The following is a 49,426-nucleotide window of genomic DNA, read 5'->3' on the forward strand; positions in this document are numbered from 1 at the left end:
GGCCGGGGAAAGCCAACGAGGTGGTGATGATCGCGCCCGTCACCGCGATCGCCGTGACACCGAGACCCGCCGCCACGCCGCGGAATTTCTCCGGAATGAGGTTCGTCACCGGCAGCATTGCCAGCAACGCGCCGAACGCCAGCTCCCACAGACGGGACGGGAACTCGTAGTAATTCTGCGGCGTGCCCACCAAGCCGTGGCGCGACGCGTATGCGAAGGACGCCACCGCCAGCACCGCTAACAGCACAATGATGCCGCGGCGCAGCTTCGTATTGCTCACCCCGACGCGTGACGCCAAAAACGCCACGATGATGCCCACCGTGATCGCGAAGACATAGAACTGCCCCTGCACACTCATCGACCACAAGTGCTGCAGCGGAGATGTCTCCGCGCCCGCCGCCGCGTAATCGAGGTTCTGGGCCGCCAGCTCGTAGTTTTGGAAATACAGCACCGCCGCGGTGAATTGCCGCGCGAGGTCCTGGCTCATGATCTCCGGAGTCAACCACCGGATTCCCGCGAAGATCGCTGCGAGCACCACCGCCAGCGCCGGCAGCAAACGCCGCGCCGTGCGCCAGAACGGCCACCACGGATTCAGTGAAGGGTTCGGGCGCATCGCGTAACGCAGCTGCGACCCCATGAAGAAATAGCCCGACAGCAGCAAGAAGACATCGACGCCGCCCGAGACGCGCCCGACGAACACGTGGAACAGCACCACCAAGCCGATGGCGATGCCGCGCAATCCGTCGAGATCCGTGCGGTACGCCTGCTTTTTCGGTGCCGGTTTCGAGTCCGTGGTCTGCTGAGCGGTAACCGTGGTCGTCATTGCGTCAAAAATCCGTAATGTAGGGGAAGAGGAAGAGACATAGTTTCGCTATCGAAGCTGGTTGCCTCTTTTTCTTTCTGGGTGTTCCTGGGAAGACCTTACCGCCGGGAAGGCGGAAATCCGTTAACCCCCACGTCGTTTTGGTGTGGCGGTGCACGCGGGGGTAGTGTATTGCAGGTTGACGCGCGCCGAGCGCGCGCTGAAACACCAAGCTGCGTTAGCGCCGGATCCGGCACACTTCCCTAAAAGATAGGAAGTCCCACCGCCCGGCCGTAGTCACACGCAGGTGAAACTCAAGGGTTGAACCGGCCCGTCGATAAGCGGCGGGTGTCTGAACTGCCCAGTGACCTAAGTAAAGGACTTTCAACATGGCTGTAAAGATCAAGCTGCAGCGCGTGGGCAAGATCCGCAACGCCCAGTACCGCGTTGTCGTCGCTGATGCCCGCACCCGCCGCGATGGCCGCGTCATCGAGAACATCGGCATCTACCACCCGAAGGAAGAGCCGTCGCTCATCAAGATCGATTCCGAGCGCGCTCAGTACTGGCTCGGCGTCGGCGCACAGCCGACCGAGCCCGTCGCTGCTCTGCTCAAGGTGACCGGCGACTGGCAGAAGCACAAGGGTGAGGAAGGCGCCGAGGGCACCCTCAAGGTTGCCGAGGAGAAGCCGTCCAAGCTCGACCTGTTCAACCAGGCTCTCGAGGAAGCTTCCAACGGCCCGACCGCCGAGGCCATCACCGAGAAGCGCAAGAAGGCCAAGGAAGAGGCAGAGGCAAAGGCAGCTGCCGAGGCTGAGGCCGAGGCCAAGGCGAAGGAAGAAGCCGAGGCTGCTGAGGCCGCTGAGGCTGAGGCTGAGGACACCCCGGCCGAGGAAGAGAAGGCTGAGGAGTCCGAGGAGAACTAAGCTCCCCGCACTCGTGCCCGTACACCACACGGTGTGCGGGCATTTTGCTTATCGACGTCACGCCTCGTCCCGCCCACGTACCGTGGCAGACATGCCGATCACGCTGCACATCTTGAAACCGCCCGCGTCCGTCATCGCCGTGCATCACGAACTGGTCAACGCCCTTTATTCCGCTGACCTCGATCTACAACACGTTCCCGACCCGTCAATGCGGGATGCCGCCGCGAAGCTGAGCCAGATCGTGGGGTACGAGGTCCCCGCCCACAAAGTCATCACTCTGGAGATCGATCCGGCAAACGCTGACCAGCAGATCGGGCAGATTGAGCACCTGGCGTTCGTCGATAAGCTCCTTGTTTTTCTCGGCGATGCGGGCTTGTACGTCAACGCGTCCGGTGAGGATCTCCAGGAGACGTTCGTGCCGGTCCAGATGATCAGCTCGACTGGCACGGTGTGGCGCCAGGTCGGGGAGCGCACCGTCGACTTCGCCTTCGAGGACGCTTTGCGCGCACCGGATCCTGTCGGCGCGTGGATCCTCGTTGTGACGACGTACGGGAATGCGGACTCCTTCGGCGGTTCTCTCAGCATGCGCCTCGAGGCCGACGGCCAGTGGACGCTGACTCTCCGCTACGCACCGAGCGAATCCGGTGGGCAGAAGCCCGCCCAGACCCTGCGTGTGCCCACCTACGAGGAGGCCCGTTCCATCCTGCTGGCGTTCGCCGATATTTGCGAGGAGATCCACGAGCTCGACTGGCGGGACGCCGCGCCCGGCGAGGCCACGCTCCGACCCATGGTGTACACGCAGAACATGCCGCTGCGCCGCCTCGACGCCGTCGCCGACCTGCCCGCGGGCACCATGATGCGGCTCCACAACTTGAGCTGGGGCGAACTGCGCTACGGCCGTGACGCCAGTGGAGCATGGACCACCACAGAAACCGGCCTTTTGGGTGTGCGTATTAGCCGAGATTTCGACACGCTCGATGAATTGATGGCGCTTGTCTACGCATACGTGACCGGACAAGGCAGCGAAGTTTCAGAGATGATGCAGAATCATTCCCGGGCGCGCACCGAATTCGTCTGGGATAGAGACGTGGTGGAGGTCACCGCCATGGTGCTTCCTGAACGCAGCGCCCCGTTCATGAACTCGACCATCCGCTTTCTCCACCACAACCGTGCCTGCCGTAACCGTCCCGCCTCAGCGCAGATGCGCGACTTCGTCGACAGCGTCAACCGTGAACTGGCTGACTTTCTCGTTGACGGCCCTGCAGAGCCAGCAGACCTGACGAGCCTGCGGTTGCGCAATCCCGGCGCCATACCTCAGCTTTACGCCCTCGCTAAAAGAAGTGGCGTTTCTGTCGTGGTTCACGGCGACCACGTCTTATACAACTCCTCCGGCGAGTACAAGCAAGCGTCTGAACCCGATCCAGCCGTGGTGTTCAACAACGGCCTGCCGTTTCTCGGGTGGAAAGTCCCTTCACTGAACGCGTTTACGGAGGCAATCGGGAAAGTCGCCGCTGGGTGCGTTCTCTCCGTCCTTGTCGAGGGCCCCTTCGGCACCCGCGGTCACCGCGCTGATTACCAGACGATGATCTTTGACAAAGAGGGGCAGCTCACCACCACATTGCTTTACCCGGACGGCACCTACTTCGAGCGCGACAACGATAGCCTCGACGATGTCTCGTGGATCTACTCCATCGCAGGAGATTTCAAACGCATCACGGACCCGTCCCTGTGGGAGCGGTCCGGCAAAGTGCAGGTAGAGGAAAATCGCCGTCTACTGCACGTTCTGAAGATCGGGCCCACTGAGTCTGCCGGAAGATTCCACCCCGTGGCGATCGAAAGAATCCTGAGTGACGGGTTGAACAACGCTGGTGACCGGTACTGCATTCTCGACGTCACCGGCGATGACTCCTTCGTCGAGATTCGCCGCGTCGACCAGGAGGAGGATGTCTTGCCGTATATCGTCGAGGCCCATTACGTCGGCGATGACGACGTGACCCGCAATTATTCATTCCGTTTCGCCGACCTCCAGGTCGCAATGCGTGCCGTGTCCGACTTCGTCGCGGGTGATATGGACCAGGTCTTGGCGGAAGCAGGTTTCTTTAAACTGTGATCTCCGCCCTGGGGGCGGGCTATCCGCAGTCCCAGCCGAAGAACACCCGGTCGAAATTGCGGGCAGCCAGATCGTCGGGGAGAGGATGCAGTCATTCACCCACTTCGGGTAGCCGCCCCAGGCGTGTGACGTCGGCGCTGGTAGCCTGAGCTGCATGGAAATCCGGATTGGCAGGGTTGTGAAGTCGCACGGCGTGCGCGGCGAGGTCGTCGTGGAGCCGCTCGCGGACGACGAGGACGTCTTCTTCGCGGTGGGCGAGGTACTGCACGGCCGCCAGGCGGGCAAGGAACAGGACCTGACCATTGCGGCGGTGCGCCCGCACCAGAAGCGCCTTCTGATCACATTCGAGGAGATCGCCGACCGCACGGGCGCGGATTCGTTGCGGGGCACGCAGTTCTTCGCGGAGCCGCTCGAGCGCGACGAGGATTCGGACGAGTACTACGACCACGAGCTCATCGGCTTGCGCGTGCTTATCGACGGCACCCACGTAGGCGATGTCACCGGTGTGACCACCATGCCGAACCGGAAGCTGCTCGAGGTGGACTACAACGGCAAAGAGGTCCTCATCCCGTTTGTCATGGACATCGTGCCGGAGATCGACGTGGACGAGGGCTACCTGGTGGCCACCCCACCGGAGGGGCTGCTGGAGCTGTGAGCGCGATGAGGCTGGACGTCGTCACGATCTTCCCGGACTACCTCGACCCGCTGCGCCACGCCCTGCTGGGCAAGGCGATCGAGCAGGGGATTCTCTCCGTCGGCGTGCACGACCTGCGCGACTGGGCGACGGGCAACCACAAGTCGGTCGACGCGCCGCCGCTCGGCGGGGGACCGGGCATGGTCATGCTGCCCGAGGTGTGGGGCAACGCTCTCGACGAGATCGCCGCCGGCCGCGCCGGGACACAGCTCGATACCGCCGCCGCACACCGCAATGACAAGCTGCGCCACGACGATGTCGCACGTGTCGCGCCGCGCCCTTATGCAGCCGATACCGCTGGGGATGCGGACAAGCCCTTGTTGCTCGTCCCGACCCCGGCCGGACAACCGTTCACGCAGGCTGACGCGCAGGCGTGGTCGCGCGAGGAGCACATTGTTTTCGCGTGCGGCCGCTACGAGGGCATCGATCAGCGGGTCTTCGAGGACGCGGAAAAGAACTACCGGGTGCGGGAAGTCTCCATCGGGGATTACGTGCTGATCGGCGGGGAGGTAGCAGTGCTCGTCATCGCCGAGGCCGTCACGCGTCTCATTCCCGGCGTGCTGGGCAACACCGAAAGCCACGAGGAGGACAGCTTCTCTGACGGGCTGCTCGAAGGACCGTCGTACACGAAGCCGCGGACGTGGCGCGGGATCGATGCTCCGGAGATTCTCCTGTCAGGCGACCACGGCAAGATCGCGCGCTGGCGCCGCGACCAGTCGCTGGGGCGCACCCAACGCGTGCGCCCCGACCTGATCGAGCGAGCGCGCGCAGAAGGCACCCTCGACAAAGACGACCTGTTCACGCTCGACGCGCGCGAGGTGTCCACAGACATCGGCGTGATCATGAGCGCCACCGCGTGGGAGAAGCACCAGAACAAGGTGGCCAAGAAGCTCCGGCGCGCAGGCTACCCGGCGGAGCGTATCGACGCCCACGTCATGGACACCAGCTGCCAGCCGGACAACGTGGTGGTCAACCAGTTCCTCGCGGCCGAAGACGGGCCGCTGCTCGACCCCGTCTACCGCGTTGTCGTGCAGGGCCGGACGACGCTGACGCCGCAGCAGGCCACGCAGGCTGTGGTGAGCGCTTTGCCGGGGGTCGAATATTGGTATGGGTCGACGGTGGAGCGTCGATAAGCGGATTTTGGAAGCTTCCGGCCCTTATGCAAGAATGTTTGGGTCATGTAGCCGACACGAACCAGTCGAGCGCTTTGCGCCGCTAGGGTCCTCTGTCCAAATCTGAAAAGGAATTCTGCCATGTCCAACGGCATTATCGACAAGGTCGACGCAGGCCAGCTGCGCGACGACATCCCGGACTTCCGCCCCGGCGACACCCTTGGCGTCCACGTCAAGGTCATCGAGGGCAACGTCACCCGTACCCAGCTCTTCGAGGGCTTCGTTGTCCGCCGCCAGGGCTCTGGCATCCGCGAGACCTTCACCGTCCGCAAGATCTCCTTCGGCATCGGTGTGGAGCGTACCTTCCCGGTTCACTCCCCGAACATCGACCGCATCGAGGTTCTGCGTCGCGGCCGCGTCCGCCGCGCGAAGCTGTACTACATGCGCGATCTGCGCGGTAAGGCAGCCCGCATCAAGGAGCGTCGCTAATCGACGTCCCGCTCCCCCTCCCATTCCCACCGAACTCACGGTGAACGGGAGGGGGCGTTTCGTTTTCACGCTGATAAGGTGATGTGCCGTGACTGAATACGCCCGCCCTCGTCCCCGCCCCCGTCCCGCACGCCGCAAGCGCGCCGAAGAGGACAATGCCACACCGTGGTACATCGAGATCCCGCTGGTCGTCCTGTTGACCTTGGCGCTGATCTTTGTCCTGCAGACGTTCGTGGGGCGCGTGTACTTGATTCCGTCGGCATCGATGGAGCCGACGCTGCACGGCTGCGACGGCTGCAACGGCGACCGTATTTTCGTGCAGAAGGTCAGCTACTACTTCTCGGACCCGGAGCCGGGCGATGTCGTGGTCTTCGAGGGCACGCCGTCGTGGAACACCGACTACGTGTCCAACCGTTCCGATAATGGTTTCGTGGCGGGTCTGCAGCAGCTCGGCTCGTACGTCGGGTTGGTCGCACCGGACGAGAATGATCTGGTCAAGCGCGTCGTCGCGACCGGCGGCCAGACGGTCTCGTGCCAGGCAGGCGACCCGGCAGTGATGGTGGACGGCGCACCGATCGACCAGTCGTACATTCTCGACCCGCCGGCGAACCCAGTCATCGGCGAGGATGGCTCCGCCGAGTGCGGCGGCAAATTCTTCGGCCCGATCACGGTGCCGGAAGACAATGTCTTCGTCATGGGCGACAACCGCACCAATTCCGCGGATTCGCGCTATCACTCCGGCGATGAATTCCAGGGCACGATCCCGACGGACAATATCCGCGGCAAGGTCTCCTTCATCATCCTGCCGCTGACCCGCATCGGGCCGGTGAAGAACGGCGACGTTGAGCTGCAGCAGCAGTAACAGCGCGCTGAGCACATGCGCCGGCTGAAGCAGCTGCGCACCTTCGAGGTCGCGCTGGACAAAGCGGGGCTCGGGCCCGTCGCGGGAGTCGACGAGGCGGGCCGCGGCGCGTGTTTCGGCCCCATCACCATTGCGGCGTGCGTTCTCCCGCCGCAGCCGATCGCGGCGCTTGAGGGGCTGACCGACTCTAAGAAGCTCACGGCGAAGCGGCGGGAAGAGCTCTACGCGGTGATCGTCGATAAGGCGCTTGCGCACGCCGTCGTGCACGTCTCCGCGAAAGACATCGACCGCCGCGGCATCCAGAACGCCAACATAGATGGTGCGCGCCGCGCGATTGCCGCGCTCGACGTCAGGCCGGGCTACGTGCTTATCGACGCCTTCCGCATCCCCGGCCTGACCTCCCCCCACCTCCCAGTCATCGGCGGGGGCTACACCGCCCCCCGCATCGCCCCCCCCCGCGTGCTGGCCAAAGTGAGCCGCGACCGGCTGGTCACGGGGATGGGGGATGAGTACCCGGGGTACGGCGTCGATAAGCATAAAGGCTATTCGACGCGCGCCCACATGGACGCGGTGCGCCGTCACGGCGCGAGCCCGGAGCATCGCTACACTTATGCCAACGTTGCTGCCGCCCACGAGAAGTACATGAGGAGCATCCACGATGAGCGCTGAAGACCTGGACAATTACGAAGCCGAGGTCGAACTGTCCCTCTACCGCGAATACCGCGACGTGGTCAGCCAATTCTCGTATGTCGTGGAGACCGACCGCCGCTTTTACCTCGCCAACGCCGTCGAGCTCATTCCGCACACCGAAGGCAAGGACGTCTACTACGAAGTGCGCATGTCGGATGCGTGGGTGTGGGACATGTACCGCGCCGTGCGCTTTGTCCGCTACGTGCGCGTGATCACGTACAAGGACGTCAACATCGAGGAGCTCGACAAGCCGGACATGGTCATTCCCGAATAAAAAATTCGCTTCTCGACGGATCCTTCCGCCCCTTCCCCTCGTCTAACTAAGTGCAACTACTTGAGTTAACAGAGGGGATTTTTCATGCCTGTAAAACACGACCAAAGGGACCAATACATGCTGGGTCTGTGCGGCGAATCGAGCGCCGCGGCCTGGTATGAGGAATTGGGTTACGACATTGTGCAGCTGCGCTACCGTGCCCGCGACGGCGAAGTCGACCTGATCGCGCGTTCGCCGCGCGGCGAGATCGTCTTCGCTGAGGTGAAAACCCGGCGCAGCACGAGCTTCGGTGCCGCGGAAGCCGTCACGCCGGCGAAGCTGCGCCGAATTCGCGCGGCGGCCGCGCAGTGGCTCGCTGAGAAGTCGTCCGGATACGTCTCTGTGCGCTTCGATGTCATCGAGGTCATCTTCGACGGCATCAACGTCTCGTGCCGCATGTACCAGGGGGTCGACGATGGCGCTTGCTAGCACTTTCTCCGCGACTGTCGAGGGCGTCGGTGCACACCGCGTGACCGTCGAAGCGAATGTCGGGCCCGGGCTGCCCGGCATGCACATCGTGGGACTCGGCGACAAAGCCGTGGGGGAGTCCCGCGACCGGATTCGCACCGCCGTGGCCAATTCGACGCTGCCGTGGCCGCGCACGAAAATCATGGTGTCCCTATCGCCTGCGAACCTGCCGAAAGCCGGCTCCCAATTCGACCTGCCGGTAGCGCTGGCCGTGTTGGCGAGCATGGACCCGCGTGCGGAACGCCGCTTGAAACGCAGCCTCGTCGTCGGCGAACTCGGCCTCGGTGGGCAGCTGCGGCGTGTGGACGGGATCCTCCAGATCATTCTGGAAGCCCTCGACGATGTCGACCACGTCATAATCCCCGCCGAGAATGCTGCCGAAGCCGCACTGGTCGGGCACCCGGCGGTGAAGCTCGCGGGCAGTCTCACCGAGGCGTGGCTCTGGGCGGTCGGGGAGCGTGAACTGTCCGGCCTGGAGACCGTGAGCCACACCGTGCAGCCTGTGCACGTGCCGGATTTCCGCGACATCGTCGGTCAAGAGCGCGAACGCCGCGCTATGGAGATCGCAGCTGCCGGCGCCCACCACGTGCTCATGATCGGCGCGCCCGGCTCCGGCAAGTCGATGCTCGCTGAGCGCCTCCCGTCGATTCTTCCGGAACTCTCTCCGCAGCAGGTCGTGGAAGCGACAGCCATTCATTCCATTTCCGGCAATTCCACCGGGGAAGTGATCATGCAGGCGCCATTCGTCGCGCCGCACCCGTCTCTGGGGCGCGCCGCTCTCATCGGCGGAGGGTCAGGGATCCCGCGGCCGGGCGCCATCAGCCATGCGCACCACGGGGTCCTTTTCTTGGACGAAGTCAGCGAGATCGACGCTCACACGCTCGACGCGTTGCGGGTCCCGCTCGAAAAAGGTGAGGTGAGGCTGACACGCGCGCGGCGCGACGTCGTCTACCCGGCCGACTTCCAGCTCGTCATGGCCGCCAACCCGTGCCGCTGCGGCGTCGACAATTCCGCGAAATGCACCTGCTCCTCGAGCGAGCGCGCCATGTACCTGCGCAACCTGTCGGGGCCGCTGCGCGACCGCATCGACATCAGCCTATCGACGACCTCCGTCGGCGCCCTTGTCACCAGCACCGACAACGAACCCTCAGCGGCGATTGCTGAACGCGTCCTCGCGGCCCGCGACCGCGCGCGGCACCGCTGGACCAAAGCCGGATTGAGCGCCGTGACCAACGCGCGTGTCCCCGGCGCAGTCATCCGGCGCGATTTCCCCGCCGACGAAGAGGGCATGAGCGTGATCAGCAAAGCCCTGGGCAGCGGCTCAATCACGCAGCGCGGTGTCGACCGGCTCTTGAGGTTGGCATGGACGGTGGCGGATCTTGGGGGCGTCGATAAGCCGCGTCTTGCTGACGTCATGGACGCCCTTGACCTGCGTGCCACGCAACACGCGGGGGTGATGGCATGAGCTCGCTAGAATCCTGGGCCTACTTGAACCGCGTCGTCGAAGGACCGAACCGGCACATCCAAGCCATGCTCGCCGCCGGGCGCGACGCCGATGAACTCGCCCGCGGCATCCGCACCCGCGCCAGCTGGCTGGGCGAGCTCGGCCCCGCCACCGAGTCCCGCCACAGGTGGGACCAGCCCGCCGAGGATCTCGCTGCCGCTGAACGCGAAGGCTACCGCCTGCTCACGCCTGAGTCTCCGGAGTGGCCGCGGGACGCGATCGAGATGTCGTTCGGGGCGGCGGTGGCGGGGGCGTCGAAAAGCGATGAAAAACTTCCTCCCGACGCGCACCCGCCGCACGGACTGTGGGTGCGGGGCAACGCGAATCTCGCGCAACTTTTCGCCAGCGCCGTCGGGATCGTGGGCACCCGCGCCGCGTCCTCGTACGGGCACCACGCGACCGCCGATCTGTGCCGGGGTCTCGTGCGCCACCAGCACACGATTGTCTCCGGCGGCGCGCTCGGCATTGACACCGTCGCGCACACCTCCGCGCTGGACGCAGGGGGCGCGACTGTCGTCGTCGCTGCGTGCGGCGCCGGGCAGGTCTACCCGCGGCGCAACGAGGCGCTGTTTTCGCGCATCGCGTCCGAAGGTGGGACCGTGGTCACCGAATATCCGCCTGGGGTCACGCCCGACCGGCACCGCTTCCTCACACGCAACCGCCTCGTCGCGGCGCTGACGCAGGGCACCGTCGTCGTGGAAGCCGCCTTCCGGTCTGGGGCCCTAAACACCCTGAAATGGGTCGAGGTGTTCAATCGCATCGGCATGGCCGTGCCGGGGCCGATCCTCGGGCCGGGCTCTTTGGGCACCAACCTGGCCATCCGCGACGGGCGCGCCGCCATGGTGCTCAGTGCCGACGACGCTCACGAGAAACTCAGCCCGATTGGCGCTTCCGACGTCGACGGCCAATACGAGATGGATTTTGCCGCCGACGCTGTCCAGCAGCTCTCCCGCAACGAGCTCCGCGTCTACGATTCCCTGCCGCTTTCCGATACCGGAGGGATTGAAGCCTCCGACGTCGCCGCCGCGTGCGGGTTCACCGTCGGGCTCACCGTCCATTTGCTCATGGACTTGTCTGGGAAGGGTCTCGTCGCCCGTGAAGGGCAGCACTGGCGCCGCGTTTAGCCCCGGGTCCGGCTAGCGCGCCGAACTATACTGCCGCGAAGACACCTTTTCGCGGCAGTTTTTCAATGCCCGCGAGCACCCAATCAAGGCAGGCGACAGTGGCAGAGCAAATCACACAGCTCGAAGCGGCGATCGACGACTTCGCCGACTATGCCCTACTCGTCAAAGGGCGTTCGCCCGCCACCGTGAAGGGGTACCGCAGCGACCTGCGCACGCTCGTGCCGTTGTGCGCGACCTTCGCCGACTTCACGCTGCCCACGCTCAGGGCATGGCTTGCCGACGCCCTCCGCTCCGGCCTCGCCCGCTCCACCATGGCCCGCCGCACTGCCGCTGCCCGTGCCTTTTCCACCTGGGCGTATGAGCGCGGACACCTCGATAGCGATGTCGCTGCCCGCCTAGCCACCCCGCAGGTGAACCGGCACCTGCCCGACGTGGTCACGCCCGCGCGCGCCGGGCAGCTCGTCGAAGCGGAGATCAACGCCGACGCTGCTTCGCCCGAGGCGGCCCGCGATCGCGCCATGCTCGAGCTGCTCTACGCCACCGGCATGCGCGTCGCCGAACTGACTGGCCTGGACATCGCGGACATCGACGCTTCTCGACGCCTCGCCCGCGTCACCGGCAAAGGCAACAAACAGCGCGTCGTCCCGTTCGGCGACAACGCCGCCACCGCGCTCGAGGCCTGGCTCGCCCGCCGCGACGAACTCCTCAAACCCGGTGCAGCTGCCTCTGCTGACTCCTCTTCCTGCTCTGCCTCCTCTGCCTCGGAGGCGCTCTTCCTCGGCTCCCGGGGCGGACGCATCGACCAGCGCCAAGTCCGCCGCGTCGTCGAGCGCGCAGCGCAGCGCACCGGGGACAGCGACCTAAGCCCCCACGCACTGCGCCACAGCGCAGCGACCCACATGCTTGAAGGCGGAGCGGACCTTCGCGTCGTCCAGGAATTGCTCGGGCACTCGTCGCTGCAGACCACGCAGATCTACACGCACGTGTCCGCGCAACGGCTCAAGAGCGTGTACGACCAGGCGCATCCACGGGCTTGAGGCGTATCTGCGGAGCGTCGAGAAGCGAAAGCGGATTGATATAGGTGTCCTTGCCGGTGCGCGCACCCCAGTGCAGCCCGTCGTGATCGCCGTTCGGCGGTGCCATACGGCCGATCGGCTGCCCCTCCTTCACTTCGTCGCCGGCGCGGACCGTGGCGTACACCGGCTGATACGTCGTGCGGATCCCGTCCGCGTGATCCACCGAGACCACCGGGACACCAGCAATGACACCGACGTAGGCGACCACGCCGTCCTCCGCCGCGTAAATTACCTGACCCGTCCGCGCCGCCAGATCGACGCCGCGGTGGCCGGGCAACCAGTTCTTCTCGGGTATATCGGCACGGCGGGTCACGTTCGTCGCAGTCGGTTTGCCGGTCGTCGGATCGACATACGCGACGGCCGGGACTGCGCCCGCGAACACGACCGCCGCGACAGTGCAGACAAGTGCGCAGAGGGAGAGAAAAGGATGAACACGAGCATGGGAATGAGAAATGTTCATGGGGTCATTGTGGGCGGGGAGGGGACCACGGTGCGTCGATAAGCGAAATGCCCTGTGGATAACCGTGAGGTGTGCACAATGCGGCGCGCCGCGAATTGGCGCGCACCCAGCAAAGATGTAAGCTTGGTGACCAGCAGTGTGTCCGCTCGGGCGCGCTGACTACGCGCGGCGAAAATGCCTGGTCACGAAGGTGACAGGGTGCTGCGATCCGCAACGGTCCTCCCGCAAGGCGCGGAAGGCGTGGACGTGGCTCGTCGCTAGGGTGCGGGCAAAACCCGTACAAACTGCAAGAAACCGAACAACTTTAACTCCCAAGGAGACATTCCCATGGCAGTCGTAACCATGCGTGAACTCCTCGACGCAGGTGTGCACTTCGGCCACCAGACGCGTCGTTGGAACCCGAAGATGCGCCGCTTCATCTTCACCGACCGTAACGGCATCTACATCATCGACCTGCAGCAGACGCTGACCTACATCGATGAGGCATACGAATTCGTCAAGGAGACCGTCGCGCACGGCGGCACCATCCTGTTCGTCGGCACCAAGAAGCAGGCCCAGGAGCCGGTCCAGGAAGAGGCCGACCGCGTGGGCATGCCGTACGTCAACCACCGTTGGCTCGGTGGTATGCTGACCAACTTCCAGACCGTGTCCAAGCGCCTCGCCCGCATGAAGGAACTGCAGGCCATGGACGCAGCCGAGGACGGCTACGCAGGCCGCGGCAAGAAGGAAGTCCTCATGCTCACCCGCGAGCGCACCAAGCTCGAGCGTGTGCTGGGTGGCATCTCCGAGATGACTAAGACCCCGTCCGCGCTGTGGATCGTCGACACCAACAAGGAGCACATCGCTGTCTCCGAGGCGCAGAAGCTGCGCATCCCGGTCGTCGCAATCCTGGACACCAACTGCGACCCGGACCTCGTCGACTACCCGATCCCGGGCAACGACGACGCTATCCGCTCCGTCAAGCTGCTCACCCACATCGTGGGCGAGGCAGTCGTTGCTGGTAAGCAGCAGCGCGAAGAGCGCCAGCTGGCCAAGGCTCGCGAGGCAGCCGGCGACGCGCCGGTCGAGGCTAACGAGGCAGCCGCTGAGGCTCCGGCCGAGAAGGCTGACGCACCGGAGACCCCGGCAGCTGAGTCCGCAGAGAAGGCAGAGGCTCCGGCTGACAAGGCTGCCACCGAGGCAGTCGAGAACGTCGACTCCGCCAAGAACGACGTCGACCCGGTCTAAACCCCCGGGCCGTACACGGCGTTGATTTCTAGCACCGACCCCCGCGCCTTTTGAGGCGTCCTAACTTCATCAAGGACGCTTCAGGCGCGGGGGTTTTGCGTGCGACACGGCAGCTGGGCATGCCGCTTAGCGGTAAGTCCACTACGCTGTCAGATGACCTTTACACATACTTTTAGTCCCACAATGAGGAGGGTCGCCCAACTATGGCGAACTACACTGCTGCAGACGTGAAGAAGCTCCGCGAAACCACCGGTTCCGGCATGCTCGACTGCAAGAAGGCCCTGGAGGAATCCGCTGGCGATTTCGAGAAGGCCGTTGAGATCCTGCGCATCAAGGGTGCGAAGGACGTGGGCAAGCGCGCTGAGCGCAACGCTCTCGAGGGCCTGGTCGCAGTGTCGGGCAACACGATCGTGGAGATCAACTCCGAGACGGACTTCGTGGCTAAGAACGACGAGTTCAAGCAGCTTGCTGACGACGTCGCTGCCGGCGCTGCCGCCGTCAAGGCGAACACCCCGGAGGAGCTCGCCAACGCTGACGTCAACGGCCAGTCTGCAGCTGACGCTGTTCAGGCACTGTCCGCGAAGATCGGCGAGAAGCTCGAGCTGCGCCGCGCCGCCACCATCGAGGGCGACCAGGTCGAGGTGTACCTCCACCAGAAGGCTGCGGATCTTCCGCCGGCAGTCGGCGTGCTCGTCGCGTACACGGGCGAGGGCGCTGAGGCTGCGCACCAGGTCGCGCTGCAGATCGCTGCGATGAAGGCTCGTTACCTGTCCAAGGATTCCATCCCGGCTGACATCGTGGAGAAGGAGCGCGCGGTCCAGGAGGAGATCACCCGCAGCGAGGGCAAGCCGGAGGCTGCGATCGAGAAGATCGTCGAGGGCCGTCTGGGCGGCTTCTTCAAGGATGTCGCTCTGCTCGAGCAGCCGTCGCTCGCGGACTCCAAGAAGACTGTCCGCCAGTACGCCGAGGAGAACGGCATTGAGGTCACCGACTTCATCCGCTTCGAGGTCGGTCAGCAGTAAGCTTTAGCTTTCCAGGATCTCGGTTTCGCCGCTTATCGACGGCGGGGCCGAGATCCTTTTTATTTGCCTCCCCTTCATGACGCTAGAATCGGTGGGTGAATTTTCGCCCCCACGTGAAGGAGTTTTCGGTGACCGACAACGCGACTGTCAACAGCAACGCCTCGGATTCCACGACCCGCCGCGGATACAAGCGGGTCATGTTGAAGCTGGGGGGCGAGATGTTCGGTGGCGGCAATGTCGGCATCGACCCAGATGTGGTGGAAAATGTGGCGAAGCAGATCGCTGAGGTAGCAAGTAACGGCACTGAGGTCGCCGTTGTGATCGGCGGCGGCAATTTCTTCCGTGGCGCTCAGTTGTCGCAGCGCGGTATGGACCGTGCGCGCTCCGACTACATGGGAATGCTCGGCACCGTGATGAACTGCCTGGCTCTCCAAGACTTCCTGCAGCAGCTGGGCGTGGACTGCCGTGTGCAGACCGCCATCAATATGGCGCAGATCGCTGAGCCGTACCTGCCGCTACGTGCCGCCCGCCACTTGGAGAAGGGCCGTGTGGTCATCTTCGGCGCCGGCATGGGCATGCCATATTTCTCCACCGACACCACCGCAGCACAGCGCGCCCTGGAGATCGGCTGCGAGGTACTGCTCATGGCGAAGGCTGTTGACGGCGTCTACTCCGACGATCCCCGCACCAACCCGGATGCGGAGTTCTACAGCGAGATCAGCCCGCGCGAGGCACTTGAGAAGGGTCTGAAGGTCGCCGATGCCACCGCGTTCAGCCTCTGCATGGACAACAACATGCCGATCCTCGTGTTCAATCTCCTCAAAGAGGGCAATATCGCCCGTGCGGTGTCGGGTGAACAGATCGGCACGCTCGTCCAGTAACTCATGCTGACTGCTGCTGCTATGGCCGTGGGGGCCGTCATCCCCGCGCAGACTGCTGTGAACAGCCGCCTGCGCGGGGCGATCGGTGCGCCGATTCCCGCGGCGTTCATTTCTTTTTTCATCGCCTTTTGCTGCGCCGCCGCCCTCGCGGGAATGTTGGCTGCGACGACGGGCCCCGGCATTGACCTGACGCAGGCTTTCGGCGAGCCGTGGTGGGTGTGGATCGGCGGCCTGATGGGCGTCATCTTCATCACCGGCAACGTGATCCTGTTCCCGAAGATCGGCGCCGTCGAGACCGTCGTCCTGCCGATTCTGGGGCAGGTGATCATGGCGCTGGTGATCGATAATTTCGGTCTCTTCGGGGCGGTGCAGACCGATGTCGGGTGGCTTCGGGTGCTTGGCGCACTCGTTGTCGTGGCGGGCATCGTGCTCGTGCATGTGGTGGGGCGCGCCCCGAGTTCCGCACATGGCGACGCGGCCTCGACCTCCGCGTGGGCGTGGCGCGCACTCGGTGTGTTCATGGGCATGTGCTCTGCCTCCCAGACAGCGGCGAACGGCTACCTCGGCGAAGTGCTGGGCAGCTCCATCCAGGCTGGGTCCGTGAACCTCGGCGTCGGCGTGATCCTGCTGTTTTTGCTCAGCATCGGTCTCACCGATTCGCGCAAGGCACTGTTGTCCGGCATTGAGCGCGGGCCGTGGTGGATGTGGCTCGGTGGTGTCTGCGGCGCGATTTTCGTCATCGGGGCGGCCACACTGTCCCCGTTGATCGGCACCGGTGCCACGGTGATCGGCATCCTGGCCGGAACGATCATCGCGGGCCAGGCGATCGAGCGCTTCGGCCTCTTCGGCTCGCCGCGGACGGTGCTTCAGCCGGTCCGTGTGCTGGGGCTGCTGCTCGTCTTCGTGGGCGCCGTGCTAGTTCGCGCGCTGTAGTTTCCACTCGGCCGCGACCGGTTCGACCAGCCGAGCGAGCTCGAGTACGGTCGCGTCGTCTGCCGCCGCTGTGACGCCGCCGATCTGCACCGGCCCCACAGCGATCGCCGGCGCGCCGGTGAGGTTGAACAGCGACCCCCACGGCGACCATTCGGTCTGAGCTTCGAAGGAATCGGCGGGGGAGAGCGACGGGAAGAACCCCAGCGGAGGCGGGTCGGTGGCGATCATTGGGGTAATTACAGCATCGACACCCCATTCCGCGCGCAAGATTCCCGGCAGGGCATCGATGTGGCGGTTCGCGGCTAAGAGCTGGGAGGAGGTGACGGAGCGGCCTTCGTCGCAAAGCCAGGCGATGTACGCGCTGTCTTCCGGATCCGCTTTGGAAAACGCGTGCTTGATACGCGCCTGGAAATGCCGGTACGTCTCGGTCGCCGCGGAATACGGCGCGACTTCGCGGACCTCGCACACCTCCGCCACGGCCTCCGCGGCACGCTTGACGACGGCGGCGCGGTCGGCAGCCACCTGCGCATTCGGCGTGAACAGCGGCTGTGTGAGCACGCCGACGGTGAGCCCCTCCAGTCTGCGCGGACGCGTAGCCCACAGCTCGATCTGGTCGGCGACCGTCGCCGTGATGAAACCGTCTACCGAACCCGACTCCGGGAGACCCGCCGGCTTGAACCCCACGACCCCGCACGCGGCGGCGGGCACACGCAAGGACCCGCCGGCATCACTGCCGTGGGCAGCGCGGTGCAGGCCATCTGCCACAACGACCGCGGCACCGCTCGATGAACCACCAGGTGTGCAGCCGGGGTAGGCGGGGGAGGAGAGCAGGGGGACGTCGTCACGCTCTGCGTAGATCGTCGCGCCGAGCTCGGACGTGACTGTCTTGCCGTTGATCGCGGCGCCCTGGCGTCGGAGCCTATTCAGAAAGGGGCTTGTATCCGTGGCGGTGAGTCCCCTGCGCGGACTGCCCCACGTCGTCGGCCAGCCGGCCACATCGGCGGTGTCTTTCGCGGGGATCACCCACCCGTCCAACCGTCCGCCGCGAAGAGGCGGAAGTGGCTCGGCGGGGAGAAAACAAAAGGCGGGGTGCATGGTGACTCATAGTGTAGGAGGAAAGCAGCGCGCTGCTAGATTGGATGGAGACAAAGCGAAAGGATGACAACATGATCGACGACGTACTTCTCGACGCAGAGGAGCGCATGACCAGCTCCGTAGACCACACCCGCAACGAACTGGTCACCATCCGAACCGGACGCGCCAACCCGGCCATGTTCAACGGCGTCATGGCTGACTTCTACGGTGCTCCCACCCCGATCAACCAGATGGCTACCGTCTCTGTTCCTGAACCGCGCATGCTCCTGATCAAGCCGTTCGACCCGTCGACCCTCGGCGAGATCGAGAACGCGATCCGCAATTCCGACCTCGGTGTCAACCCCACCGACGACGGCAACGTCATCCGCGTGACCATCCCGCAGCTCACTGAGGAGCGTCGCCGCGACCTGGTCAAGCAGGCCAAGGCGAAGGGCGAAGACGGCAAGATCGCCATCCGCAACGTCCGTCGCTCCGGCATGGACGCGCTGAAGAAGATCCAGAAGGACGGCGACGCCGGCGAGGACGAGGTCACCGCAGCCGAGAAGGAGCTGGACAAGACCACCGCCAAGTACGTCGAGCAGGTCGACGAGCTGGTTTCCCGCAAGGAAGCCGAACTCCTCGAGGTTTAAACCGTGGCCGAATCCCACTCCCGCGAACCGTTGGACGCGGTGCACTCTCGTCGCGTGCAACTGCCGCGGCCGAAGAACTCCGCCGGGCGCAATCTGCCTGCCGCGATCGCCGTGGGAGTAGGCCTTGCCGCACTTGTCCTGGTAGCCACGTACGTCGGGCCCGTCATGTGGTACCCGGTGGTGTGCACCGCTGCCGCGTTAGGCATGTGGGAGGTGCTCACACGTCTGCGCGAAAACGGCTACGGTGTCTACCGCTTCGTCGTGATTGTGCTCGGGCTGTGCATGATTGTCTCGACGTGGCAGTTCGGCTATCCCGGACTTTTAGCGACATTCACGTTGAGCGCGCTGACTATCATGTTCGCGCGTTTATTCTTCAACGGGCGGCACAGTCCGCCGCGCAACTATTTGCGCGATACAGCGGTGAGCATTTTCATCCTGGTGTGGATCGGATTGTTCGGTTCGTTCGCCGCGATGATCTCGCGTCTCGAGTCAGGGAACGTCACCGGCAGCTATTTCATCGTCACGTTCATCTTGTGCGTGGTGGCCTCTGATGTCGGGGGCTATGTGTCCGGCGTTCTGTTCGGTTCCCACCCGATGGCGCCGGCGGTCAGCCCGAAGAAGTCCTGGGAAGGATTCGCCGGCTCCGTCACCTTCGGTGCGGTCGCAGGTGTGCTCAGCGGCATTTATCTGCTCGGTAGTCCGTGGTGGGCCGGGCTGGTGTTCGGACTCGGGATCGTCGTGTGCGCCACACTCGGCGACCTGGTGGAAAGCCAGTTCAAGCGCGAGCTCGGTCTCAAGGACATGTCCGGGTTGCTGCCGGGCCACGGCGGCATGATGGACCGCATCGACGGCATTCTTCCCGCCGCAGCCGCTACGTGGCTACTGATGAATGTCGTGGTTCTCTGATTAGAAAACGGGGCTGCGACGTGCCAGAATGGGGCTCGTCATGAGTGATATTCCCAAGATCCAGTTGATCTCGCCGAAGCGCGGGATGCCGCCGAAGCACTTCGCAGACTTGAACGCGCAGGAGCGTATCGACGCCCTCGCGGACCTCGGCCTGCCCAAGTTCCGCGCCGACCAGATCGCCCGCCACTATTACGGGCGTTTCGAGGCGGACCCGTCGACCATGACGGACCTTCCCGCCGCGCAGCGCCAGGCTGTCAAGGATGCACTGTTCCCGCGGCTGCTCACTCCGGTCCGCACCGTCGAGACCGACGAGGGCGATACCACCAAGACCCTGTGGCGCCTGCACGACGGAATCCTGCTGGAGTCGGTGCTCATGCGCTACCCGGGCCGCGCAACACTGTGTATTTCTTCGCAGGCAGGCTGCGGCATGGCGTGCCCGTTCTGCGCCACGGGCCAGGGCGGTCTCGACCGCAACTTGTCCACCGCGGAGATCGTCGACCAGGTCCGCGAGGCCGCCGCGATGATGGAGGCCGAGGGCGGCCGCCTGACCAACGTGGTCTTCATGGGCATGGGCGAGCCGCTGGCGAATTACAAGCGAGTCGTGTCCGCGGTGCGCCAGATTGTCTCGCCCGCACCGGCAGGCTTCGGCATTTCGCAGCGCAACGTCACGGTCTCCACGGTGGGGCTCGCCCCAGCGATCCGCAAGCTCGCAGACGAGGGGCTCAACGTCACGCTCGCTGTGTCCCTACACACGCCGGACGACGAACTGCGCGACACGCTCGTCCCGATGAACAACCGCTTCACGGTCGAGGACGTGCTCACATCCGCGCGCTATTACGCGGATCAAACAGGTCGCCGCGTGTCCATCGAGTACGCGCTCATCCGCGACATCAACGACCACGATTTCCGCGCGGACATGCTGGGGCGCAAGCTTCACGACGCACTCGGACCCCTCGTCCACGTCAACCTCATCCCGCTGAATCCGACACCGGGTTCGAAGTGGGACGCTTCGCCGCGCGAGCGCCAGGACGAATTCGTCCGCCGCGTTATCGCCCAGGGCGTCACCTGCACGGTGCGCGACACGAAGGGCCAGGAGATCGCAGCGGCGTGTGGTCAGCTCGCAGCCGACGAGAAGCAAGCGGGGGCATAGGGTATCTACCGCGTTGGAGTCATCACAGTAAAGTGCTGATCATTTCGGGGGTCTTCCAGTTCATCGATGGCTGCGATAGCGAGATCAGGCGCGGTGATGCTGGAGATCCCGGTGGCGTCTAGCAGCAGAGTATCGGTTCCACGCTCGTAGGTGCCTGTGCGCTCCCCGTCCATGAAGAAGGCCGGCGGACTGAGGTAAGTCCAATGCGTGTACGAGTGGCTGAGGCAGGTTTCAAACTGCTGCAGGCTAGCACGGGCTATAGCTTGCCACTCCGCCGGAACGAACTGCGGGTCATCGACCACTCTCGTGTTTCTCAAGTTCGGTGACCACAAGGGAGCAGATCCCCCGATGATCAAAACACGAGTGTTGCTCTGCTGAGCTGCGTCGAGAAGACTGAGTGTCAGGTCCACGACCTGCGACTCCATACCTTGTCCGGTCCTGACAGCGCACACGCAGGCGTCTACGGGTTTGAGTACTTCCGCAAGGGATTCGGTTTCACCGATATCCAGGGCGTGTGGCCTGATTAAAGGAGTGCCAGTTGCTTTGGGGCGCCGCGAGATTGCAAGCACCTCGTGTGAGCGTGCAGCTGCTTCCTGTGCAATAGCGCTACCCGCCATTCCGGTGCTTCCAAGAACCGCTATCTTCATTTCGTTGCCTTTCTGATTTGTCCAGTGCGTCGAGGGGAGAGCTGCCCGGCCGCCATGGCGACGAGGGCAATGGCAAACCCAGTTAGTTGAATCATGTTGAATGCTTCATTCGCGATGAGGGCACCGAGAGCCGCCGCAGTCAGCGGTGAAAGTAGGCCCAGAAGTGCTGTGGGTGTTACTGATAAGCGGCGAATTCCCGAGAACCACAAGGTGTAGGACACCAGGGCGCCCGCGAGCCCAAGCCAGAGGTAACCGACTACAGCTAGCCCGTCAATCACTGGAACACCGTCCACCCACAAAGCAGGAACGACCAGCAGCAATCCCGCTGCAGTCAACTGCCATCCAGCAAATCCGACAGCACTCACCGATCTCGGCCGGCCCCATTTTTTCGTCAGAACTACGCCGAGCCCCATTGATGCCGCACTAGTCATCCCAGTCAGTACACCTATGGGATCAACCGAGGCTGCGGGCCCCAAGACCACCATGGCAATACCGACCACACCGGCTACCGCCCAAAATAGGCGCCAAATAGACAAAGCATCCTGAAGGATGACGATGGCCAGGAAAGCGACCACGATGGGTTGAACTGAGCCAAGCGTCGCCGCGACACCACCTGGCAGCCGTTGAGCAGTGATGAAAAGCAGCGGGAAAAACACCGCCATATTCAGTCCACCGAGTACAAAGCTTTTCCACCACCAATCTCCTTTGGGAAGCTGGCGAGAAACGACTAAGGCGATGAGGCCAGCGGGCAGAGTTCTCATCAGCGCAGAAAACATCGCGTGACCGTGAGGAAGCGCGTGCGTTGTGACAATGTATGTGGTGCCCCACACAACGGGCGCCGTCGCGGTCAGGAGGATCAGACCAATATCGGGCGGTTTGCTTCTGCCGAGGCCAGGGTCTGCATGGGTCTTGGATGCCGAGTTGTTAGACATGGCACCAGCATGCGATGCCTGTATCGATGAATGCAACGCATATTGTTCATATGTTTAATGAGCTAGCATCATAGATCATGGAATTGCAACATATGCGGTACGTGGTCGCAGTGGCGGAGGAGGGGAGTTTCACCCGCGCCGCCGAACGCTGTTATGTCGTTCAATCAGCGCTTAGTCACCAGATCAATGCATTGGAGCGTGAGATTGGAGTCCGGCTTTTTGCGCGTTCGTCGCGTCGAGTTGAGGTGACTGCGGCCGGGCAAGCTTTCATTGTGGCAGCTCGCGAAAGTCTCGCGGCGGCCGAACGAGCTATTGCGGGCGCGGCGGAGGCGGCGGGAACCGTTCGAGGGGAGTTGCGGATTGGAGTCATCCCGACCGTCGCCGCAGTCGACCTGCCGGAGCTGCTGGCGCGGTTTCATGCTCAGCACCCAGATGTCCGCATCTCTCTCCAGTCAGGTGGAAGCAATGAGTTCATCGCGCATATCAAGTCGGGTCGTTTACATGCGGCGTTCATGGGGCTCCCTGACAGTGAGGTGCCCGTTGAGTTAGCGCATCGGAAACTTTCGACGGAACGATTGGTTGCGGTTATTCCCGCTTCACACAGATTGGCCGGGAGAAGATCTGTGAAGCTATGCGATCTGCAGGATGAAACGTTCGTTGATTTCCCCAGTGGGTCCGCTGGGCGCGAGCAAACAGATGAAGCTTTCCGCAAAGCAGGCCTCGCTCGCACGGTGGGTTTCGAGGCAATGAGTGTCGAGCATTTCAGCGGTTTCATTCAGCAGGGACTAGGGGTGGCTTTATTGTCTTCCCGTGTCGTGCCCGAAGCTGCATCGATCAAACAGGTCACAGTGACAGACGGGCCGCAAAGAAGCGAGTATCTGGCTTGGGATGACTTCAACCCGAGTCCAGCGACGACCGCGTTTGTGCGTTTAGTTGAGTCACTCGTAGCAGGGTAGTTAAGAAAAGCAATGAAAAACACCCAGCCCAAGGGGGTCTGGGTGTAAAGGCAGCTGCTATTTGAAGCGCAGAGCTACTTGTCCTCGACGTGCAGGGTTTCGCGGCGGTTCGGGATCTCCGGTGCGGCGATGACTTCGTCGAAGGCGGCGCCGGTGTGAGTGGAGTGGCCTGCGCCCACGGCGGTGCGCTGGCCGGCCGGAGCCTGCTGGCGAACCGTTGCCGGGTCGATGTTGAGGGCGCGCAGCTGGCTGTCGGTCAGCTCGGCGTAGCGGCCGGTCAGCGTGTGCTGCTCATGGGTCCAGTTCGGCTCGACGTGACCCTCCGGCTTGTTGTGGGCGGTGAGGGTGCGGACCTGGGAGAGCTCCGGACGCAGGGCGAACAGGATCAGACCGATCGCGATCAGCGCTGCGATGGAGATCAACCAGATCGTCTCGACGTGGCCGCGGTGGTTACCGAAGTTGTAGCCGAGGAGGAACAGCACAGAAATCCAGCCGGCAATCTGAATGGTCTTCGGCGTCAGCTCGCTCCAGCCGAGCTTTGCCGACGGGACGTCGGCCTCGGAAACACCGTTGTACACCTGGGGTGCATCGTCCTTAGCGCTCACAGCACACTCCTTGCGTGAAATCAGTTCTTGTCCATTATATTGGCACACCGCTTGCACCCGCCGCGATTCATCCCCCCGAAAGTCGCCTGAAAGTCCGGGTGCGGCAAACGTTTGTTTGACCCCGCCATGAAGCCCGTGCGGTGTGTGTGAGAATAGAGCGGTGCGAAAAGTTCTCATCTTGGGGTCCACTGGGTCAATCGGTACGCAGGCGTTGGAGGTCATCGCTGCGGCGCCGGAGCAATTCGAGGTCGTCGGCATCGCTGCCGGGGGTTCGGACCCGCAGGCTGTCATTGCCCAGGCGAAGAGGTGGGGGCTGAAGGGGGATCAGGTGGGCGTCGCTAAGCAATCTGCGTCTGCTGTTGTCGCGGAAGCCCTCGGTGAGCCTGTGCGCGCGGGCGAGCACGCGGCGGAGGAGCTCGTGCGCGACATCGATGCGGACGTGGTGCTCAACGCGCTCGTCGGCTCGCTCGGCCTCGCGTCGACGCTGGCCACGCTCGACCGCGGCGCCGTGCTCGCCCTCGCGAATAAGGAATCCCTCGTTGCCGGCGGCGACTTGGTCACCGCGAAAGGCGGCGACATCGTGCCCGTCGACTCCGAGCACTCCGCGATGGCGCAATGTTTGCGTGCGGGGCGCGCTGAGGACGTCGACCGCTACGTGCTCACCGCGTCCGGCGGGCCGTTCCGCGGCTGGACCCGTGAGCAAATGTGGGACGTCACCCCCGCGCAAGCCGCCGCGCACCCGACGTGGTCGATGGGGCAGATGAACACGCTGAACTCCGCGACGATGATCAACAAAGGCCTCGAACTCATCGAAGCGACCCTGCTGTTCGGCATCTCCCCGGACATCATCGACGTCGTCGTGCACCCGCAGTCGATCGTGCACTCGATGGTGACGTTCAACGACGGCGCCACGATCGCGCAAGCCTCGCCGCCGTCGATGAAGATGCCGATCGCGCACGCGCTCGCGTGGCCTGGGCGTGTTGCGGGCGCGCAGCCGGCGCTCGACTTCCGCGAAGCCATGGATTGGCGCTTCGAGCCGCTCGACGAGTCGGCGTTTCCCGCGGTGCGTCTCGCGCGCGAGGTCGCGGCGGCGCGCGGCACCTACCCGGCGGTGTACAACGCGGCCAACGAGGAAGCCGCGGCGGCGTTCCTCGCGGGACGGATCCGCTTCCCACAGATCGTGGACATCGTGGCTGAGGTGCTCGATTCGGCGTCCTCGTACGCAGTGGTACCGTCTTCCTTCGACGAAATCGTGGGCGTCGAAACCCAGGCCCGGCAGCGTGCCAATTCGCTTATCGACGCCACCTCCTAACCCCAGGAAGGCCACACCCCCATGGGAGCATTTGTATTAGGCATCGTGCTCTTCGCCGTGTGCATCGCTTTGTCGATCGCGCTGCATGAGGCCGGGCATATGCTCACCGCGAAGGCGTTCGGAATGCGCGTGCGGCGGTTTTTCCTGGGCTTCGGCCCGACGCTTGCGTCCACGAAAAAAGGCGAGACTGAATACGGCATTGCGGCCCTGCCATTCGGCGGCTTCTGCGACATCGCCGGCATGACCGCGATGGACGATTTGAGCGCCGAGGAAGAGCCCCATGCCATGTACCGCAAGCCGTGGTGGCAGCGCGTGGCGGTGATGAGCGGCGGCATCGTGATGAACCTGCTGCTCGGTTTCATGGTCATCTACCTGTTGGCCGTGAGCTCCGGGATCCCGAACCCGTACGCCGACCGCACTCCGACTGTCGGGGAGCTGACCTGTACCTCCGACCAGGTCGACGAGACGAACGTCGCGGACTGCACCGGTGACGGTCCTGCCGCTGCGGCGGGGGTGCGCGCAGGCGACCGTCTTCTCACCGTCGACGGGGAGGAGCTGGAGTCGTTCGTTCAGCTACGTGACTACGTTCTCGCCCGTCCCGGCGACACCGTTGTCCTTGGCGTGGAGCGTGGCGCGGAGAGTCTCGATATTCCGGTCGAGCTAGACGAAGTCGTCCGCTTCGGCGCTGACGGCCAGCCGTTCACCGCGGGTGCGATCGGCATGGGGAACGCACCGGTTGCCGACGCCATGAAGCGCTTCGGGCCGGTCGAAGCAGTGCCGGCGGCGGGGCGTTTGTCGGGGGAGATGATCTCGGCGAGCGTCAAAGGTTTGGCGGCGTTTCCGGGCAAAATCCCAGGCGTGGTCTCCGCGATTTTCGGCGGCGAGCGCGATGCCGAAGGCCCAATCAGCGTCGTCGGCGCATCCCGCGCGGGCGGCGAACTGGCGGAGCGCAACCAGTGGGCGATCTTCTTCTCGCTGCTGGCCTCCCTGAACTTCTTCCTGGCGCTGTTCAATCTCGTTCCGCTTCCGCCTCTGGACGGTGGTCACATCGCCGTTGTCCTCTACGAAGCCGTCCGGGACCGGATCCGCCGGCTGCGTGGCCTACCGCCGGGCGGACCCGTGAATTACGAGAAGCTCATGCCGCTGACCTACGCCATGGCGGCGCTACTGCTGGGGGTGGGCGTGCTCGTGATCATCGCGGACGTGACTAATCCGGTCCGATTGTTCGGGTAGCGCGCGTGGTTTGCGTGCGGTGTTAATCTTGGGGCTATGAATCAACCTATCGGTTTGGGCATTCCGGAAGGGCCGCCGCCGACGCTGGCCCCGCGTCGTAAAACCCGCCAGCTGTTCGTCGGTGACGTTGGAGTCGGGTCCGATCACCCGATCTCTGTGCAGTCGATGACAACGACGAAGACGCACGACATCAACGCCACCTTGCAGCAGATCGCGCAGTTGACGGCGACGGGCTGCGATATCGTGCGCGTGGCGTGCCCGAAGACGGTGGATGCGGAGGCGCTGCCGGCGATCGCGAAGAAGTCGCCGATTCCGGTGATCGCGGACATTCACTTCCAGCCGAAGTACATTTTCGCGGCGATCGACGCCGGCTGCGCTGCCGTGCGCGTCAACCCGGGCAATATCAAGGAATTCGACGGCCGCGTCAAGGAGGTCGCGAAGGCAGCGGGAGATGCGGGCATCCCGATCCGCATCGGCGTCAACGGCGGCTCCCTGGATAAGCGCCTGCTGGAGAAGTACGGCAAGGCGACTCCGGAGGCACTCGTCGAGTCCGCGATCTGGGAGGCCGGCCTGTTCGAGGAGCACGGCTTCGGCGATATCGCGATCTCGGTGAAGCACTCCGACCCGGTGCTGATGGTCGAGGCGTACCGCCAGCTCGCCGCGAAGACGGACTACCCGCTGCACCTCGGCGTGACGGAGGCGGGCCCGAAGTTCATGGGCACGATCAAGTCGTCGGTCGCGTTCGGTGCGCTGCTCGCTGAGGGCATCGGCGACACCATCCGCGTGTCCCTGTCCGCGGACCCGGTAGAGGAGATCAAGGTCGGCGACCAGATCCTCCAATCGCTGAATTTGCGTCCGCGCAAGCTGGAGATTGTTTCCTGCCCGTCGTGCGGTCGCGCTCAGGTGGACGTGTACAAGCTCGCGGAGGAAGTCACCGCGGGCCTGGAGGGCATGGAGTACCCGCTGCGCGTCGCGGTGATGGGCTGCGTCGTCAATGGTCCGGGTGAGGCGCGCGACGCTGACCTCGGTGTGGCGTCGGGCAACGGCAAGGGCCAGATCTTCGTCAAGGGCGAGGTCGTGGAGACCGTCCCGGAGTCGAAGATCGTGGAGACGCTCATCGCACACGCGGAGCGCATCGCAGAAGAGGAAGGCCTCGAGGAGATCGAGGGTGCTCGCGCGGAGGTCAAGGTTACAAAGTAGAACGGGCGGGTTCTGAGAGTGGCAGCGTCGATAAGCATGTCGGCGCTGCTATTTTTACGGCCATGAAATCCAGGCTTTCGGTGCTGCTCATGGTCGTCGCGGTCGCGTTGGGCGCTGTGGCGTGCACGCCGAAGCCGAATCCCGCGGAGCCCGTCGCGGAGGAGTTCTTGGACGCGTTGGCGCGCTTCGATTACGAGCACATCAGCACGCTTATCGACGACCCTTCCACCGCCTCCGATTCCCTGTCTTCTTCCATTGGAGGCATGCAGGCAGAAGCGGTGACGGCGACTCTGAATTCGGTCGACCAGCAGGAAAACCTGGCCACCGCGCACTACACACTGGACTGGGCGCTGCCGCGCGACCGCCATGTGCGCTACGACGCGTCGATGACCTTGACGCAGCAGAACGAGGATTGGACGGTGCGGTGGCAGCCGTCGATTCTGCACCCGCGGCTGGGCGCGAACCAGCACTTGGAGTTGCGGACGGTGCCAGCGGATCAGGCGAGTGTCGTGTCGTCGGACGGTGTCGCGCTGCTGAGCCCGGGGGTTGCGTACCGCCTGCTCGTGGACACGAATGCGGTGGGGGACAAGGCGAATACAGCTGCATCGATCGCGAATGCGCTCGGCGCCGCGCACGAGCAGGATCCGTCGGTGCCGACGCGTGATGCGGGAGAGCTAGAAAAACAGCTTGACGACGCCACCGGTGTCTTCTCCGTCGCCATGATTCCCCAAGGAGCCCGCGAATCCGTCGAAGGAGCCGTCGGGGGATTGAAGGGCGTGCGCCTCAACGAGGAAGCCTCCATGGTCGCTGACGATCCGCACTTCGCGCCCGACATCATGGCGCGCATCGGCGAGGAGGTCCGCACTGATCTTGAAGGCGATGCCGGTTGGAAGATCGCCATCGTCAACGAGAACGGCAACGAGCTCGAAGACATCGAGCGCCACGACGCCACCCCGTCGCCGTCCATCACCGTCAGTCTCTCCCACAAGGTGCAGACCGCTGCTGAGAAGGCCCTCGAACCCATCAACGGGCAGAAAGCCATGATCGTGGCAATCCGGCCGTCGAGCGGCGAGATTCTCGCAGTCGCCCAGACCAAAGCCGCGGATGAAGACGGCAACACAGCCATGATGGGGCAGTACCCGCCGGGGTCGACGTTCAAGATTTTGACGGCGTTCGCGGGCGTCGATAAGCAAGGCCTTTCTTCTGAAGCGATCGTGCCGTGCCCTGGAACCATGGATATCTACGGCCGAACCGTGACCAACTACGCGGGCTTCGGCATGGGAAGCGTCCCACTCGAAACCGCCTTCGCGCGGTCGTGCAACACCACCTTCGCCGACATCTCGACGAAACTCGCCCCGGGTGAATTGAAGGACGTGGGCAAGCAATTCGGCCTCGGCGTCGACTACGAGATTGCCGGCCTCGACTCTTTGACCGGATCCATCCCCGACGGGGAAGAACCTCTCGACCGCACCGAAGCCGGCTACGGCCAGGGCCTCGACTTGGCGAGCCCCTTTGGGATGGCCCTGGTGTCGGCTACCGCCGCGAACGGATCCACCCCGATGCCGTATCTCATCTCCGGACGTGAGACGAAGCCCAGCGAAGAAATTCCCGCTCCCAACCCCCACGCGATCGAGGAGCTGCGCGGCATGATGAAAGCCGTCACCAGTCCCGGCGGTACCGCCTCCGGCTTCGGCGCCGGCGGCGACATCCGCGGCAAGACCGGTGAAGCGGAGATCAACGGAGGCTCCCACTCCTGGTTCACCGGATACCGCGACGACGATATCGCCTTTGCAACCCTCATCGTCCTCGGCGGGGGATCCGAGGCTGCTGTCGCCGTCACCGACACAATGCTGCGGAATATCGACGAGGCCGGTGCCCCGAAGCAATAGCCCGGAACCGGGGACTAGCATGGTCCGCATGAACACTCGCGGAAAACTGACCCCCGGCAAGCCCACTCCGATTCGCACCGTGCCCGATAGCATCGAGCGTCCCGAATACGCGTGGAAGGACGAGGTCCAGGAGAATGTCGGTGAGCCGCTGATTCAGACGGCGGAGACCATCGAGAAGATGCGTGAGGCATCCCGGATCGCCGCGAATGCTCTTGAGGCTGCCGGCGCCGCTGTCGCCCCCGGCGTGACCACCGACGAGATCGACCGCATCGCCCACGAGTACATGCTCGACCACGGTGCCTACCCGTCGACGCTGGGGTACCGCGGCTTTGAGAAGTCCTGCTGCACCTCGCTCAACGAGATCGTCTGCCACGGAATCCCCGACACCACCGTCATCCAGGACGGCGATATCTGCAATATCGACGTCACCGCCTACAAGAACGGCGTCCACGGCGACACCAACGCGACCTTCCTCGCCGGCGACGTCGCAGAAGAGAACCGCCTGCTTGTCGAGCGCACCAAGGAAGCGACCATGCGCGGCATCCGCGCTGCCAAGCCCGGCCGCCAAATCAACGTGATCGGCCGCGTGATCGAGTCTTATGCGAAGCGCTTCGGGTACAACGTCGTCACCGACTTCACCGGTCACGGCGTGGGAACGACCTTCCACAACGGGCTCGTCGTCCTGCACTACGACTCCGACGCCTACACCGACATTCTCGAGCCCGGTATGACGCTCACCGTCGAGCCGATGATCAATATCGGGTCCCTCGACTACGACATCTGGGACGACGGCTGGACCGTCCAGAACCGCGACGGTGAATACACCGCGCAATTCGAGCACACCATTGTCATCACCGCCGACGGCAACGAGATCCTCACCATCCCAGATTCCGAACGCTAATCTCCGAACAGGAGAGTCATCGCGCCGAACGGGTGGACTTTATTGTCCACCGTGAATCCCCGCGGGGACTGCCAGACAGGTCTGCCCCTGATATTCACGATGCTGCCGCGGTGACGATTCCTCGGATCATCGTCATTAGTGCGGTTGTGGTACCTGCACAGCGGCGCCAGGTTCGACATATTCGTTTGACCGCCGCGTGACCACGCCGTGATGTGGTGGACTTCGCAGTTGTCGGAGGCATGGCGGCAGTCGGGGACAGGGCACGTCGATAAGCTTGCTCGGGCGAGGTCACGCTGTTTCTTGTTAGCGAAACGGCTCGTGCGGTACAGATTCACGGCACCTTCCTGCGGGTGGAACATGGCGACCTCGAGGTCGGGGCCGTGATACTTGGCCAGGTAATCCGCCCCCGTGATCGTCGTGCCGTCGCTGAGCCCGAGGATGGTCTCGTCGCCATCGCCGTTGATGATGTCGAGGTAGTCCGGAAGCGGGATCAGCACCAGCGGACGCGGCACAGCCGGCGCGACGGACGGTGTCGTCTCCGTCTCGGCGTCGGGCCGCAAGCCGAGCATGGCCATGAGCGTCTCGAGCATCTGCGGGCCCGCTGGTCCGTCTGACGAGATACGCTTCCGCAACGCGTATTCCAGCGCCGCCATGTCCTTCTCGGTGCCCATCGCGGTGAGTGGACGCATGCCATCGCGCGTTTTACCGAAGCCCATCGTCTTCTTAGGCTTCGGCTTCTCCTTCTCGGGGACGATCTCCGCTGCCTTGCGCTTCAGAGTGTCGCAGCGGCCCCGGATGCCCAACAGTTTTAGCCGCAGCTGCCACTTCTCGCGTTCGTCGGTGATGTGTTTGATGCGCGATTCAATGGCCCAGAGCTTGTCCGCCGTGAACTCCGCCGACCGAGCGGCGTGCGCGGCGTGCCGTTGCTGGCGCGTCCACTTCGTCGGAGCCAGGTACACGTTGTGGATCGTTTCCCATTGTTTCACCGTCGACCGGTCGAGCCCCGCGTCGAGAGCTTCCTGGGCATCGAAGTGCTCCAGGAAGTCGAGCGGGGCTTTCAGCGCCCCGAGCATCGCGGTGAATTGGTTCATGGTTTTCAACCTAGACACAGCCATGGGCGCTGCGAAAGAGCATGTCTACTGAAGTGCGCAGCCGCGGGGGTGGAAGCGGGGGTAGCGCTAAAGAACGTAACAAAAAAGACCGCCCGAAGGCGGTCTTTTCAAAGATCTAGTAGTTGGCCGTGACGGCCGACGGAACTAGAACGGCAGCTTCACGTTGAACGGAATCTGCGGCAGCAGGCCCTCGTGGAGAGCGGCGTTGCCAGCTGCGATGACGATGCCCAGGCCTGCAGCCAGAGCAGCCCAGTTCACAGCGTCGCGCCAGATGAGAGCCCACTGCGCATTCTCGCCGTCCTGGACTTCCTTGCCCCAGACGTTGTCGATGTCAACATCCTTGTCGCCTCCGGTGATGTCACCGACAGCGGAGGAGCCGCCCTTGAAAAGAGCACCGAGGACGTCGCCGAAGGAGGCATCGCCCTCACGCTTGGAGGAACCGGAGGTGAAGGTGGAGGAGCCGCCGGTGGTGGTGCCGGTCTGCTCGGCGGAAGCGACAGCGGTGCCGCCGAAGGCGACAGCGGTAGCGGTAGCGGCTGCGAGTGCTGCGTTACGGAACTTACGCATTATATTTCCCTACTTTCTTGAAGATGTGGAGTATCTGGTGTTCGAACGCAGTTACTTAGCGAACGGGCCGAACTTGACGAAGTTGTAAGCCGGTGCGATCAGGAAGGTCAGGCCTGCGAAGACGCCCAGGGCGATGGAGAGGCCGCGCAGGGTCTCAGCGATCTCCGGGTTCTTTTCCGGGTTGCGCTCTTTGCCCCAGAGGTCACGACCGTTGACCTCGGAATTGCCGTGGTCGTTGCCCAGGGAGCCACCGAGGGCGGTCTGCCAGGAGCGACCCTCGGAGTTGCCGCTGTTGCCGTTCTCCTGGGAGCCGGTTGCGGTGGTGTCCTGGTCTGCCTCAGCTGCGGTTGCGACGGTGGTGCCACCGAAAGTCAGGGCCACTGCGGTGGCACCAGCGATGGCTGCGTTGCGGAAGTTACGCATATTCACTGTTCCTTTTCAACTAGTTTGGTTCGGAGAACGGGTCTTCATTCAAATCTCCGTTCGCTTCCGGAGGTAGTGTAGCGCACCTCATTGTCCTTTGCAGTTCCCGGCAATGTCTTTTCAAGAAAATCTTGTTTCCTGCCGTGAACCTGTGAATGAGGGCTGCATTTTGTTCATTGTTAGCTGCGCAGATTTCGTTACAGCAGCAACTGTGTTTTGTGTCACACTGTGGGAAATTCGAGGTCGAGGCCGAGGATCGCGTTCTCGGTGACTTCGGGTAGAGCAGGGTGGATCCAGTACTGCTTGCGCGCGACGTCGCGGAGGTCGAGGTCGAATGCCATGACGGTGATGAGCTGCTGGATCAGGGTGGATGCCTGTGGGCCCATGTAGTGGGCGCCGAGGAGTCGGCCGGTCTGCTTGTCGGCGACGAGTTTGACCACGCTGTCCTGGTCCTCGAGGGCCCATCCGTATGCGACATCGCCGTAGTTCTGGATCTTGGTGGTCGCATCAAAACCGGCGTCGCGTGCTTCAGCTTCGGTCATGCCGACTGTTGCGAGCTGGGGGTAGGTGAACACAGCGGAGGGGACGTGCTCATGGGGCATCGGCACCATGTCTTGGGGGTTCAAGATGTTGTGGCGCACGGCGCGCAGCTCGGCGTTGGCGACGTGCTTGAGCATGTGGGGGGAAGAGACATCGCCCAGCGCCCAGACACCGTCGGCAGTCGTGCGGCCATGCTTATCGACGACCACCCGTCCCCGCTCATCCATCTCCACGCCCCCGGCTGACAGGTTCATTTGGTCGCCATTGGGGATGCGCCCGGTGGCGACGAGGAGGGCAGAGGAGGTGATGGCGGTGCCGTCGTCAAGCGTGAGCGTGACGCTGTTGTCGTCGTGGCTGGCGCTGGAAACCGTGCGCCCGATGTGCGTTTCGTAGCGGGGTGCGGCGAGCGCGTTGAAGCGGTCGTGGATGTCGGCGTCGAGGTGGCGCATGAGCGGGGAGCGGTTCACGATGCGCACGTGGGTGCCCAACGATTGGAAGACGTGCGCGAATTCCATCGCGATGAATCCGCCGCCGAGAATCGTGATGGATTCGGGCTGTTCCGGCAGACGCATGACGTCCTCGTTGGTGAGGTACGGAACGCCGGAATCGGCGATGACGGGCGGAATGAATGGCCGGGAGCCGGCGGCGATGACGATGCTGTCGCCGGTGATCTCCACATCCTTACCGTCAAGAGTCGTTGAGAGGGTTTTGGGGCCGGTGAACTGGGCGTGGCCGTCGAAAAGCGTGATGTTGGGGCACTCGTCGCCGCGACGGTACTCCTCGCCGCCGCGCGAGATGAGGTCGATGCGGTTCGCGAAAACGCGGTCGACGATCGCGGGCCAGTCGGCGTCCTCGAATGTCGTGTGGATGCCTAGGCGCTCCGAATTTGCGGCCGCGCGTGCAGTGTCTGCGGCGACGACGTACATCTTGGTCGGGATGCAGCCGTTGTTGAGGCACGTGCCGCCAAACCGCGGGGCCTTATCGATGATGGCGATGGAAGCGTCGTCGAATTCCGGGGTGGGGAACGAGTTGCCGGAGCCGGAGCCGATGATGATGTAGTCGAAGTGCATGGTTAATTCTCCTCGTTGTCGAGCTCAGCGAGCCACGTGTCGGCGGCGTTGAAGGCGAGCTGGCGTGGGTGTGGCTGGGATAAGAAGACGTCGTGAAGCGCGCCCGGAATCGGCCGGGTCTCGTGCGCGGCGGTGGTCAGCTTCGGCGCCCAGCGTTGGATTTGCGCGACGTCGAGGACGGTGTCGGCATTGTCCGCGGCGGGGGAGTACGGCTTGCCCAAATACGAGTGGGTCGAGCACATCGTGAGCGTGGGCACGCCAGCGTCCGTGTCGCTTTGGAGCTGTTCTTGACCGCGCAGGACAGCGCCGAGCCATCCCATGTATTTGTCGTGGCCCCCGAGTCGCTTTTTCTCGGTGTCGAAGTCCCACGAACCGTTGCGCTCCTTATATATGGAGTCGCCGTACGTCGTCTCGCCCGAAATCGGCAACTTCAAGTTCGGCGCGAGTTTCCCACCAAGCTTGACGACGGGGCGCAGCACCCTCAACTGCCACCCCGGCACCTGCATGTCCACCCACGGGCTATTGAGGATCATGCCTTTGACGAGTGCGTGGGTGTCTTTGTCCGTCCGACGGAGGTGATCCAGCCACAGGGGCACGATGAGTCCTCCCGTCGAGTGCGCGAGCGGAATGACTCCGCCGTGCTTTTCTGCGATGAGCTTCGCTGCTTCGGTGAGCTCGTCGAAATAGGCGGCCATGTCGTTGGTGTGGTGCCAGCGCTGGCCGTCACAGTGCGCGCGGCCGCACTTGTGCAGATCGATCGCGTAGAACGGGTAGCCCTGTTCCGTGAAATGGTCCGCGACGTGCGTCTGGAAAAAGTAGTCGGACATGCCGTGCACCCACAGCAGCGCGGGCTTGTCCGTTTGGGCCTCGCGTGCTTTCACCAGCACCGCGACGTTGTCTCCTTCGCCCTCCGGGTCCGCGCCGAGGTGGAGTGTTGCGCGTTGATAATTGTCGCCGAGTTCGTCGGCGGACCAGTCCAGAGAGTCGATTTTCGGGGCTTCGTGATTCATGGCCCTCATCTTAGGTTCAGATTCAGGGGGTGGGCCATGTCCGGCGATCTGCGGGGCCGCGACGCACCGTTTGTGGTTTTCGGGGGTGAGTTCCCGCCGTTTTTAGGTGTTTACTGGCCACGAGAAATAGCGTGGAATGATTAGAGTAAGCTTCATCAGCACTAGACAATTATCGGATCGAAGAGGTCATTGAAAGTGTCAACATCGTATTCGCAGGAAGCAGCCAGCACGAGGAACGGAGACGAGGTTGACGTTCTCCTGATCGGCGCCGGCATTATGAGCGCCACCCTCGGTGCCATGATTCGCCAGCTCGAGCCGGACTGGACGCAGTTGGTCTACGAGCGCCTCGACGGACCCGCCCAGGAATCCTCCTTCCCGTGGAACAACGCAGGCACTGGCCACTCCGCACTCTGCGAGCTGAACTACACCCCGGAGAAGAACGGTCGCATCGACGTCTCCAAGGCGCAGACCATCAACGAGAAATTCCAGGTCTCCCGCCAGTTCTGGTCCCAGCAGATCGAGGAAGGCGTGCTGACGGACCCGACCGAGTTCATCAACCCGGTCCCGCACGTCTCGTTCGCCCAGGGCGACGATCAGATCAATTACCTGCGCCGCCGCTACGACGCTCTGTCCGACAACTACATGTTCCCGGACATGAAGTTCACCGCCGACCGCGACGAATTCGCCGAGAAGCTGCCGCTGATGGCGCGCAATCGCGACTTCGACCGTGAGCGCGTGGCGATTTCCTGGACGGACGAAGGCACCGACGTCAACTACGGCGCACTGTCCACCCAGTTCTTCGAGCACGCCAAGAAGGCCGGCACCGAGATCCGCTACGGCCACGAGGTCAAGAGCCTGAAGAAGAAGGGCAAGTTCTGGCACGTCACCGTCAAGAACCTGCACACGGGTGATACCAAGGTCACGCGAGCACGTTTCGTGTTCGTCGGCGCCGGCGGCTACGCGCTTGATCTGCTGCGCTCTGCGGGTGTCCCGGAGGTCCGCGGTTACGCTGGCTTCCCGATCTCGGGTGCATGGCTGCGCACCACCAACCCGGAGCTTGTTGAGCAGCACCAGGCGAAGGTCTATGGCAAGGCGAAGGTCGGTGCTCCGCCGATGTCTGTCCCGCACCTGGACCTGCGCGTCGTCGACGGCAAGCAGTCCCTGCTGTTCGGCCCGTTCGGCGGCTGGACGCCGAAGTTCCTGAAGGAAGGCTCCTACCTCGACCTGTTCAAGTCGATCCGCCCGGACAATATCCCGTCCTACCTGGGTGTGGCTGCGACGAACTTCGACCTGGTCAAGTACCTCGTCGAGGAAGTCTTCAAGTCCTTCGACAGCCGTGTCGACGACCTGCGCGACTACATGCCGTCCGCTGACGGCAAGGACTGGGAGTCCGTGATCGCGGGCCAGCGTGTCCAGATCATCAAGCCGGCTGCTCCGCCGCACTTCGGCTCCCTGGAGTTCGGTACCGCTCTGGTCAACGATCAGGACGGCTCCATCGCCGGCATCCTCGGCGCATCCCCGGGCGCGTCGATTGCTCCGGCTGCGATGCTCGAGCTCCTTGAGCGCTGCTTCGGTGAGCGCATGATCGACTGGGGTCCGAAGCTGTACGACATGATCCCGACGTACGGCAAGTCCCTCAAGCGCCACCGCGACCTGTACGACCAGCAGTGGGACTACACGCAGCGCGTGCTTAAGCTGGACCGCTAATCAGGTTCCGCAGAACGTCGTAAAGGCGATATCGCCCTCAGGCTCGGCCATCCAGGCCGGGCCTGCTTCTGCGTTATAGGGGTCGGTGACTGCGGCGAGCAGCTCGCGGTATGGCGCGAGATCGCCTTTTTGCTCCGCGGCGGTGATAGCTGCCTCGAGCATCTGGTTGCGCGGTACGAAAAGCGGTCCTTCGTGGTGCTTACGGTTATACGTCGTGATGTCTTCGGCTCGGGCCAGTGCCTCTGGGTCGGGAACGTGCTCGGCCCAGACGCGATGCCACGTCGATTCCATACCGGCGAGGATGTCCTGCATCGCATCGATATCGCTGACCGGCAGCAAGGCTTCGGCCAGGCGCGACAGGTTCCACGCGATGATGTCGGGCTGATTGCCGAAGGCATAGCGCTTCTGAACGTCGATGGAGGAGAAGCACGCATCGACGCGGAAGCGTTCCGTGAAGGCGCAGGGGCCGTAGTCGATCGTCTCGCCGGACAGGGCAGTGTTGTCGGTGTTCATCACGCCGTGGACGAAGCCGAGGCGCAGCCACTGCGCGATGAGATCTAACTGGCGCTCCATGACGGTGCGCAATAACTCCTCCGGGGTATTGAACCCCGCGGCCTCCACCACAGCGGCGACTAGGTCCGCGGACTGCGTCGCCGCGTACTGCACGGACCCGACGCGGAGGTGGCTTGTCGCCACGCGGACCACTACGCCGCCGGGGACCGGCCCCTGCTGGCGCAAAACCTGCTCGCCGGTGGTCAACACTGCAAGCGACCGTGTCGTCGGCACGACCGCAGCGTGCATGAACTCGCTGACGAGGTACTCGCGCAGCATCGGCCCGAGAGCACCGCGGCCATCCGAGCCCGGTTTTGAAAACGGCGTCGGCCCGGAGCCTTTGAGCTGAATCTCTACTCGTCCGTCCGGGGAGGGAAGGTCGCCGAGGAGGAGGGCGCGGCCGTCGCCAAGCAACGGCACGAACTGGCCGAACTGGTGCCCTGCGTACGCTGTTGCGTGGCCGCCGTGCGCGCCTGTGAGCCAGCGGAGGCCGTCGTCACTGCGCAGCCATTCGATGTCGAGACCGAGCGATGCGGCAAGGTCGTCGTTGAGCACGACGAGTTGCGGGTCGGGGAAGTCGGCGCCGCGCGCTTCGAGCGCCATGGACGGCAGCGCGTCGGCGAAAGAGTGATTCAAAGCGAACATAGGGCCAGGGTAGATAGCCCGGCGGCGTGGTACGGTAAAGCCGTACAACTAAGGAGGGGTCATGGCACTGAGCGCCAGCGAAGCACGGCGGACGTTGTTCCCGCTCATCGAGCGCGTCAACAACGACCGAACCACCGTGGAAATCACCTCCCGCTCCGGCAACGCGGTTCTCATGTCAGCAGACGACTACGCGGCGTGGGAGGAGACCGCGCATATCTTCCGTTCCCCCGCGAATGCGCGGCGCGTGCTCGATGCTTATGAAGCTGCACGCGCCGGTGAGTTCGTCGAGCACGCTCTCGAGGACTAATGCGTCTGGTGTGGGTCGCCCACGCATGGGAGGACTATCAATATTGGCAGCGTGAAGACCGGAAGACGCTGAAGCGCATCAACCAATTGATCCGGGACACGATGCGCGACCCGTTCGAGGGAATCGGAAAACCGGAGCCACTCAAATACGGCGCGGATGGGGCGTGGTCGCGGCGGATCACGCAGGAGCACCGCCTCATCTACATCGTGGACGGCGATGATCTGATCATCCTGCAGGCCCGCTACCACTACTGATGCGCCCCACCCTAGACTTGGAGCCCATGAACGGAAGTGTGACTCTTGTCGGCGGCGGCCCCGGCGCGTGGGATCTGATCACGGTGCGCGGTCTGCGCGTGCTGGAAGCAGCGGACGTGATTCTCACGGACCACCTGGGGCCGACGGATCAGCTTGCTGAGTTCCTGGACACGTCGGGCAAGGAGATCGTCGATGTGGCGAAGTTGCCGTACGCGAAGCAGGTCGCGCAGGAGCGGATCAACGAGCTGATGGTCGAGCACGCCCAGGCCGGCAAGCGCGTCGTGCGGCTCAAGGGCGGGGACCCGTACGTCTTCGGCCGCGGTTTCGAGGAGCTCGCGGCATGCGCAGCGGCAGGTATCCCGTGCGAGGTCGTGCCGGGCGTGACCAGCGCAGTGTCGGTTCCCGCGGCGGTCGGAGTCCCAGTTACCCAGCGCGGAGTCACTCACGCGTTCACTGTCGTCTCGGGGCATCTCGCGCCGGATGATCCGCGTTCGCTCGTCGATTGGGAGGCGCTCGCGCGCGTGGGCGGCACGATCGTCGTCATCATGGGTGTGCGCCAGGCGCCGGCGATCGCGGAGACAATGCAGCGCGTGCTGCCAGCCTCGACGCCGGCCGCGGTCATCCAGGACGGGGAGACGGACCGCCAGCGCGAGTTCCGCACCACGCTCGGCGCCCTCGCCGAGACCATGTCGCGCGAGAATGTCACGAACCCCGCGGTCTACGTCATCGGGGAGGTCGCAGGCCTTGCGCACGCTGGATAAACTCATCGTCGACGAAGCGCTTATCGACGCCACCGCCACCACCCTCATCTGCCACGACCTGTCCCTGGATCTCACCCGCATAGCTCTGGACGCCGGCGGGCGTGTGGTGTTCCTGGATTCGGATTATGCGCGCAGCCAACAGGCTGCCGCCCTGGGCGCTGTGATTGCTGGGGACGTCCGCCTCGATGAATTCTTGGCTGGCTCGTCCGGTCCGGCTGTGGCGGTGGGGGGGATGCCGAAGTCGCTGGCCCGCCTGGGTTACCTCGCCAAGTCCATCGCCGGCGCCGGTTTCGACGACGTTCGCGTCGTGCTCGGCGCGAATAACAAGCACCTCTCGCGCGGCATGAACGGTGTGCTCGCAGAATCTTTCACCGATGTCGGGGCCTCGCGCGGCCGCGGTAAATTCCGCTGCCTGATCGCCTCCGGTCCGCGCGAGGTGACGTATACGCCCGTGCGCGGCGACGGGCTCGTCGCCGTCGGCGGCGTCTTCTCCGGCGCAAAGCCCGACCGCGGTGGTGAGCTACTGCGCTCCTGCCTGCCCGACGCGCCGGGCCGTCTGCTGGATCTCGGCTGCGGCAACGGTTCCGTCACACGCGGCCTCGAGGCACAGGCGACCGACTCCGATGCCGACGCGGTCCTGTCCGCCCGCGATATCGGCCTCGACGCAACGTGGGATGACGCCGGTTCGCAGCTTCCCGACGCCTCCTTCGACACCATCGCCCTCAACCCACCATTCCACGACGGCACCGCCGTCGACGCCACGTTGGTGCAGCATCTTCTCGATGCCTCCGTGCGCCTGCTTGCCCCCGGCGGTTCCCTGTACCTGGTGCACAACTCGCACCTGCGCTACCGCGGCGAGGTGGAACGCCGCTTTCACGTGGTGGGGCAGGTCGCCCGTGATAAGACTTTCACGGTCCTGCGTGCCTGGAACTAGCTCAAGAGTTTCGGGAGAGCATTGGCCGCCGTGTCTTCAACGACCACTTCAGCCAAATGCGACAGGTCAGTGCGCATCGGGGTGACCTCAATGATCGGGATCTCGCGGGAGTGCGCCAGCAGCGGCAGACCGGCGGCGGGGTAGACCACGCCTGAGGTGCCGACGATCAGCACCGCGTCCGTCGTCTGCATCCGCCGCTCCGCCTCTTTCCACTCGGCTTCGGGCAAGGCCTCGCCAAACCACACCACGCCCGGCCGCACCGGTCCGCCGCAGTCCGGGCATGCCGGAGGAGTGATCTCTGTGACCGGCTGCTCGGGGAAATCGATGGGGCGGGTGAACGGTTCGTCGCAAAGCGAACAACGGAATTCAAACAGCGAACCGTGCAGGTGCACGACCTCCGTGCTTCCTGCCCTTTCGTGCAAATTGTCGATATTCTGCGTGGTCACCGTCGTTTTCGGCGAACGCGCAATGGCGATGTGCCCCGCGTTCGGCTCCGCCTGCTGTGCGAGACGCGCGCGCCACAGATACCACGCGAACATCGTGTCCGGGTCGTCGTGCCACGCGTCAGTCGACGCCATATCCTGCGGGTCCACGTTCTCCCACAGGCCCGTCTGCGCGTCGCGGTAGGTGGCGATGCCGCTGTCCGCGCTCATGCCGGCGCCGGTGAAGACCTCGATGTGCGAGGCGTTGGCGAGGATCTCCTGGGCGCGAGTAATGCTCATGGACCCCAGGCTATTGTGTCGCTAGCCGATCTGCTCCTTCGTGCTGCAGTCGATCTTGGCGTAGCGCCGGCCCTTGTCATCCACGTTGTTCAGCGAATAATTCCCGCCGTAGGCGCGGCAACCGGTGTAGACCTCCGCGTCGTCCACTGGCGTGGTCTGGTCGGGAGCAGCGTCGACGAGACATCCCGGCTCGACGCCGAAAACCCCTTTCCGGTCCGCGCGCGGGCCGGCTTCTGCAGCGAGAATCCGGTCGTAAAATTTCCGGTTCGGTTCAAAGACCACCGCGTGCGCGAATCCTTCGCTGACGATCTGCTCGTTGACGAAGTCGTCTCCCACGAAAACACCGGCGAGCTCGCGGCCGTACCGGTCGTGCCGGTCCACGTCGTACTCGAGTGTCACTGTCGTCCCCGCTGGCAGGAGCTCTTCGAGGCGGTCTTTTGCCTCCTGGGCGAGGCATTCTTCCGGGGCACCGTCGTGGGCGAGCTCAGGGGCATTGATATTGAGGAGCCGTACACGCTTCGTGCCCGACCAGGTGGACACATCGACGGTGTCGCCGTCGACGACGCGCTCGACCGTCGTGTCGCTCCCCACGATGACGGCTGCCGCCGTCCCAGCTCCCACGAGCGCAACTGCTCCGATGCCTGCGATCCACTTCTTCATTGTCACTTACACCAGATGCCCGCGCTTAGAGAGCGAGGAACGGAACCACGCACACCGCGGCGAGCAGCACAAGAACTACGAGGGCGTACTGCTTCACTGGTGTATGGGCCCAGTTCAGATCCACCTTGCCCTGGTTGAACGGCGAAACCCACGTGACCATCGGGTCGTCGGGCTCGTTGTAGAAGCCCATCCCGGCCCCCGCACCGAAGTGCTTCTGGCGGGTGCGTTCATCGTCGTCGGTGGGCATTTCCTCCATCTGCTTCGGCCAGCGGGAAAGCAGCACGAAGGTGTAGATCACTGCGGCGATGAGACCGACGACAAGCAAGCCCAGCGCGACTGGGCGGTACGCCGCGTACTCGGGAAACGCGAACGTCAACTGAATCAGGCACATCGGCACGACGAGCGCCACGGCGATCCAGGCCAGCGAACGGTCTGACACGCGCAACAGGGCAGCGGCTTTGTCGGCGGCGGTGTTGGAGAAAGGGATGGGGGAGGTGGGGGAGACGGGGATTCGTCGATAAGCGATGCCCGGACGCGGGCTCGCGAAGTAGATGAGCGCGACGAGCAGCAGCGAGTACCACGCGCCGAACGTCGCGGCCGGAAGAGATTTGGGTACCCAGCTGTCGACCTCGCCGGCGGGGCCAATGTGGACGGGGATCTCTGCGGGCACCGCGTCGTAGCGCAGCAAGATGACAGCGAAACTGAGCAACGCCACGCCGAGCGCCGCGCCGTACAATGTCCGGGAATTCATCTGTCCATTGTATCGAGGGCAGCCCGAATGGAACCTTTCCCCGTCGCGCGCAGTCCAACCCTATAGAGGACCGGAAGGAGAATCTGTGGAGTTGGCTAGGGGGAAGGAACTGTTGGGAGGGCTCGTCGATACGCAAGGCGCGTGCTACGGCGACCGGGAACTGCTTGGACAGTTGGCGAGCGGCGCATTCACCCATTGACAGTCCCGGTCGCGGGTCGGTGAAAATCGGGATCGCATAGGGGACATCGCATAGTGCCCAGCACGAGCACGCTTATCGACGCCGCCCCTACACCACGAGGGTGAGCTGGTGCGGATCCTTGCTGTCCGCGCCGGGCAGCTCCACCGTCATGCCGGCGGCTTCGGCAATGGAGGCGACGCCCTCGATGTCAGTCACCGAGTCGGCGTCGGGCGCGGTGGCTAAGACGCGGGCGAGCTCGCCTTTGTAGTGCTTGTTGAAGTGGCTGACGACCTTCCGGGAGCCGTCGTCCTGCACCGACTCGACACGCACGGTCACCGCGCCGGAAGCGGGGCCGAGCTGCTGGTAGGCGCCCGAACGCATGTCCACGATGAACCCCTGGTCGGCCAGCGCATCGGTGATGACGGACCCCCACCGGGCCTTCATGGTGGGCAGGTTACCGTCGCGGGACGGGAGCTTTGACCCGCCGGACAGCCGGTAGCGGGGGATGGTGTCGCCGGCGCGGACAACACCGAAGAGGGCGGATCCGATAGCGAGGTGTCCTAGGGAGGAAGAGGGGAGGGAGCTGGCATCGAGGGCGTCGTAAAGCACGCCCGTGTAGCGGTAGATGGCGGGCATGACGGGCGCTGTGCGCAGCTCGAGGTTCTCGGCGGCTTCGTCGCGCTTGGTGGCGGGGAGTTTGAGCGCGGTCATCATGTCGTCGACGCTGAGGGCGGCGAGGTCGTCCATGATCTCGGCGCGGACCGGATCGAGGGCGGGAAACGACACGTCGATGCCGTCCATTTCGCCGCCGGGAGCTTTGGTTTCGGAAGGGGGGAGCACGATCAGCATGCCGTCAAAGTTACCGGGTAAACTCGCCCGCACCACACCAAAGCAGATCGCCGAGGATGCCTCCGACCGCGCAACTGCCGCCGACAAGGACCTCGAGCACCATGCAGCTGAGTTGCATAGCCGCGGGATGCCCGAAGAAGAGATACAGGCAATCCTCGAGAACGTTCGGGCCCAGAACAGGACACGAGGTATTGGAGAAGAGGTAGCGAAAAATGAGTGACGCAATGACAGTGTTCTTCGATGCGCTCGGTGCCCGCGAAGGCACCAGCCCTGTCTATGACCTCATCGCCCACATCGGCGTCGCCTTCGACTTCACGGATCCCATCGAGGGCGAGTTTTCGTACATCTTCAGCAAGCGTGGCGCAGAGGTGGTCTTCGCAGATCACGTGGTCGTCATGGTCACGGTGGTCACCGTGCCTGAGGGTGAGTTCGCCGCGTGGGCGGGTGAGGTGGTCACCGGCCTCGATCCCCGAGCATCCCGCGCTGAGGTCATGAATGCTCTGGGCACTCCTGAGCGTGTGGGCGAAGACGGCTCATGGGCACGATTCACCGCTGGTCCAGAGCGCTACATCCACGTGGAGTTCGATACCCAGGACCGGGCACGCCGCTGGTCCGCCCTGAACGAGGTGCTGTAAGGCGAAGCACTCAAAGCAACCGAGCCACTGCATGGTGCCGGTTGTCTGTTCCTCCGCCCGTGGGCACACCTGACAGCTGATGCTCCCCCAGTGCCCTGTTGGCTCCGATGACCGAAACCGCCCACGCCATCTCGCCGCCGGGAGCTTTGGTTTCGGAAGGGGGGGAGCACGATCAGCATGCCGTCAAAGCTACCGGGTAAACTCGCCCGCATGATCACACGGTTGTCCACGCTGTTCCTGCGCACGTTGCGCGAAGATCCCGCTGATGCAGAGGTGCCCAGCCACAAACTGCTGGTGCGTGCGGGCTACATCCGCCGTGCCGCGCCGGGCGTGTACTCGTGGCTGCCGCTGGGTTTGCGCGCGCTGCGCAATATCGAGGAAATCGTCCGCGAGGAAATGAACGCGATCGGGGCGCAGGAGCTGCTGTTCCCGGCGCTGTTGCCGCGCGAGCCGTACGAGGCGACGAACCGGTGGACGGAGTACGGCGACGACCTGTTCCGCCTGAAGGACCGCAAGGGCGCGGACATGCTGCTCGGCCCGACGCACGAGGAAATGTTCACCGCGGCAGTGAAGGACTTGTACTCGAGTTACAAGGATTTCCCGGTCACGCTGTACCAGATCCAGACGAAGTACCGCGACGAGGCACGTCCGCGCGCGGGTGTGCTGCGCGGCCGCGAGTTCGTGATGAAGGACAGCTACTCGTTCGATATGTCAGACGAGGGGCTCGACGAGTCCTACGCCAAGCACCGCGGCGCGTACCAGGCGATTTTCAACCGTGTGGGCCTGAAGTACGAGATCTGCAAGGCGACGTCGGGCGCGATGGGCGGTTCCGCTTCCGAGGAATTCCTCGCGTACAGCGACAACGGCGAGGACACGTTCGTCGTCTCCACCGCGGGCGATTACGCAGCCAATGTCGAAGCTGTGGTCACGGTTCCGCCGGCCGAGCGCACGATCGAAGGCCAGCCGGAAGCGCAGGTTCACGACACGCCGGCGTGCGAGACGATCGAAGCGCTCGTCGAGTGGGCGAAGCAGAACGCGCTTATCGACGATCGTCCGGCCGACGCTACCGACACCCTCAAGTGCATGATGGTGAAGGTCAACGACCCCCGCCAGGTAGGCGAGGACGGTGAGCCGGTCGGCCCGCAGCTGGCTGGCGTGCTCATCCCGGGTGACCGCGAGCTGGACGAGAAGCGCCTCGAGGCATCCCTCGAGCCGGCGACGTTCGAGCTGGCGGGGGACGAGGACTTCGCTAAGAACGATTTCCTGGTGAAGGGCTACGTCGGCCCGCGCGCGTTGCAGGCAAACGGCGTGAAGATCTACGCGGATCCGCGCGTGGTCGACGGTTCCGCCTGGATCGCGGGTGCGGACGAGCCCGAAAAGCACGTCGTCGGGCTGGTCGCCGGCCGTGATTTCGAGGTGGACGAGTTCATCGAGGCGGCGGAGATCTTAGAGGGCGATCCGTCGCCGTCCGGTAACGGCACTGTGCAGCTGGCTCGCGGCATCGAGCTGGGCCACATTTTCCAGCTCGGCCGCAAGTACACCGAGGCATTCGACGTGCAGATTCTCGACGAGAACGGCAAGCGCGCCGTGCCGACGATGGGCTCCTACGGCATCGGCATCACCCGCATGCTCGCGGTCATCGCGGAGCAGACCCACGACGACAAGGGCCTCGTGTGGCCGAAGGAGATCGCCCCGTACCAGGTGCACCTCGCCGTGGCGAATAAGGATGCCGCAGCGATGGAAGCAGGGGAGAAGCTCGTCGGCGAGCTCGAGGCCGCCGGCATCGACGTGCTTGTCGACGACCGCCCCAAGGTCTCTCCCGGCGTCAAATTCAAGGATGCCGAATTGCTGGGCATGCCCTTCATCGTGATTCTGGGCCGCGCTTTCGCCGACGGCATCATCGAGCTGCGGATCCGCGGCGGCGAGACTCTCGAGGTCCCGGCTGACCAGATCGTGGAGAAAATCCAGGAGCTGGTCCGCGGTTAGCTTTAGGCGCTGGCCTCGGCGCGCTGCGCATGGCCAGCTAAGACAATGGCGGCTGCGCGCCACTCAGTAGTGGAAGCATCAGCGGCGGCGTTGCGCCAGCGGTCCACGAGATCGCTTTCCAGCTTATCGACGAAGGCTGCCGCCTCCGCCGGGTTTGTGGGGGCACCATTCGGAATCTCGTAACCGGGTTCCCGGGCGGGCAGGGTGTCCGCGGGGAAGGAGTCGTTGAGGGCGGCGAGGCGGGCGTCGTGAAGCTCGCGCAATGAGTCGATGCGGCCCTGGAGCGCATCGTCGGCGTATGCGGTGGCGATGTCGAGGCCGTAGTCGACGGCGTATTCGGCGCTGGCCAGCTGCTTCGCGGCCTCAGCGGCGTCTTCATCCTCGATGGGGGTGAACTCGACGAGCGCGAGGGGATCGTCTGTGGCCGCGGCAGCGTCGATAGCTTGGGCGACGACCATGTCGACGGAATCCTCCGGGACCTTGTCGGCGGCCTTGGCGGTGTTCGCGATGAGCTCCCTGGCATCCGCTGCGGCGGGGAGATCGGTGTCGCCGTAGCCCACATCGCACGTCGACGGGGTGTTGCCGTGGTCGTCCGTGCCACAGAGGCGGCGGGCCTCGTCCTTCAGCTGCTCAGCGTGGAAAGTGCGCAGCTCGCGCCACGACTCATCGCCGGATGCCCTGTCAGCCGACGCCTGTTTCGCCAATGCCATGATCTCGCCGTTCGGGCGTGGGCCGAAGACGTCGAGGGGCGAGCACGCGGCCAGGGGAGCGGCGAGTGCTGTGGTGAGAATGACGGCAAACATCTGGCGGGAGGACTTCACAGTGGGAGACTGTACCGCCCGCGACCGTCCAGACCCGTACAGTGGTGGGCATGGCATTTCCGGATAGTGGAGAACTCGAGACGCTGATCCGCCCCGTTACCGATGCATACGGGCTGGACATCGAGGCCGTGAAAACGGTCAAAGCGGGCAAGAAATCGCAGGTTGTCGTCGCCGTTGCCGGTGACGAGGCACCGACACTCGACCAGTTGGAGGAGATCTCCAACGAGCTTTCCGCGCTTTTCGACGCTGCCGAGGAACGCGGCGAGGTCAATTTCGGCGCCGGCTACACCCTAGAGGTGACCACCCCGGGCGTGGACCTGCCTCTGACGGAAGCTCGGCACTGGCGGCGCAACCGCGGACACCTGGTGAAATCGGGCGAGAAGCTGTACCGCATCGGCGCGCTGAACGATGCTGAAGACACCGTTGCGCTGATCGTTCCCGCCGCGAAGAAGAGTGGCGAGCCCACCGTGCAGACGGCGCCCATTTCGTCGCTGTCCGGTGCAGTGGTAGAAATTGAGTTCAACACTCCGCCAGCCGCCGAAGTGGAACTGGCGGAAAAGGACTACGTCGACGTCGAGGCCCTCGCGGGCAACGGCGATGAGTAGGACCGAGAAAGACTCACTTTCCACGAAGCACGACCCACGTAAGTAAGGACGACAAGTGAATATCGATATCGCTGCACTCGAAGGCATTGAGAAGGAAGCCGGCATCCCGGTCGACGACCTGCTGACCACGATCGCCACGGCACTTTTGCACGCCTACCGCGAGACCCGCGGGGACAGTGGCGCGAACGCGGAGGACGGCTCGAAGGCACGAGTGGATATCGACACTGAGACTGGCCAGGTCGCCGTCATGGTCAGCGAGCTCGATGACGAAGGCAATATCGTCTCCGAATATGACGACACCCCGGTGAATTTCTCCCGCGTCGGTGCGCTGGCTGTGCGCGAAGCGATCCTGAAGCGTATGCGCTCGGCTGAGGCGACCCGCGCCTACGACGAGTACTCCGGCCTGGAGGGCAAGGTCGTCTCCGGCATCGTGCAGCGCGACGCCAACGCGAATGCTCGCGGGATCGTCGTCGTGCAGCTGGGCACCGAGGCGAACCCGCAGGACGGCATCCTGCTTCCGGCGGAGCAGATCCCGGGTGAAAAGCTCGAACACGGGGACCGCGTGAAGGCCTACGTCGTGGGAGTGACCTCCGGCGAGCGCAACACCACCGTCAACCTGTCGCGCACGCACCCGGAACTCGTCCGTGGACTCTTCGCGCTTGAGGTGCCGGAGGTGGAGGACGGCTCCGTGGAGATCGTCGGTATTGCCCGCGAGGCTGGCCACCGCTCCAAGGTCGCTGTGAAAGGCGCCGTGAAAGGCATCAACGCCAAGGGTGCGTGCATCGGCCCGCGCGGCGCACGCGTCACCAACATCATGGAGGGCTTGAACGGGGAGAAGATCGACATCGTCGACTACTCCGACGACCCGGCCGTGTACGTGGGCAACTCGCTCGCCCCGTCCAAGGTGATCAAGGTCGACATCCTCGACCTCGAGGGGCAGGCAGCGCGTGTGACCGTGCCGGATTACCAGCTGTCGCTGGCGATCGGCCGCGAAGGTCAGAACGCCCGCTTGGCGGCACGTCTCACCGGTTGGAAGATCGACATTCACTCCGATACCGACCGCGCGAGCTAGCCAGCCCGGGGCAAATAGCCGAAGGTGAAATCCAGCCGGTGTAATTCGTTCCGGCGAAAGTGAACAACAAGTTACAGTTCCGGGCGCCAATGGCGTATGGTTGAACCTTGGCTTCAATTCTGCCGAGGTGGCGGGGCGGGAGGCGTCGATAAGCGAAAATGAGTAACCCGACACGAACCCGGACGTGCATAGCCACGCGCGAGGCGCGGCCGGACACTCAGCTTTTGCGCGTTGTCGTCGACCCCGACGATCCCACGCGGATCATCCCGGACCCGGGACGCAAACTTCCCGGCCGTGGCGCATGGATCACACCCACCACCCAGGCATGTGAGCTAGCGGAGCAACGCCGCGCCTTCGGGCGGGCCCTCCGGGTGTCCGCGAACGTGGACACCAGCGCAGTACGCAAGTACATCGCGGAAGAAATTCCGCACAGTAAGTGAAAAGGACTAAAGAACTGATGAGTCTTCAACCATGAAGCAGACCATGAAGCATCAGCGATGAACGTCATGACCATCGTCTAGAGGACTGCCGCGTAGCAGCGGACAGTCGCCTCTAGCCAAACAGAGAGGAGATACGTGTCCGGAAAGCTACGCGTTCACGAACTGGCAAAACAGCTCGGCGTAACAAGTAAGGAATTGCTCGCCACCCTGAAAGAGGAAGGCGAGTTCGTCAAGACCGCATCCTCCACCATCGAACCGCCGGTGGTGAAGAAGATGAAGGCGCTCTATGAAGAGCGCGGCGCTGGCGACGGCGCAAAGGACGATAAGGCTGCCGGCAAGAAGCCGTCCGCCGGGGCGAAGAAGCCCGCGGCGAAGAAGCCTGCCGCCAAGCCGTCGGCTGCGAAACCGTCGGCTGCCAAGTCGGCTGGCACCAAGGCCGATGCGCCGAAGCCAGCTGCGAAGCCTGCCGCTAAGCCGGGCCCGAAGCCCGCCGCGAAGGACGCACCGAAACCGGGTGCCGCTAAGCCGGGGCCGAAGCCGGCTGCGAAGCCTGCCGCCAAGCCGGGCCCGAAGCCCGCAGCGAAGGACGCACCGAAACCGGGCGCCGCTAAGCCGGGCCCGAAGCCAGCTGCGAAGCCTGCCGCGAAACCGGGCCCGAAGCCGGGTGCTGAGGGTGGCGC

54 protein-coding genes (1 of these 54 running past the window's edge) are annotated in these 49,426 nt (G+C 64.0%); 37 read left to right on the forward strand and 17 right to left on the reverse strand.

Annotated features, from left to right (window positions below; genetic code table 11):
* Nucleotides 1-823, reverse strand: the beginning of a protein-coding gene (locus J5Y21_RS00770; RefSeq protein ID WP_210571723.1) for an acyltransferase family protein. Its footprint begins 1,451 nt before the window's first position; the window shows 823 of its 2,274 coding nt (coding positions 1-823); its start codon is at nt 821-823; its stop codon lies off the left edge, out of view.
* Between the two features lie 368 nt (nt 824-1,191).
* Between J5Y21_RS00770 and rpsP the strand changes: the two genes are divergently transcribed.
* The 12 genes from rpsP (at nt 1,192) to J5Y21_RS00830 (ending at nt 12,128) form a co-directional block, all read left to right on the forward strand.
* Nucleotides 1,192-1,725, forward strand: a complete 534-nt coding sequence (gene rpsP, locus J5Y21_RS00775) for a 30S ribosomal protein S16 (RefSeq protein WP_210571725.1) — start codon at nt 1,192-1,194, stop codon at nt 1,723-1,725.
* Nucleotides 1,726-1,816: 91 nt separating this feature from the next.
* The gene (locus J5Y21_RS00780) at nt 1,817-3,835 is read left to right on the forward strand and encodes a hypothetical protein (protein WP_210571728.1); all 2,019 of its coding nucleotides are present in this window, start codon (nt 1,817-1,819) and stop codon (nt 3,833-3,835) included.
* A 154-nt stretch (nt 3,836-3,989) separates the two neighbouring features.
* Complete coding sequence (gene rimM / locus J5Y21_RS00785; protein ID WP_210571730.1) at nt 3,990-4,490, forward strand: ribosome maturation factor RimM; 501 nt, start codon at nt 3,990-3,992, stop codon at nt 4,488-4,490.
* Nucleotides 4,491-4,495: 5 nt separating this feature from the next.
* Nucleotides 4,496-5,662: a tRNA (guanosine(37)-N1)-methyltransferase TrmD gene (gene trmD, locus J5Y21_RS00790; RefSeq protein ID WP_210571866.1), complete on the forward strand. Its 1,167-nt coding sequence runs from the start codon at nt 4,496-4,498 to the stop codon at nt 5,660-5,662.
* Between the two features lie 120 nt (nt 5,663-5,782).
* Nucleotides 5,783-6,130 (forward strand): 50S ribosomal protein L19, encoded by a 348-nt coding sequence (gene rplS / locus J5Y21_RS00795; protein ID WP_210571732.1) that lies wholly within the window; start codon nt 5,783-5,785, stop codon nt 6,128-6,130.
* 172 nt (nt 6,131-6,302) lie between these two features.
* On the forward strand, nt 6,303-6,992 hold the full coding sequence (lepB, locus tag J5Y21_RS00800) for a signal peptidase I (protein WP_296147116.1): 690 nt from the start codon (nt 6,303-6,305) through the stop codon (nt 6,990-6,992).
* A 15-nt stretch (nt 6,993-7,007) separates the two neighbouring features.
* Complete coding sequence (locus J5Y21_RS00805) at nt 7,008-7,661, forward strand: ribonuclease HII (protein ID WP_210571734.1); 654 nt, start codon at nt 7,008-7,010, stop codon at nt 7,659-7,661.
* Nucleotides 7,651-7,956: a DUF2469 domain-containing protein gene (locus J5Y21_RS00810; RefSeq protein WP_076598780.1), complete on the forward strand. Its 306-nt coding sequence runs from the start codon at nt 7,651-7,653 to the stop codon at nt 7,954-7,956. The genes J5Y21_RS00805 and J5Y21_RS00810 overlap by 11 nt, the downstream gene beginning before the upstream one ends.
* 84 nt (nt 7,957-8,040) lie before the next feature.
* Nucleotides 8,041-8,424: a YraN family protein gene (locus tag J5Y21_RS00815; RefSeq protein WP_210571735.1), complete on the forward strand. Its 384-nt coding sequence runs from the start codon at nt 8,041-8,043 to the stop codon at nt 8,422-8,424.
* Nucleotides 8,411-9,928, forward strand: coding sequence for a YifB family Mg chelatase-like AAA ATPase (locus J5Y21_RS00820; protein WP_210571736.1), 1,518 nt, complete (start codon nt 8,411-8,413; stop codon nt 9,926-9,928). Before J5Y21_RS00815 ends, J5Y21_RS00820 begins: the two co-directional genes overlap by 14 nt.
* Nucleotides 9,925-11,091: a DNA-processing protein DprA gene (gene dprA, locus J5Y21_RS00825; protein WP_210571737.1), complete on the forward strand. Its 1,167-nt coding sequence runs from the start codon at nt 9,925-9,927 to the stop codon at nt 11,089-11,091. The genes J5Y21_RS00820 and dprA overlap by 4 nt, the downstream gene beginning before the upstream one ends.
* Nucleotides 11,092-11,156: 65 nt before the next feature.
* On the forward strand, nt 11,157-12,128 hold the full coding sequence (locus J5Y21_RS00830) for a tyrosine recombinase XerC (protein ID WP_210571739.1): 972 nt from the start codon (nt 11,157-11,159) through the stop codon (nt 12,126-12,128).
* Here J5Y21_RS00830 and J5Y21_RS00835 read toward each other — a convergent pair.
* Nucleotides 12,091-12,627 (reverse strand): M23 family metallopeptidase, encoded by a 537-nt coding sequence (locus tag J5Y21_RS00835; protein WP_210571741.1) that lies wholly within the window; start codon nt 12,625-12,627, stop codon nt 12,091-12,093. The two genes, J5Y21_RS00830 and J5Y21_RS00835, sit on opposite strands and share 38 nt — an antisense overlap.
* Before the next feature lie 327 nt (nt 12,628-12,954).
* On the opposite strand from J5Y21_RS00835, the gene rpsB reads away from it, so the two are divergent.
* From rpsB to J5Y21_RS00855, 4 genes are all read left to right on the forward strand, one after another.
* Nucleotides 12,955-13,854: a 30S ribosomal protein S2 gene (gene rpsB / locus J5Y21_RS00840; RefSeq protein WP_210571742.1), complete on the forward strand. Its 900-nt coding sequence runs from the start codon at nt 12,955-12,957 to the stop codon at nt 13,852-13,854.
* Nucleotides 13,855-14,057: 203 nt separating this feature from the next.
* Nucleotides 14,058-14,876, forward strand: a complete 819-nt coding sequence (tsf, locus tag J5Y21_RS00845) for a translation elongation factor Ts (RefSeq protein ID WP_210571743.1) — start codon at nt 14,058-14,060, stop codon at nt 14,874-14,876.
* A 197-nt stretch (nt 14,877-15,073) separates the two neighbouring features.
* A complete protein-coding gene (pyrH, locus tag J5Y21_RS00850) occupies nt 15,074-15,757 on the forward strand; it encodes a UMP kinase (RefSeq protein WP_210571868.1) in 684 nt (227 codons plus the stop codon).
* 3 nt (nt 15,758-15,760) lie between these two features.
* Nucleotides 15,761-16,690: a DMT family transporter gene (locus J5Y21_RS00855; RefSeq protein ID WP_210571744.1), complete on the forward strand. Its 930-nt coding sequence runs from the start codon at nt 15,761-15,763 to the stop codon at nt 16,688-16,690.
* Here J5Y21_RS00855 and J5Y21_RS00860 read toward each other — a convergent pair.
* Complete coding sequence (locus J5Y21_RS00860; protein WP_210571746.1) at nt 16,673-17,785, reverse strand: amidase; 1,113 nt, start codon at nt 17,783-17,785, stop codon at nt 16,673-16,675. The genes J5Y21_RS00855 and J5Y21_RS00860 overlap by 18 nt on opposite strands.
* Nucleotides 17,786-17,856: 71 nt before the next feature.
* Between J5Y21_RS00860 and frr the strand changes: the two genes are divergently transcribed.
* The 3 genes from frr to rlmN are packed head-to-tail and all read left to right on the forward strand — an operon-like array spanning nt 17,857 to nt 20,470.
* Nucleotides 17,857-18,414 (forward strand): ribosome recycling factor, encoded by a 558-nt coding sequence (gene frr / locus J5Y21_RS00865; RefSeq protein ID WP_210571748.1) that lies wholly within the window; start codon nt 17,857-17,859, stop codon nt 18,412-18,414.
* Nucleotides 18,415-18,417: 3 nt separating this feature from the next.
* Nucleotides 18,418-19,320, forward strand: a complete 903-nt coding sequence (locus J5Y21_RS00870; protein ID WP_349236892.1) for a phosphatidate cytidylyltransferase — start codon at nt 18,418-18,420, stop codon at nt 19,318-19,320.
* A gap of 40 nt (nt 19,321-19,360) precedes the next feature.
* Nucleotides 19,361-20,470 (forward strand): 23S rRNA (adenine(2503)-C(2))-methyltransferase RlmN, encoded by a 1,110-nt coding sequence (rlmN, locus tag J5Y21_RS00875; protein ID WP_210571750.1) that lies wholly within the window; start codon nt 19,361-19,363, stop codon nt 20,468-20,470.
* 5 nt (nt 20,471-20,475) lie between these two features.
* Here rlmN and J5Y21_RS00880 read toward each other — a convergent pair whose 3' ends face one another.
* Both J5Y21_RS00880 and J5Y21_RS00885 read right to left on the reverse strand, forming a co-directional pair.
* The gene (locus J5Y21_RS00880; protein ID WP_210571752.1) at nt 20,476-21,117 is read right to left on the reverse strand and encodes an NAD(P)H-binding protein; all 642 of its coding nucleotides are present in this window, start codon (nt 21,115-21,117) and stop codon (nt 20,476-20,478) included.
* Nucleotides 21,114-22,049, reverse strand: a complete 936-nt coding sequence (locus J5Y21_RS00885; RefSeq protein ID WP_210571753.1) for an EamA family transporter — start codon at nt 22,047-22,049, stop codon at nt 21,114-21,116. The genes J5Y21_RS00880 and J5Y21_RS00885 overlap by 4 nt, the downstream gene beginning before the upstream one ends.
* A gap of 77 nt (nt 22,050-22,126) precedes the next feature.
* On the opposite strand from J5Y21_RS00885, the gene J5Y21_RS00890 reads away from it, so the two are divergent.
* Nucleotides 22,127-23,005, forward strand: a complete 879-nt coding sequence (locus J5Y21_RS00890) for a LysR family transcriptional regulator (RefSeq protein WP_210571757.1) — start codon at nt 22,127-22,129, stop codon at nt 23,003-23,005.
* A 74-nt stretch (nt 23,006-23,079) separates the two neighbouring features.
* Here J5Y21_RS00890 and J5Y21_RS00895 read toward each other — a convergent pair whose 3' ends face one another.
* A complete protein-coding gene (locus tag J5Y21_RS00895) occupies nt 23,080-23,610 on the reverse strand; it encodes a DUF2631 domain-containing protein (RefSeq protein WP_349236893.1) in 531 nt (176 codons plus the stop codon).
* 160 nt (nt 23,611-23,770) lie between these two features.
* Between J5Y21_RS00895 and dxr the strand changes: the two genes are divergently transcribed.
* The 5 genes from dxr to map all read left to right on the forward strand — a co-directional run bounded on the left by dxr (nt 23,771) and on the right by map (nt 30,145).
* Nucleotides 23,771-24,922, forward strand: a complete 1,152-nt coding sequence (gene dxr / locus J5Y21_RS00900; protein ID WP_210571761.1) for a 1-deoxy-D-xylulose-5-phosphate reductoisomerase — start codon at nt 23,771-23,773, stop codon at nt 24,920-24,922.
* 21 nt (nt 24,923-24,943) lie between these two features.
* Nucleotides 24,944-26,155 carry a M50 family metallopeptidase gene (locus tag J5Y21_RS00905; protein WP_210571763.1) on the forward strand — a complete coding sequence of 404 codons (1,212 nt, stop codon included), beginning with the start codon at nt 24,944-24,946 and terminating at the stop codon, nt 26,153-26,155.
* A 36-nt stretch (nt 26,156-26,191) separates the two neighbouring features.
* Nucleotides 26,192-27,355, forward strand: coding sequence for a flavodoxin-dependent (E)-4-hydroxy-3-methylbut-2-enyl-diphosphate synthase (ispG, locus tag J5Y21_RS00910; protein ID WP_210571765.1), 1,164 nt, complete (start codon nt 26,192-26,194; stop codon nt 27,353-27,355).
* Between the two features lie 62 nt (nt 27,356-27,417).
* Complete coding sequence (locus J5Y21_RS00915; protein WP_210571766.1) at nt 27,418-29,244, forward strand: penicillin-binding transpeptidase domain-containing protein; 1,827 nt, start codon at nt 27,418-27,420, stop codon at nt 29,242-29,244.
* 28 nt (nt 29,245-29,272) lie between these two features.
* Nucleotides 29,273-30,145 (forward strand): type I methionyl aminopeptidase, encoded by an 873-nt coding sequence (gene map / locus J5Y21_RS00920; protein WP_210571768.1) that lies wholly within the window; start codon nt 29,273-29,275, stop codon nt 30,143-30,145.
* Here the strand turns inward: map and J5Y21_RS00925 are convergent.
* The 5 genes from J5Y21_RS00925 to J5Y21_RS00945 all read right to left on the reverse strand — a co-directional run bounded on the left by J5Y21_RS00925 (nt 30,142) and on the right by J5Y21_RS00945 (nt 34,867).
* Nucleotides 30,142-31,236 carry an HNH endonuclease signature motif containing protein gene (locus tag J5Y21_RS00925; protein ID WP_210571769.1) on the reverse strand — a complete coding sequence of 365 codons (1,095 nt, stop codon included), beginning with the start codon at nt 31,234-31,236 and terminating at the stop codon, nt 30,142-30,144. The two genes, map and J5Y21_RS00925, sit on opposite strands and share 4 nt — an antisense overlap.
* Nucleotides 31,237-31,401: 165 nt before the next feature.
* Complete coding sequence (locus tag J5Y21_RS00930; protein ID WP_210571770.1) at nt 31,402-31,824, reverse strand: hypothetical protein; 423 nt, start codon at nt 31,822-31,824, stop codon at nt 31,402-31,404.
* A 51-nt stretch (nt 31,825-31,875) separates the two neighbouring features.
* On the reverse strand, nt 31,876-32,247 hold the full coding sequence (locus J5Y21_RS00935) for a hypothetical protein (protein WP_210571775.1): 372 nt from the start codon (nt 32,245-32,247) through the stop codon (nt 31,876-31,878).
* A gap of 221 nt (nt 32,248-32,468) precedes the next feature.
* Entirely contained in the window at nt 32,469-33,857 is a 1,389-nt protein-coding gene (gene mtr / locus J5Y21_RS00940; protein ID WP_210571777.1) for a mycothione reductase, read from the reverse strand.
* A gap of 2 nt (nt 33,858-33,859) precedes the next feature.
* A complete protein-coding gene (locus J5Y21_RS00945) occupies nt 33,860-34,867 on the reverse strand; it encodes an alpha/beta hydrolase (RefSeq protein ID WP_349236894.1) in 1,008 nt (335 codons plus the stop codon).
* A 195-nt stretch (nt 34,868-35,062) separates the two neighbouring features.
* Between J5Y21_RS00945 and mqo the strand changes: the two genes are divergently transcribed.
* Complete coding sequence (gene mqo, locus J5Y21_RS00950) at nt 35,063-36,574, forward strand: malate dehydrogenase (quinone) (protein WP_349236895.1); 1,512 nt, start codon at nt 35,063-35,065, stop codon at nt 36,572-36,574.
* On the opposite strand, the gene J5Y21_RS00955 is transcribed toward mqo, so the two are convergent.
* The gene (locus tag J5Y21_RS00955; RefSeq protein WP_210571781.1) at nt 36,575-37,771 is read right to left on the reverse strand and encodes a protein adenylyltransferase SelO family protein; all 1,197 of its coding nucleotides are present in this window, start codon (nt 37,769-37,771) and stop codon (nt 36,575-36,577) included.
* A 61-nt stretch (nt 37,772-37,832) separates the two neighbouring features.
* On the opposite strand from J5Y21_RS00955, the gene J5Y21_RS00960 reads away from it, so the two are divergent.
* Genes J5Y21_RS00960 through J5Y21_RS00975 form a run of 4 tightly spaced genes read left to right on the forward strand, consistent with a single transcriptional unit; the run spans nt 37,833 to nt 40,027 of the window.
* Nucleotides 37,833-38,078, forward strand: a complete 246-nt coding sequence (locus J5Y21_RS00960; protein WP_210571783.1) for a type II toxin-antitoxin system prevent-host-death family antitoxin — start codon at nt 37,833-37,835, stop codon at nt 38,076-38,078.
* The gene (locus tag J5Y21_RS00965) at nt 38,078-38,332 is read left to right on the forward strand and encodes a Txe/YoeB family addiction module toxin (protein ID WP_210571785.1); all 255 of its coding nucleotides are present in this window, start codon (nt 38,078-38,080) and stop codon (nt 38,330-38,332) included. Before J5Y21_RS00960 ends, J5Y21_RS00965 begins: the two co-directional genes overlap by 1 nt.
* Nucleotides 38,333-38,358: 26 nt before the next feature.
* The gene (gene cobA / locus J5Y21_RS00970) at nt 38,359-39,093 is read left to right on the forward strand and encodes a uroporphyrinogen-III C-methyltransferase (RefSeq protein WP_210571787.1); all 735 of its coding nucleotides are present in this window, start codon (nt 38,359-38,361) and stop codon (nt 39,091-39,093) included.
* Nucleotides 39,077-40,027 (forward strand): methyltransferase, encoded by a 951-nt coding sequence (locus J5Y21_RS00975; protein ID WP_246874803.1) that lies wholly within the window; start codon nt 39,077-39,079, stop codon nt 40,025-40,027. The genes cobA and J5Y21_RS00975 overlap by 17 nt, the downstream gene beginning before the upstream one ends.
* Here J5Y21_RS00975 and J5Y21_RS00980 read toward each other — a convergent pair.
* From J5Y21_RS00980 to yaaA, 4 genes are all read right to left on the reverse strand, one after another.
* Complete coding sequence (locus J5Y21_RS00980) at nt 40,024-40,749, reverse strand: NAD-dependent deacylase (protein WP_210571791.1); 726 nt, start codon at nt 40,747-40,749, stop codon at nt 40,024-40,026. The genes J5Y21_RS00975 and J5Y21_RS00980 overlap by 4 nt on opposite strands.
* 21 nt (nt 40,750-40,770) lie before the next feature.
* Nucleotides 40,771-41,409: a thermonuclease family protein gene (locus J5Y21_RS00985; protein ID WP_210571793.1), complete on the reverse strand. Its 639-nt coding sequence runs from the start codon at nt 41,407-41,409 to the stop codon at nt 40,771-40,773.
* Between the two features lie 25 nt (nt 41,410-41,434).
* On the reverse strand, nt 41,435-42,160 hold the full coding sequence (locus J5Y21_RS00990) for a DUF1648 domain-containing protein (protein ID WP_210571795.1): 726 nt from the start codon (nt 42,158-42,160) through the stop codon (nt 41,435-41,437).
* Nucleotides 42,161-42,446: 286 nt separating this feature from the next.
* Nucleotides 42,447-43,187 carry a peroxide stress protein YaaA gene (yaaA, locus tag J5Y21_RS00995; protein ID WP_210571797.1) on the reverse strand — a complete coding sequence of 247 codons (741 nt, stop codon included), beginning with the start codon at nt 43,185-43,187 and terminating at the stop codon, nt 42,447-42,449.
* On the opposite strand from yaaA, the gene J5Y21_RS01000 reads away from it, so the two are divergent.
* The 3 genes from J5Y21_RS01000 (at nt 43,186) to J5Y21_RS01010 (ending at nt 45,808) form a co-directional block, all read left to right on the forward strand.
* Nucleotides 43,186-43,407, forward strand: a complete 222-nt coding sequence (locus J5Y21_RS01000; protein WP_210571798.1) for a hypothetical protein — start codon at nt 43,186-43,188, stop codon at nt 43,405-43,407. The two genes, yaaA and J5Y21_RS01000, sit on opposite strands and share 2 nt — an antisense overlap.
* On the forward strand, nt 43,400-43,822 hold the full coding sequence (locus tag J5Y21_RS01005; RefSeq protein ID WP_210571800.1) for a hypothetical protein: 423 nt from the start codon (nt 43,400-43,402) through the stop codon (nt 43,820-43,822). The genes J5Y21_RS01000 and J5Y21_RS01005 overlap by 8 nt, the downstream gene beginning before the upstream one ends.
* Before the next feature lie 210 nt (nt 43,823-44,032).
* Nucleotides 44,033-45,808, forward strand: a complete 1,776-nt coding sequence (locus tag J5Y21_RS01010) for a proline--tRNA ligase (RefSeq protein ID WP_210571802.1) — start codon at nt 44,033-44,035, stop codon at nt 45,806-45,808.
* Between the two features lie 2 nt (nt 45,809-45,810).
* On the opposite strand, the gene J5Y21_RS01015 is transcribed toward J5Y21_RS01010, so the two are convergent.
* A complete protein-coding gene (locus J5Y21_RS01015; protein ID WP_349236896.1) occupies nt 45,811-46,629 on the reverse strand; it encodes a DUF4439 domain-containing protein in 819 nt (272 codons plus the stop codon).
* 50 nt (nt 46,630-46,679) lie between these two features.
* On the opposite strand from J5Y21_RS01015, the gene rimP reads away from it, so the two are divergent.
* From rimP to J5Y21_RS01035, 4 genes are all read left to right on the forward strand, one after another.
* Nucleotides 46,680-47,234, forward strand: coding sequence for a ribosome maturation factor RimP (gene rimP / locus J5Y21_RS01020; RefSeq protein WP_210571804.1), 555 nt, complete (start codon nt 46,680-46,682; stop codon nt 47,232-47,234).
* Between the two features lie 55 nt (nt 47,235-47,289).
* Nucleotides 47,290-48,306: a transcription termination factor NusA gene (gene nusA / locus J5Y21_RS01025; protein WP_210571806.1), complete on the forward strand. Its 1,017-nt coding sequence runs from the start codon at nt 47,290-47,292 to the stop codon at nt 48,304-48,306.
* A 158-nt stretch (nt 48,307-48,464) separates the two neighbouring features.
* Nucleotides 48,465-48,746, forward strand: coding sequence for a YlxR family protein (locus J5Y21_RS01030; RefSeq protein WP_210571813.1), 282 nt, complete (start codon nt 48,465-48,467; stop codon nt 48,744-48,746).
* A gap of 135 nt (nt 48,747-48,881) precedes the next feature.
* On the forward strand, nt 48,882-49,426 hold a 545-nt coding region (locus tag J5Y21_RS01035; protein ID WP_210571816.1), incomplete at its 3' end, for a translation initiation factor IF-2 N-terminal domain-containing protein.

The organism is Corynebacterium sp. Marseille-P3884, assembly GCF_017942225.1.
In the GTDB taxonomy this organism is placed as follows: Bacteria; Actinomycetota; Actinomycetes; order Mycobacteriales; family Mycobacteriaceae; genus Corynebacterium.

Coding starts and splice junctions, on each gene's coding strand:
- rpsP (WP_210571725.1), top strand. CDS start 1,192: ATGGCTGTAAAGATCAAGCTGCAGCGCGTGGGCAAGATCCGCAACGCC.
- J5Y21_RS00780 (WP_210571728.1), top strand. CDS start 1,817: ATGCCGATCACGCTGCACATCTTGAAACCGCCCGCGTCCGTCATCGCC.
- rimM (WP_210571730.1), top strand. CDS start 3,990: ATGGAAATCCGGATTGGCAGGGTTGTGAAGTCGCACGGCGTGCGCGGC.
- trmD (WP_210571866.1), top strand. CDS start 4,496: ATGAGGCTGGACGTCGTCACGATCTTCCCGGACTACCTCGACCCGCTG.
- rplS (WP_210571732.1), top strand. CDS start 5,783: ATGTCCAACGGCATTATCGACAAGGTCGACGCAGGCCAGCTGCGCGAC.
- J5Y21_RS00805 (WP_210571734.1), top strand. CDS start 7,008: ATGCGCCGGCTGAAGCAGCTGCGCACCTTCGAGGTCGCGCTGGACAAA.
- J5Y21_RS00810 (WP_076598780.1), top strand. CDS start 7,651: ATGAGCGCTGAAGACCTGGACAATTACGAAGCCGAGGTCGAACTGTCC.
- J5Y21_RS00815 (WP_210571735.1), top strand. CDS start 8,041: ATGCCTGTAAAACACGACCAAAGGGACCAATACATGCTGGGTCTGTGC.
- J5Y21_RS00820 (WP_210571736.1), top strand. CDS start 8,411: ATGGCGCTTGCTAGCACTTTCTCCGCGACTGTCGAGGGCGTCGGTGCA.
- dprA (WP_210571737.1), top strand. CDS start 9,925: ATGAGCTCGCTAGAATCCTGGGCCTACTTGAACCGCGTCGTCGAAGGA.
- J5Y21_RS00830 (WP_210571739.1), top strand. CDS start 11,157: ATGCCCGCGAGCACCCAATCAAGGCAGGCGACAGTGGCAGAGCAAATC.
- J5Y21_RS00835 (WP_210571741.1), bottom strand. CDS start 12,627: ATGAACATTTCTCATTCCCATGCTCGTGTTCATCCTTTTCTCTCCCTC.
- rpsB (WP_210571742.1), top strand. CDS start 12,955: ATGGCAGTCGTAACCATGCGTGAACTCCTCGACGCAGGTGTGCACTTC.
- tsf (WP_210571743.1), top strand. CDS start 14,058: ATGGCGAACTACACTGCTGCAGACGTGAAGAAGCTCCGCGAAACCACC.
- pyrH (WP_210571868.1), top strand. CDS start 15,074: ATGTTGAAGCTGGGGGGCGAGATGTTCGGTGGCGGCAATGTCGGCATC.
- J5Y21_RS00855 (WP_210571744.1), top strand. CDS start 15,761: ATGCTGACTGCTGCTGCTATGGCCGTGGGGGCCGTCATCCCCGCGCAG.
- J5Y21_RS00860 (WP_210571746.1), bottom strand. CDS start 17,785: ATGCACCCCGCCTTTTGTTTTCTCCCCGCCGAGCCACTTCCGCCTCTT.
- frr (WP_210571748.1), top strand. CDS start 17,857: ATGATCGACGACGTACTTCTCGACGCAGAGGAGCGCATGACCAGCTCC.
- rlmN (WP_210571750.1), top strand. CDS start 19,361: ATGAGTGATATTCCCAAGATCCAGTTGATCTCGCCGAAGCGCGGGATG.
- J5Y21_RS00880 (WP_210571752.1), bottom strand. CDS start 21,117: ATGAAGATAGCGGTTCTTGGAAGCACCGGAATGGCGGGTAGCGCTATT.
- J5Y21_RS00885 (WP_210571753.1), bottom strand. CDS start 22,049: ATGTCTAACAACTCGGCATCCAAGACCCATGCAGACCCTGGCCTCGGC.
- J5Y21_RS00890 (WP_210571757.1), top strand. CDS start 22,127: ATGGAATTGCAACATATGCGGTACGTGGTCGCAGTGGCGGAGGAGGGG.
- J5Y21_RS00905 (WP_210571763.1), top strand. CDS start 24,944: ATGGGAGCATTTGTATTAGGCATCGTGCTCTTCGCCGTGTGCATCGCT.
- ispG (WP_210571765.1), top strand. CDS start 26,192: ATGAATCAACCTATCGGTTTGGGCATTCCGGAAGGGCCGCCGCCGACG.
- J5Y21_RS00915 (WP_210571766.1), top strand. CDS start 27,418: ATGAAATCCAGGCTTTCGGTGCTGCTCATGGTCGTCGCGGTCGCGTTG.
- map (WP_210571768.1), top strand. CDS start 29,273: ATGAACACTCGCGGAAAACTGACCCCCGGCAAGCCCACTCCGATTCGC.
- J5Y21_RS00925 (WP_210571769.1), bottom strand. CDS start 31,236: ATGAACCAATTCACCGCGATGCTCGGGGCGCTGAAAGCCCCGCTCGAC.
- J5Y21_RS00930 (WP_210571770.1), bottom strand. CDS start 31,824: ATGCGTAAGTTCCGTAACGCAGCACTCGCAGCCGCTACCGCTACCGCT.
- J5Y21_RS00935 (WP_210571775.1), bottom strand. CDS start 32,247: ATGCGTAACTTCCGCAACGCAGCCATCGCTGGTGCCACCGCAGTGGCC.
- mtr (WP_210571777.1), bottom strand. CDS start 33,857: ATGCACTTCGACTACATCATCATCGGCTCCGGCTCCGGCAACTCGTTC.
- J5Y21_RS00945 (WP_349236894.1), bottom strand. CDS start 34,867: ATGAATCACGAAGCCCCGAAAATCGACTCTCTGGACTGGTCCGCCGAC.
- J5Y21_RS00955 (WP_210571781.1), bottom strand. CDS start 37,771: ATGTTCGCTTTGAATCACTCTTTCGCCGACGCGCTGCCGTCCATGGCG.
- J5Y21_RS00960 (WP_210571783.1), top strand. CDS start 37,833: ATGGCACTGAGCGCCAGCGAAGCACGGCGGACGTTGTTCCCGCTCATC.
- J5Y21_RS00965 (WP_210571785.1), top strand. CDS start 38,078: ATGCGTCTGGTGTGGGTCGCCCACGCATGGGAGGACTATCAATATTGG.
- cobA (WP_210571787.1), top strand. CDS start 38,359: ATGAACGGAAGTGTGACTCTTGTCGGCGGCGGCCCCGGCGCGTGGGAT.
- J5Y21_RS00980 (WP_210571791.1), bottom strand. CDS start 40,749: ATGAGCATTACTCGCGCCCAGGAGATCCTCGCCAACGCCTCGCACATC.
- J5Y21_RS00985 (WP_210571793.1), bottom strand. CDS start 41,409: ATGAAGAAGTGGATCGCAGGCATCGGAGCAGTTGCGCTCGTGGGAGCT.
- J5Y21_RS00990 (WP_210571795.1), bottom strand. CDS start 42,160: ATGAATTCCCGGACATTGTACGGCGCGGCGCTCGGCGTGGCGTTGCTC.
- J5Y21_RS01000 (WP_210571798.1), top strand. CDS start 43,186: ATGCCGTCAAAGTTACCGGGTAAACTCGCCCGCACCACACCAAAGCAG.
- yaaA (WP_210571797.1), bottom strand. CDS start 43,187: ATGCTGATCGTGCTCCCCCCTTCCGAAACCAAAGCTCCCGGCGGCGAA.
- J5Y21_RS01005 (WP_210571800.1), top strand. CDS start 43,400: ATGAGTGACGCAATGACAGTGTTCTTCGATGCGCTCGGTGCCCGCGAA.
- J5Y21_RS01010 (WP_210571802.1), top strand. CDS start 44,033: ATGATCACACGGTTGTCCACGCTGTTCCTGCGCACGTTGCGCGAAGAT.
- rimP (WP_210571804.1), top strand. CDS start 46,680: ATGGCATTTCCGGATAGTGGAGAACTCGAGACGCTGATCCGCCCCGTT.
- J5Y21_RS01030 (WP_210571813.1), top strand. CDS start 48,465: ATGAGTAACCCGACACGAACCCGGACGTGCATAGCCACGCGCGAGGCG.